This window comes from Planomonospora corallina (assembly GCF_042650625.1).
GTDB lineage: Bacteria > Actinomycetota > Actinomycetes > Streptosporangiales > Streptosporangiaceae > Planomonospora_B > Planomonospora_B corallina.
In genome coordinates this window covers 84,847-137,412 of record NZ_JBHSBM010000024.1, presented here as the reverse complement: position 1 = coordinate 137,412, position 52,566 = coordinate 84,847, and the positions used below count along the sequence as shown (strand labels likewise).

62 protein-coding genes and 1 pseudogene (1 of these 63 only partly in view) are annotated in these 52,566 nt (G+C 72.8%); 33 read left to right on the top strand and 30 right to left on the bottom strand.

Features of this window, described 5'->3' with window-relative positions; all coding sequences use genetic code 11:
- Positions 1–35, top strand: partial view of a TetR/AcrR family transcriptional regulator gene (locus tag ACFOWE_RS21680; RefSeq protein ID WP_377290621.1) — the 3' portion only. Its footprint begins 649 nt before the window's first position; the window shows 35 of its 684 coding nt (coding positions 650–684); its start codon lies off the left edge, out of view; it ends in the stop codon at positions 33–35.
- A 70-nt stretch (positions 36–105) separates the two neighbouring features.
- Here ACFOWE_RS21680 and ACFOWE_RS21675 read toward each other — a convergent pair whose 3' ends face one another.
- From ACFOWE_RS21675 to ACFOWE_RS21665, 3 genes are read right to left on the bottom strand one after another with little or no spacing between them, the layout of a single operon-like run.
- The gene (locus ACFOWE_RS21675) at positions 106–813 is read right to left on the bottom strand and encodes a DUF3618 domain-containing protein (RefSeq protein ID WP_377290619.1); all 708 of its coding nucleotides are present in this window, start codon (positions 811–813) and stop codon (positions 106–108) included.
- Complete coding sequence (locus ACFOWE_RS21670; RefSeq protein WP_377290617.1) at positions 789–1,187, bottom strand: phage holin family protein; 399 nt, start codon at positions 1,185–1,187, stop codon at positions 789–791. The genes ACFOWE_RS21675 and ACFOWE_RS21670 overlap by 25 nt, the downstream gene beginning before the upstream one ends.
- Positions 1,184–2,038 carry a hypothetical protein gene (locus ACFOWE_RS21665; RefSeq protein WP_377290615.1) on the bottom strand — a complete coding sequence of 285 codons (855 nt, stop codon included), beginning with the start codon at positions 2,036–2,038 and terminating at the stop codon, positions 1,184–1,186. The genes ACFOWE_RS21670 and ACFOWE_RS21665 overlap by 4 nt, the downstream gene beginning before the upstream one ends.
- Before the next feature lie 356 nt (positions 2,039–2,394).
- Between ACFOWE_RS21665 and ACFOWE_RS21660 the strand changes: the two genes are divergently transcribed.
- The 4 genes and pseudogenes from ACFOWE_RS21660 (at position 2,395) to ACFOWE_RS21645 (ending at position 5,082) form a co-directional block, all read left to right on the top strand.
- Positions 2,395–3,519, top strand: coding sequence for a sugar ABC transporter substrate-binding protein (locus ACFOWE_RS21660; RefSeq protein ID WP_377290613.1), 1,125 nt, complete (start codon positions 2,395–2,397; stop codon positions 3,517–3,519).
- Positions 3,516–3,770, top strand: a pseudogene (locus ACFOWE_RS21655) (ATP-binding cassette domain-containing protein); the annotation flags it as partial. The gene ACFOWE_RS21660 and the pseudogene ACFOWE_RS21655, both read left to right, overlap by 4 nt.
- 125 nt (positions 3,771–3,895) lie before the next feature.
- Positions 3,896–4,120: a hypothetical protein gene (locus ACFOWE_RS21650; protein WP_377290611.1), complete on the top strand. Its 225-nt coding sequence runs from the start codon at positions 3,896–3,898 to the stop codon at positions 4,118–4,120.
- 398 nt (positions 4,121–4,518) lie between these two features.
- The gene (locus ACFOWE_RS21645; protein ID WP_377290609.1) at positions 4,519–5,082 is read left to right on the top strand and encodes a CAP domain-containing protein; all 564 of its coding nucleotides are present in this window, start codon (positions 4,519–4,521) and stop codon (positions 5,080–5,082) included.
- A gap of 109 nt (positions 5,083–5,191) precedes the next feature.
- Here ACFOWE_RS21645 and ACFOWE_RS21640 read toward each other — a convergent pair whose 3' ends face one another.
- Positions 5,192–6,835: a DHA2 family efflux MFS transporter permease subunit gene (locus ACFOWE_RS21640; protein ID WP_377290607.1), complete on the bottom strand. Its 1,644-nt coding sequence runs from the start codon at positions 6,833–6,835 to the stop codon at positions 5,192–5,194.
- An 85-nt stretch (positions 6,836–6,920) separates the two neighbouring features.
- On the opposite strand from ACFOWE_RS21640, the gene ACFOWE_RS21635 reads away from it, so the two are divergent.
- Entirely contained in the window at positions 6,921–7,370 is a 450-nt protein-coding gene (locus tag ACFOWE_RS21635; RefSeq protein ID WP_377290605.1) for a MarR family winged helix-turn-helix transcriptional regulator, read from the top strand.
- 125 nt (positions 7,371–7,495) lie between these two features.
- Here ACFOWE_RS21635 and ACFOWE_RS21630 read toward each other — a convergent pair whose 3' ends face one another.
- From ACFOWE_RS21630 to ACFOWE_RS21620, 3 genes are all read right to left on the bottom strand, one after another.
- Positions 7,496–8,497: an anti-sigma factor RsbA family regulatory protein gene (locus ACFOWE_RS21630; RefSeq protein ID WP_377290603.1), complete on the bottom strand. Its 1,002-nt coding sequence runs from the start codon at positions 8,495–8,497 to the stop codon at positions 7,496–7,498.
- Positions 8,494–8,913 carry an STAS domain-containing protein gene (locus tag ACFOWE_RS21625; protein WP_377290770.1) on the bottom strand — a complete coding sequence of 140 codons (420 nt, stop codon included), beginning with the start codon at positions 8,911–8,913 and terminating at the stop codon, positions 8,494–8,496. The genes ACFOWE_RS21630 and ACFOWE_RS21625 overlap by 4 nt, the downstream gene beginning before the upstream one ends.
- 116 nt (positions 8,914–9,029) lie before the next feature.
- Positions 9,030–9,680, bottom strand: coding sequence for a hypothetical protein (locus ACFOWE_RS21620; RefSeq protein WP_377290601.1), 651 nt, complete (start codon positions 9,678–9,680; stop codon positions 9,030–9,032).
- Positions 9,681–9,718: 38 nt separating this feature from the next.
- On the opposite strand from ACFOWE_RS21620, the gene ACFOWE_RS21615 reads away from it, so the two are divergent.
- Together ACFOWE_RS21615 and ACFOWE_RS21610 are read left to right on the top strand one after the other, a co-directional pair.
- The gene (locus ACFOWE_RS21615) at positions 9,719–10,699 is read left to right on the top strand and encodes an NAD-dependent epimerase/dehydratase family protein (RefSeq protein WP_377290599.1); all 981 of its coding nucleotides are present in this window, start codon (positions 9,719–9,721) and stop codon (positions 10,697–10,699) included.
- A gap of 147 nt (positions 10,700–10,846) precedes the next feature.
- Positions 10,847–11,212, top strand: coding sequence for a VOC family protein (locus ACFOWE_RS21610; protein ID WP_377290597.1), 366 nt, complete (start codon positions 10,847–10,849; stop codon positions 11,210–11,212).
- A 119-nt stretch (positions 11,213–11,331) separates the two neighbouring features.
- Here ACFOWE_RS21610 and ACFOWE_RS21605 read toward each other — a convergent pair whose 3' ends face one another.
- The gene (locus tag ACFOWE_RS21605) at positions 11,332–12,051 is read right to left on the bottom strand and encodes an aspartate/glutamate racemase family protein (RefSeq protein WP_377290595.1); all 720 of its coding nucleotides are present in this window, start codon (positions 12,049–12,051) and stop codon (positions 11,332–11,334) included.
- 77 nt (positions 12,052–12,128) lie between these two features.
- On the opposite strand from ACFOWE_RS21605, the gene ACFOWE_RS21600 reads away from it, so the two are divergent.
- On the top strand, positions 12,129–13,079 hold the full coding sequence (locus tag ACFOWE_RS21600) for a LysR family transcriptional regulator (protein ID WP_377290593.1): 951 nt from the start codon (positions 12,129–12,131) through the stop codon (positions 13,077–13,079).
- Between the two features lie 156 nt (positions 13,080–13,235).
- Here the strand turns inward: ACFOWE_RS21600 and ACFOWE_RS21595 are convergent, their stop codons facing one another.
- The gene (locus ACFOWE_RS21595) at positions 13,236–13,820 is read right to left on the bottom strand and encodes a DUF6817 domain-containing protein (protein WP_377290591.1); all 585 of its coding nucleotides are present in this window, start codon (positions 13,818–13,820) and stop codon (positions 13,236–13,238) included.
- A 273-nt stretch (positions 13,821–14,093) separates the two neighbouring features.
- Positions 14,094–14,759 carry a flavin reductase family protein gene (locus tag ACFOWE_RS21590; RefSeq protein WP_377290589.1) on the bottom strand — a complete coding sequence of 222 codons (666 nt, stop codon included), beginning with the start codon at positions 14,757–14,759 and terminating at the stop codon, positions 14,094–14,096.
- 152 nt (positions 14,760–14,911) lie between these two features.
- Here ACFOWE_RS21590 and ACFOWE_RS21585 point away from each other — a divergent pair, with 152 nt between their 5' ends.
- Positions 14,912–15,475: a GNAT family N-acetyltransferase gene (locus ACFOWE_RS21585; RefSeq protein WP_377290768.1), complete on the top strand. Its 564-nt coding sequence runs from the start codon at positions 14,912–14,914 to the stop codon at positions 15,473–15,475.
- Between the two features lie 71 nt (positions 15,476–15,546).
- Here ACFOWE_RS21585 and ACFOWE_RS21580 read toward each other — a convergent pair whose 3' ends face one another.
- Positions 15,547–16,401, bottom strand: a complete 855-nt coding sequence (locus ACFOWE_RS21580; protein WP_377290587.1) for a hypothetical protein — start codon at positions 16,399–16,401, stop codon at positions 15,547–15,549.
- Between the two features lie 117 nt (positions 16,402–16,518).
- Between ACFOWE_RS21580 and ACFOWE_RS21575 the strand changes: the two genes are divergently transcribed.
- The 3 genes from ACFOWE_RS21575 (at position 16,519) to ACFOWE_RS21565 (ending at position 18,180) form a co-directional block, all read left to right on the top strand.
- A complete protein-coding gene (locus ACFOWE_RS21575) occupies positions 16,519–17,178 on the top strand; it encodes a MarR family winged helix-turn-helix transcriptional regulator (protein ID WP_377290585.1) in 660 nt (219 codons plus the stop codon).
- Between the two features lie 87 nt (positions 17,179–17,265).
- Positions 17,266–17,658 carry a helix-turn-helix domain-containing protein gene (locus tag ACFOWE_RS21570; protein WP_377290583.1) on the top strand — a complete coding sequence of 131 codons (393 nt, stop codon included), beginning with the start codon at positions 17,266–17,268 and terminating at the stop codon, positions 17,656–17,658.
- Between the two features lie 111 nt (positions 17,659–17,769).
- On the top strand, positions 17,770–18,180 hold the full coding sequence (locus tag ACFOWE_RS21565; protein ID WP_377290581.1) for a VOC family protein: 411 nt from the start codon (positions 17,770–17,772) through the stop codon (positions 18,178–18,180).
- 183 nt (positions 18,181–18,363) lie between these two features.
- Here ACFOWE_RS21565 and ACFOWE_RS21560 read toward each other — a convergent pair whose 3' ends face one another.
- From ACFOWE_RS21560 to ACFOWE_RS21545, 4 genes are all read right to left on the bottom strand, one after another.
- Positions 18,364–18,687: a transcriptional regulator gene (locus tag ACFOWE_RS21560; RefSeq protein ID WP_377290579.1), complete on the bottom strand. Its 324-nt coding sequence runs from the start codon at positions 18,685–18,687 to the stop codon at positions 18,364–18,366.
- Positions 18,684–19,142, bottom strand: coding sequence for a hypothetical protein (locus tag ACFOWE_RS21555; protein ID WP_377290577.1), 459 nt, complete (start codon positions 19,140–19,142; stop codon positions 18,684–18,686). Before ACFOWE_RS21555 ends, ACFOWE_RS21560 begins: the two co-directional genes overlap by 4 nt.
- 94 nt (positions 19,143–19,236) lie before the next feature.
- Complete coding sequence (locus ACFOWE_RS21550; RefSeq protein ID WP_377290575.1) at positions 19,237–20,097, bottom strand: hypothetical protein; 861 nt, start codon at positions 20,095–20,097, stop codon at positions 19,237–19,239.
- On the bottom strand, positions 20,094–20,594 hold the full coding sequence (locus ACFOWE_RS21545) for a SigE family RNA polymerase sigma factor (RefSeq protein ID WP_377290573.1): 501 nt from the start codon (positions 20,592–20,594) through the stop codon (positions 20,094–20,096). The genes ACFOWE_RS21550 and ACFOWE_RS21545 overlap by 4 nt, the downstream gene beginning before the upstream one ends.
- Positions 20,595–20,979: 385 nt before the next feature.
- Between ACFOWE_RS21545 and ACFOWE_RS21540 the strand changes: the two genes are divergently transcribed.
- From ACFOWE_RS21540 to ACFOWE_RS21525, 4 genes are all read left to right on the top strand, one after another.
- On the top strand, positions 20,980–22,182 hold the full coding sequence (locus ACFOWE_RS21540; protein ID WP_377290571.1) for an OmpA family protein: 1,203 nt from the start codon (positions 20,980–20,982) through the stop codon (positions 22,180–22,182).
- Between the two features lie 84 nt (positions 22,183–22,266).
- Positions 22,267–23,865, top strand: coding sequence for a serine/threonine-protein kinase (locus tag ACFOWE_RS21535; protein ID WP_377290569.1), 1,599 nt, complete (start codon positions 22,267–22,269; stop codon positions 23,863–23,865).
- Positions 23,866–24,049: 184 nt separating this feature from the next.
- A complete protein-coding gene (locus ACFOWE_RS21530) occupies positions 24,050–24,394 on the top strand; it encodes a hypothetical protein (RefSeq protein WP_377290567.1) in 345 nt (114 codons plus the stop codon).
- Positions 24,395–24,593: 199 nt separating this feature from the next.
- On the top strand, positions 24,594–27,674 hold the full coding sequence (locus tag ACFOWE_RS21525; protein ID WP_377290565.1) for a DUF3427 domain-containing protein: 3,081 nt from the start codon (positions 24,594–24,596) through the stop codon (positions 27,672–27,674).
- A gap of 63 nt (positions 27,675–27,737) precedes the next feature.
- Here ACFOWE_RS21525 and ACFOWE_RS21520 read toward each other — a convergent pair whose 3' ends face one another.
- Together ACFOWE_RS21520 and ACFOWE_RS21515 are read right to left on the bottom strand one after the other, a co-directional pair.
- Positions 27,738–27,953 carry a DUF397 domain-containing protein gene (locus ACFOWE_RS21520; RefSeq protein WP_377290563.1) on the bottom strand — a complete coding sequence of 72 codons (216 nt, stop codon included), beginning with the start codon at positions 27,951–27,953 and terminating at the stop codon, positions 27,738–27,740.
- Positions 27,954–27,982: 29 nt separating this feature from the next.
- A complete protein-coding gene (locus ACFOWE_RS21515) occupies positions 27,983–28,831 on the bottom strand; it encodes a helix-turn-helix domain-containing protein (protein ID WP_377290561.1) in 849 nt (282 codons plus the stop codon).
- Between the two features lie 215 nt (positions 28,832–29,046).
- On the opposite strand from ACFOWE_RS21515, the gene ACFOWE_RS21510 reads away from it, so the two are divergent.
- The 4 genes from ACFOWE_RS21510 to cpt all read left to right on the top strand — a co-directional run bounded on the left by ACFOWE_RS21510 (position 29,047) and on the right by cpt (position 31,432).
- Entirely contained in the window at positions 29,047–29,313 is a 267-nt protein-coding gene (locus tag ACFOWE_RS21510) for a hypothetical protein (RefSeq protein ID WP_377290559.1), read from the top strand.
- Complete coding sequence (locus ACFOWE_RS21505) at positions 29,226–29,924, top strand: ATP-binding protein (RefSeq protein WP_377290557.1); 699 nt, start codon at positions 29,226–29,228, stop codon at positions 29,922–29,924. The genes ACFOWE_RS21510 and ACFOWE_RS21505 overlap by 88 nt, the downstream gene beginning before the upstream one ends.
- A gap of 224 nt (positions 29,925–30,148) precedes the next feature.
- Positions 30,149–30,685, top strand: a complete 537-nt coding sequence (locus ACFOWE_RS21500) for a hypothetical protein (protein WP_377290555.1) — start codon at positions 30,149–30,151, stop codon at positions 30,683–30,685.
- Between the two features lie 216 nt (positions 30,686–30,901).
- Positions 30,902–31,432, top strand: coding sequence for a chloramphenicol phosphotransferase CPT (cpt, locus tag ACFOWE_RS21495; protein WP_377290766.1), 531 nt, complete (start codon positions 30,902–30,904; stop codon positions 31,430–31,432).
- Positions 31,433–31,462: 30 nt separating this feature from the next.
- Here the strand turns inward: cpt and ACFOWE_RS21490 are convergent, their stop codons facing one another.
- Entirely contained in the window at positions 31,463–32,056 is a 594-nt protein-coding gene (locus ACFOWE_RS21490; RefSeq protein ID WP_377290553.1) for a 2'-5' RNA ligase family protein, read from the bottom strand.
- A 213-nt stretch (positions 32,057–32,269) separates the two neighbouring features.
- A complete protein-coding gene (locus ACFOWE_RS21485; protein WP_377290551.1) occupies positions 32,270–33,295 on the bottom strand; it encodes an AraC family transcriptional regulator in 1,026 nt (341 codons plus the stop codon).
- 113 nt (positions 33,296–33,408) lie between these two features.
- Between ACFOWE_RS21485 and ACFOWE_RS21480 the strand changes: the two genes are divergently transcribed.
- Positions 33,409–34,242 carry an NAD(P)H-binding protein gene (locus ACFOWE_RS21480; protein WP_377290549.1) on the top strand — a complete coding sequence of 278 codons (834 nt, stop codon included), beginning with the start codon at positions 33,409–33,411 and terminating at the stop codon, positions 34,240–34,242.
- 283 nt (positions 34,243–34,525) lie between these two features.
- On the top strand, positions 34,526–34,732 hold the full coding sequence (locus ACFOWE_RS21475; protein ID WP_377290547.1) for a cold-shock protein: 207 nt from the start codon (positions 34,526–34,528) through the stop codon (positions 34,730–34,732).
- Between the two features lie 71 nt (positions 34,733–34,803).
- Here ACFOWE_RS21475 and ACFOWE_RS21470 read toward each other — a convergent pair whose 3' ends face one another.
- The gene (locus tag ACFOWE_RS21470; protein ID WP_377290545.1) at positions 34,804–36,363 is read right to left on the bottom strand and encodes a serine hydrolase domain-containing protein; all 1,560 of its coding nucleotides are present in this window, start codon (positions 36,361–36,363) and stop codon (positions 34,804–34,806) included.
- Positions 36,364–36,608: 245 nt separating this feature from the next.
- On the opposite strand from ACFOWE_RS21470, the gene ACFOWE_RS21465 reads away from it, so the two are divergent.
- The 3 genes from ACFOWE_RS21465 to ACFOWE_RS21455 all read left to right on the top strand — a co-directional run bounded on the left by ACFOWE_RS21465 (position 36,609) and on the right by ACFOWE_RS21455 (position 38,340).
- Positions 36,609–36,857: a hypothetical protein gene (locus ACFOWE_RS21465; protein ID WP_377290543.1), complete on the top strand. Its 249-nt coding sequence runs from the start codon at positions 36,609–36,611 to the stop codon at positions 36,855–36,857.
- Positions 36,854–37,288 carry a type II toxin-antitoxin system VapC family toxin gene (locus ACFOWE_RS21460; protein WP_377290541.1) on the top strand — a complete coding sequence of 145 codons (435 nt, stop codon included), beginning with the start codon at positions 36,854–36,856 and terminating at the stop codon, positions 37,286–37,288. The genes ACFOWE_RS21465 and ACFOWE_RS21460 overlap by 4 nt, the downstream gene beginning before the upstream one ends.
- Positions 37,289–37,473: 185 nt before the next feature.
- On the top strand, positions 37,474–38,340 hold the full coding sequence (locus tag ACFOWE_RS21455) for a Cof-type HAD-IIB family hydrolase (protein ID WP_377290539.1): 867 nt from the start codon (positions 37,474–37,476) through the stop codon (positions 38,338–38,340).
- A gap of 167 nt (positions 38,341–38,507) precedes the next feature.
- Here ACFOWE_RS21455 and ACFOWE_RS21450 read toward each other — a convergent pair whose 3' ends face one another.
- Complete coding sequence (locus ACFOWE_RS21450; protein ID WP_377290537.1) at positions 38,508–39,104, bottom strand: hypothetical protein; 597 nt, start codon at positions 39,102–39,104, stop codon at positions 38,508–38,510.
- Positions 39,105–39,352: 248 nt separating this feature from the next.
- On the opposite strand from ACFOWE_RS21450, the gene ACFOWE_RS21445 reads away from it, so the two are divergent.
- Positions 39,353–39,892, top strand: a complete 540-nt coding sequence (locus ACFOWE_RS21445) for a DUF4262 domain-containing protein (protein WP_377290535.1) — start codon at positions 39,353–39,355, stop codon at positions 39,890–39,892.
- On the opposite strand, the gene ACFOWE_RS21440 is transcribed toward ACFOWE_RS21445, so the two are convergent.
- From ACFOWE_RS21440 to ACFOWE_RS21425, 4 genes are all read right to left on the bottom strand, one after another.
- Complete coding sequence (locus ACFOWE_RS21440) at positions 39,871–40,374, bottom strand: DUF6069 family protein (protein ID WP_377290533.1); 504 nt, start codon at positions 40,372–40,374, stop codon at positions 39,871–39,873. The genes ACFOWE_RS21445 and ACFOWE_RS21440 overlap by 22 nt on opposite strands.
- Before the next feature lie 21 nt (positions 40,375–40,395).
- Positions 40,396–40,866 carry an SRPBCC family protein gene (locus tag ACFOWE_RS21435; RefSeq protein WP_377290531.1) on the bottom strand — a complete coding sequence of 157 codons (471 nt, stop codon included), beginning with the start codon at positions 40,864–40,866 and terminating at the stop codon, positions 40,396–40,398.
- Entirely contained in the window at positions 40,863–41,198 is a 336-nt protein-coding gene (locus ACFOWE_RS21430; RefSeq protein ID WP_377290529.1) for an ArsR/SmtB family transcription factor, read from the bottom strand. Before ACFOWE_RS21430 ends, ACFOWE_RS21435 begins: the two co-directional genes overlap by 4 nt.
- Positions 41,199–41,318: 120 nt before the next feature.
- Complete coding sequence (locus ACFOWE_RS21425; protein ID WP_377290527.1) at positions 41,319–42,206, bottom strand: CPBP family intramembrane glutamic endopeptidase; 888 nt, start codon at positions 42,204–42,206, stop codon at positions 41,319–41,321.
- Between the two features lie 163 nt (positions 42,207–42,369).
- On the opposite strand from ACFOWE_RS21425, the gene ACFOWE_RS21420 reads away from it, so the two are divergent.
- From ACFOWE_RS21420 to ACFOWE_RS21410, 3 genes are all read left to right on the top strand, one after another.
- The gene (locus tag ACFOWE_RS21420) at positions 42,370–42,927 is read left to right on the top strand and encodes an RNA polymerase sigma factor (RefSeq protein ID WP_377290525.1); all 558 of its coding nucleotides are present in this window, start codon (positions 42,370–42,372) and stop codon (positions 42,925–42,927) included.
- Complete coding sequence (locus ACFOWE_RS21415) at positions 42,927–43,823, top strand: hypothetical protein (protein WP_377290523.1); 897 nt, start codon at positions 42,927–42,929, stop codon at positions 43,821–43,823. The genes ACFOWE_RS21420 and ACFOWE_RS21415 overlap by 1 nt, the downstream gene beginning before the upstream one ends.
- 139 nt (positions 43,824–43,962) lie before the next feature.
- Positions 43,963–44,676, top strand: a complete 714-nt coding sequence (locus ACFOWE_RS21410) for a class I SAM-dependent methyltransferase (protein ID WP_377290521.1) — start codon at positions 43,963–43,965, stop codon at positions 44,674–44,676.
- Positions 44,677–44,694: 18 nt separating this feature from the next.
- Here the strand turns inward: ACFOWE_RS21410 and ACFOWE_RS21405 are convergent, their stop codons facing one another.
- A complete protein-coding gene (locus ACFOWE_RS21405) occupies positions 44,695–46,095 on the bottom strand; it encodes an ATP-binding protein (RefSeq protein ID WP_377290519.1) in 1,401 nt (466 codons plus the stop codon).
- A gap of 234 nt (positions 46,096–46,329) precedes the next feature.
- Entirely contained in the window at positions 46,330–46,737 is a 408-nt protein-coding gene (locus ACFOWE_RS21400; RefSeq protein ID WP_377290517.1) for a RidA family protein, read from the bottom strand.
- Between the two features lie 142 nt (positions 46,738–46,879).
- Between ACFOWE_RS21400 and ACFOWE_RS21395 the strand changes: the two genes are divergently transcribed.
- The gene (locus ACFOWE_RS21395) at positions 46,880–47,260 is read left to right on the top strand and encodes a winged helix-turn-helix transcriptional regulator (RefSeq protein ID WP_377290515.1); all 381 of its coding nucleotides are present in this window, start codon (positions 46,880–46,882) and stop codon (positions 47,258–47,260) included.
- 24 nt (positions 47,261–47,284) lie between these two features.
- On the opposite strand, the gene ACFOWE_RS21390 is transcribed toward ACFOWE_RS21395, so the two are convergent.
- The 3 genes from ACFOWE_RS21390 to ACFOWE_RS21380 all read right to left on the bottom strand — a co-directional run bounded on the left by ACFOWE_RS21390 (position 47,285) and on the right by ACFOWE_RS21380 (position 50,009).
- Positions 47,285–47,962 (bottom strand): response regulator, encoded by a 678-nt coding sequence (locus ACFOWE_RS21390; RefSeq protein WP_377290513.1) that lies wholly within the window; start codon positions 47,960–47,962, stop codon positions 47,285–47,287.
- Positions 47,959–49,293 (bottom strand): sensor histidine kinase, encoded by a 1,335-nt coding sequence (locus ACFOWE_RS21385; protein ID WP_377290511.1) that lies wholly within the window; start codon positions 49,291–49,293, stop codon positions 47,959–47,961. The genes ACFOWE_RS21390 and ACFOWE_RS21385 overlap by 4 nt, the downstream gene beginning before the upstream one ends.
- Positions 49,294–49,424: 131 nt before the next feature.
- On the bottom strand, positions 49,425–50,009 hold the full coding sequence (locus ACFOWE_RS21380; protein ID WP_377290509.1) for a hypothetical protein: 585 nt from the start codon (positions 50,007–50,009) through the stop codon (positions 49,425–49,427).
- 295 nt (positions 50,010–50,304) lie between these two features.
- Between ACFOWE_RS21380 and ACFOWE_RS21375 the strand changes: the two genes are divergently transcribed.
- The gene (locus ACFOWE_RS21375) at positions 50,305–51,627 is read left to right on the top strand and encodes a cytochrome ubiquinol oxidase subunit I (protein WP_377290507.1); all 1,323 of its coding nucleotides are present in this window, start codon (positions 50,305–50,307) and stop codon (positions 51,625–51,627) included.
- A 96-nt stretch (positions 51,628–51,723) separates the two neighbouring features.
- Positions 51,724–52,515 (top strand): cytochrome d ubiquinol oxidase subunit II, encoded by a 792-nt coding sequence (locus ACFOWE_RS21370; RefSeq protein WP_377290505.1) that lies wholly within the window; start codon positions 51,724–51,726, stop codon positions 52,513–52,515.
- Positions 52,516–52,566 lie beyond the last annotated feature (51 nt).

Below are 52,566 nucleotides of genomic sequence, written 5' to 3'. Positions count from 1 at the left end.
AGCGGGCCGGCCTCCCGAGCCCGGGACCGGAGTGAGAGGCCCGGCGGGTCGGAAGCCGGAGTGAGAGGTCCGGTGGATCCGGACCCGGAGCAGAGGTCCGGCGGGTCAGGAGCCGAACGCGGAACGGGTCTGGCCGGCCGCCTGCCGTGCCTGCTCCCGGGCCTCGTCACCGGTGGTCCGCGCCGCCTCGGTCGCGGTCTCCTTGACCTGCTCGGCGGCCTCCTGCGCCACCTGCCTGGCCTCCTGGCCGAGGTCCCGGGCCGACTCCCGCACCGCCTCGGCGACCGGCGCCGCCATCTCACCGACCTGGTCGCGGAGCTGCTCGGCGGCCCGCTGCTCGGCCTCGGTCCTCGGGATGAGGGCCGCGGCGAGCAGTCCCGCGCCGAAGGCGATCAGTCCTGCGGCCAGCGGGTTGCCCTGGGTGCTGCGCATCGCCTGCTCCGGTGCCTCTCTGACCGCCTCGGCGGCCTGGTGTGCGCCCTGCCGTACGGCTCCCGCCGCCTCCGCCGCGGTCTCCCGGACGGCGCCCGCGGCGGAGGCGGTGGTCTCGCGGACGGTCCCCGCGGCGTCCGCCGCGGTCTCCCGGGCGCTCTGGGCGGCCTGCCCGGCCTGCCGCCGCACCTGGTGGGCGGCGTGGGCCGGGGTGCCCATCACCCGTTCGCGGACCATGCGCATGCGCTGCCGCATCCGGCCGGTGCGGCGCTGCACGATCCGCGCCGGGCTGGTCCTGTCGGCCAGGCGGTCCACGTCGGCGGCGAGCTCCGCCCGGGTGGCCGCGATCTCGGCCCTTATCTGGTCAGGTTCCGCGCCCATCGCGCATCCTCCTTGAGTGTCTCGATGGTCTGCTCCGGCTTGGGCGACACCTGCCGGAGCCGGGCCTTCCCGGTCGTGAACAGCGCCGCCCCCGCCCCCGCCCAGAGGGCGGCGACGATGAGCGCGGCCCAGCCCAGGCCTATGACGGCGCCCAGGCCGAACACGAGCGCCAGCGTCACCAGCAGGGCGGTCATCGCGGCGGCGAACCCGGCGCCGCCGAGCAGACCGGCCGCCTTGCCGGCCTTGCCCGCCTCCTGCCGGATCTCGGCCTTGGCGAGCTCCACCTCCTGGCGGAACAGGCGCGACATGTCCTCCCCGATCTCGCCGACCAGCTGCCCCAGCGTGGGCGGCTCGGGCTCGACGGGCGTGCTCATCGCGGCTCACCGCCCCGGTCCGTCGGCGGCGGGGTCACCGGGGTGCCGGGGAAGCGCTCCTCGCCGAATCCCGGCCCGGAGCCCGTACCGTGACCGGACGGGCCGGCCGGGGTGACGTGGCTCTGCGAGGAGAGCCCTGAGGGAGGCGGCGAGGGAGGCGCCGCCGGGGCGGCGGAACCCGGCGCGACCGCGGGCGGCGTCACCGGCGGGGCCTGGCGGATCGGGGCGGTCGGCGCGGTGGTGTCCTCGGCGCCCCAGGTGCCCTCGGCGATCCTGCCGCCGCCGTCGCTCCAGGGACGTCCGGCGCCGGGACCGGCGGCGCGCCAGGTGTCCGCACCGTCGCCGGAAGCGCCGGCGGTGCCGCTCTCCGAGGCGGCCTTGGCGATCCTGCCGGCCAGGAAACCGGCCGCCAGCGCCCCGGCCAGGAAGGCGCCGGGGCGGCGGCGGGCGAAGTCCTGGACCTCCCGCACCACGCCGGCCAGCCCGTTCCGTTCCAGGTAGTCGGCGGCCCGCCGTCCCCCGTCGGCGACCTGCCTGACCACGTCCGAGACCGGGGAATCGGGCTTGACGGCGTCACCGGCCACGGCGAGCTCGTCGGCCCACTGGCGGATGCCCTGGGCGGCGCGCCGGCTCTGCCGCCACGCCTGCTCGTCGGCGCGGGCGCGCAGCTCGCCCACCGCGCGGCGCGCCTGGTGCCCGACCTCTCCGGCCACCGCCCTGGTCTGCTCCTTGGCGGTCCCGGCCACCTCGCCCACCGCCGACCTGGTCTGCTCCGCCGCCTGCCGGGCGGCCTGGCGGAGCTCTCCATCCTGTTCCGGGCGGGTCCCCGTCCCGGCTGGATACTCGTTCACCGCATCCTCCAAAGGTCGCGTCCTCGGTCCGCGCCCTTTACCCGGCGATCCCAACGGCATTCACAAACCAGCAAAAACAATTTCAAACCGCTCCTATAGGGTTGATTTCTCCAGCCGTGCGGGACGGCGGGGTTCCGCCAAGCCCGCGCCCGGCACGCGGCTGACCAGCCAAAACCTGCCCAAAGTCCACCCTGTCCGGGAATCGTGATTTCCCCTCCGGGTAGGGCCTCTCCAGGGGGAGTCCGGCCCGCGTCGCCGTACCCGGAGAGCGTTCGCGTCCTGTTCCGCGCACCGTTCCGCGGTTCGTTCCGCGGGCCGTTCCGCGGGTCACGGCGAGGACCGTTCGGGGGGTTGCGGTGGAGACGGTGCGACGGGCGGTGGGCGGCCTCGCGCTCGCCCTGACCCTGGGAGTGACGGCCTGCGGGACCGCCGGGCAGTCGGGCGGCACCATGACGCCCGCCGGCACCTCCCCGGGCGCCACGGGCGCGACCGGCGCGCAGGGCTTCAAGATCGGGCTTCTCCTTCCGGAGTCGAAGACCGCGCGCTACGAGAAGTTCGACCGCCCGTACATCCAGCAGGAGGTCGCGGCGCTCTGCCCGACGTGCGAGATCATCTACGCCAACGCCAACCAGGACCCGAACCACCAGCAGCAGCAGGTCGACTCGATGCTGACCAACGGCGCCAAGGTGCTCATCCTCGACGCGGTGGACGCCAAGGCCATCGCCTCCTCGGTGGCGAAGGCCAAGCAGCAGGGCGCCAAGGTGGTCGCCTACGACCGGCTCGCCGGAGGCCCGGTCGACGCCTACGCCTCCTTCGACAACGTGCAGGTCGGCAAGATGCAGGGCGAGGCGCTGCTGAACGCCCTCAAGGCGGGCGGCGACCCCGGGCGCGGCCCGATCGTCATGGTCAACGGCTCGCCTACCGACCCGAACGCGGCCGACTTCAAGAAGGGCGCGCACTCCGTCCTCGACGGCCAGGTGAACATCGGCAGGGAGTACGACACCCCGGACTGGAGCCCCGACCAGGCCAACACCGAGGCGGCCGGCGCGTTCACCGCGCTCGGCGCGGACAAGGTCATCGGGGTCTACTCGGCCAACGACGGCATGGCCGGCGGCATCGCCCGGGCCATGCAGAACGCCGGAGTGCCCAAGGGAACGCCGCTGACCGGCCAGGACGCCGAGCTCGCCGGCATCCAGCGCATCCTGCTCGGCACCCAGACGATGACCATCTACAAGCCGATCAAGCCCGAGGCGCAGAACGCCGCCCGGCTCGCCGTCGACCTCGGCTCCGGCAAGGCGGTGCAGGGCACCACGACCGTCGACAACGGGACCAGCACCCAGATCCCCGCACTGATCATCCAGCCGATCGTGGTCACCAAGGACAACATCAAGGACACGGTGGTCAAGGACGGCTTCTGGACGGTCGAGGAGATCTGCACCTCCGAGGTGCGGGCCGCCTGCAAGGAGGCCGGGCTGTCATGACCGCCGCGAGCGGGGAGCCTGTCCTCACGGTGCGGGGCGTCTCCAAGCGGTTCGGCGCCGTCCAGGCCCTGTCGGAGGTGGAGCTGGACGTCCACGCCGGGGAGGTCGTCGCCCTGGTCGGCGACAACGGCGCGGGCAAGTCCACCGTCATCAAGGTGATCGCGGGCGTGGGCCCCGCCGACAGCGGCGAGATCTACTGGGAGGGCCGGCCGGTGACGATCACCAGCCCCTCCGCGGCGGCCTCGCTCGGCGAGGACGGGCGCGAGCGCGTCATCGGCTTCAACCACGACATCGGCGGCACCGGCTACCAGTCCGGCGGCTGGGTGGGGAGGGAGGGGCTGGAGAGAGCAAGACCTGGTGGAAGGATCACCACCAGATGCACCTGCATCACACCCAGCTGCTCGGCGACGACGAGCAGCTCGTCAACCCGGCCGAACCCGCCACCCTGACCGATGGCCCCGACGACCTGGTGGGCACGACCTTCCATGTCGGCACCCGCTACAGCCGGCGGGGCGGAAAGGCGTCGATCAAGGCGCCGGACCCCCGCAAGACGACCACCGAGTGCACCGCCGTCTTCTGCAGGTACCGTCTTCCGGGCTGACGACACCAAGGGGGTGCGCGCCGTCCGACGGTTCATGCGTACGGGCTGACGGCGTTCGCGTACCGGTCCACGACTCGGTGTCTCTCCTCGTCATGCGGCGGGTGAGGTGCTCGCCGCCTTCCGGGCGGGGCGAGAGGAGGGCTTGATCGGCTCCGTGGCGACGGCTCGCCAGGGTGAGGCACTCGGATCCCGTGACGGCCACCGACCCTGCACGGCCTGCGCAAACGACGAATCACCGCAGGTCGGCACCATATTTGCCGGAGATCCCGCCGTTACTGCCGGAACCCCATCGGGGACTACGGTAAGCGGCACGGGTGCACTTTCCCGACGATCCACAGGTTTCGATCGTTGCTCGATGCGGAGCCGTCCGGCGTCCCCCGCGACTGGAGGAACTTCCCATGCGCCGATCTCTCGGGTTGCTCGCCGCAGCCGCCGCCCTGGGCACGATCGCCGCGCCCGTGAGTACGGCGCAGGCCGTCACGGCGCCCCCGGCTTCCGGCGTCGGGCGGTCCGGCTCGCTCAGCCTGTCCGGGCCGGCCACCACGGCGTCCGTGTCCGGCGCCCCCGAAGTGGGAACGGCACGGGAGAACACGGTCGTGCGGCTGGTCAACGACCAGCGGGCGAAGAAGGGATGCCGGGCGCTCAAGCACCACCCGCGACTCCACCGGGCCGCCCGCAGGCACTCGGCCGACATGGCGGAGCACGGCTACTTCTCGAACATCTCCCGCGACGGCCGATCCTTCGCGTACCGCCTCAAGGATGCCGGTTTCACCGGCGCCACCAGCATGGCGGAGAACATCGCCACGGGCTATCGCACCCCGGCCGCGGTCGTGCGGTCCTGGATGGACCACTCCGCGACCAAGGCCTCCATCATGAACTGCAAGTTCGCCTTCGTCGGGGTCGGCGCGGTCGAGAACTCCGATGGAATGATCTACTGGACCCAGGACTTCGCCTCCAGGTGACCCGCTCCGTGGTGAGCCGCCGGGAGAAGACCGCAGGCGACCCGCTTCGCCGGCGGTGGGAGCGCAGCCCGTCCATCAGCCGATCGAGCACGCGGGTCGATGCGGACGATCATGCGCCCGTCGCGGGCGTAGCCGGAGCCGGGGGCCGTCCTCCCGCTTCCGGGTCGTCCCGCTCCGCCGGGCGGCCGGAGCCCAGGGAGAGGGTGGCCAGGAAGCCGGCGGCGAGGACGCCGGCCGCGCCGAACATGGCGTAGCGGGCGCCGGTGGTGAAGGACTCCTTCGCCGCCTCGGCGACCTCGGGCGTTCCGGACAGGCCCGCGATGGCGGCGCCCGCGCTCCGCTGCACGGCGGTGACGACCCGCTCCCCGGCCGCGCCCTCCATGCCGGGGACGCCGTCCAGCCGCCGGTCGAGGTCCGCGCCCAGACCGGTGAAGAGGATCGTGCCGAGGATGGCGATGCCGAGCGCCGAGCCGACCTGCCGGACCGTGCTCTGCGTGCCGGAGCCCTGGCCGCTCCGCTCCACCGGGACGTCGGCCAGGACCACGCCGGTCAGCTGGGCGGTGGCCAGGCCGATGCCCATGCCGTACAGGAAGAGGAACGGCACCGGCGGCGCCCAGTGCACGTCGGCGGCGACCACCAGGCCGAGACCGGCGATGCCGGCGACCTCCAGCGCCAGCCCGGTCCGCACGACGAAGGCGGGTCCCCTGGCTGTGGCCAGCCGCGCGGCGAAGCCGCTGGCCACGAAGGAGCCGAGGGCGAGCGGGAGCAGGGCGACGCCGGTCTCCAGCGCCGAGTAGCCGAGCACGAACTGCATCCACAGCGGGAGCGCGAACAGCACGCCGAACTCGCCGAGGCTGACGATCAGCGCGGCGATGTTCCCGTTGCGGAAGGACGGGATCGCGAACAGCGACAGGTCCAGCAGGACCACTCGGCCGCTCCGGCTCCTGGCCCGCTCCACCAGCGCGAAGGCGGTCAGGGCGAGCGCGGCGCCGATGAAGGCGACCGGGACCGGCGAGAGCGGGAGCGGCCACTCCCGGCCGCCGACCACGAACGGCTCGGTCGGCTCCCACCAGCCGTAGGTCTGCCCCTCGACCAGGCCGAAGACCAGCAGGGCGAAGCCGAGCGTGGAGAGCACGGCCCCGGCCGCGTCGACGCCGCGCTCCGTCCCGGTCTCGCGCGACTCCGGCACGAAGGCGAGCACGCCGGCGACCACCGCGACGGCGATCGGGATGTTGAGCCCGAACGCCCAGCGCCAGGAGAGGTCGGTGGTGAGCCAGCCGCCGATCAGCGGCCCGAGCGCGGCGACGCCGCCGATCGTGGCGCCCCAGACGGCGAACGCGGTCGCGCGCTCCCTGCCCCGGAAGTTGGAGTTGAGCAGCGAGAGCGTCGTCGGGAAGATCATCGCCCCGCCGATGCCCTGCAGGACGCGGGCGCCGACCAGCATCGGCCCGCTGGTGGCCGCGGCGGCCAGCAGCGACATGCCGCCGAAGACCGCCACTCCCACCAGGAGAAGGCGGCGCCGGCCCAGCCGGTCGGCCAGACGGCCGAAGGTGAGCAGCAGCGCGGCGAAGACCAGCGTGTACGACTCCTGGATCCACTGCGCGCCCGTCGCGCTCACCCCGAGGTCGCCGATGATCTCGGGTATGGCCACGTTGGTGATCGTCGCACTGGAAATGATCATCGCCACGGCCAGCGCGATGAAGGCCAGTCCCGTCCAGCGGCGCCCGGCCGCGTCCTGCGGTGTCCTGCTCATGTGTCGCCCTCCCGGAGATAAATACTAAGTACCCTTAGCATCTCTCCGGTAACGTGGCCTGGAGGATCACTCCGGGGAGGGCGCGGTGGACGGGTTCCGAGAGGACGCGGCGGACGACCTCGCCTCCTGGCCCACCGGCCGCCTGCTGCTGGTCGCCGCCCGCCTGGTGGAGCACGAGTGGAACGCCGTGCTCTCCGGGCACGGCCTCACCCACGCGGGGTTCCTGACGCTGCACGCGCTCGACGGGGGCCCGCGCACCCAGCGGGAGCTCGCCGCCCGCACCTACGTGGAGGAGCAGACGATCCGCCCGGTCCTCGACCGGCTGGAGCGCGCCGGCCACATCACCCGCCGGCGCGACCCCGCCGACCGCCGCCGCATGGTGGTGACCCGGACGGAGCGGGGACGGCAGGCCTACACCGCGCTGATGACGGGCGGCGTGGCGGAGCGGATCGTCACCGACCGGCTGGAGGACCCGGAGGCGTTCCGGGCCGAGCTCACCGCCCTGATCACCGCCCTCCGCGGCGGGAACACCTGACCGCTCCCGCCGCGGCGGAAGCACACCGCGGCAGACGCGCACCACGGCAGACGCGCACCACGGCGCAAGCGCCTGATCACCGCCCTCCGCGGCGGGAGCGTCCGGCCGCGTCCGCCGCTGCGGCGTCAGAGCGCGGCCGCGTCGCCCACGCTCCGGATGGCCGACAGGGGGTCGGCGCCGTCCAGGTCGAAGTAGACCCGGACCGTGGTGCCGCCCTGCCCGGTGTGGATGCGGACCAGGTCGCCCAGGAGCTGCGTGACCAGCAGGCCGCGCGAGCCGAGCTGGTGGATCGGGGTCGGCCGCCGCCCGGCGAGCGGGTCGGCGATGTGGCCCGCGTCGCTGACGTCGAGCACCGCCCGGTCCTCCTCCCGCCACAGACGCACGGTCCCCGAGCCGCCGCCGTAGTCGAGGCTGTTGGCGGCCAACTCGCTGGCGATCAGCCGCAGGTCCTCCAGCCGGTCGCCGGACAGCCCGATGCGGGCGGCGTGCGCGACGGCGAAGGCGCGGACCCGGCCCAGCGGGTCGTCGCAGAACCCCTCGCCGTAGCTCAGCGCGGCGGCGTCCGCCGGGACGGGCAGCGGCCGGTTGCACTCGCTCAGGATGTGCTCCGGCGCGTAGTCGGCGCTGTCGTGCCGCCCGGCGCCGTCGATCACGACCGGGTGGGTCATCCGCGCGTCCGCGACGGCGTCGGCGGGCAGGCCGCGGGTGTCGTACGGGCACAGGATCGCGACGTCCCGGCCGGCGAAGGCGAGGTTGATCAGCGCCTCGTGCTGGACGCACGCCACGTACTCCGTCGCCGAGCGGCCCGGCCAGATCGGCTCGCCGATGATGCGGACGCGGCGGTCGGGGTGCAGGTCGGCGAAGGCCCGCAGCACGGCCGGGATGATCCGCCCGGGGTTGCGCCCGACCTCGCTCATGTCGATCATCCGCACCTCTCCGGCCGCGTCGCCGAGCGCGTCGCGGATGAGGCCGAGGTTCCCGCCGGGCACGGCCACCGCGACCGGCTCGCCCGAGGCCAGGCCCTCCCGGACGAACGGCACGGTCCCCGCGACGTACTCGGCCGCGTCCCGGTAGAAGAGCGCCGGATGATCGAAGGGACCGGCGGGGGCGGGCGGCGTGACGTTCATGGACTCTCCACCACGACCGGAAGGGGGTCGGATCCGATCAGGGTCAGTACGGTTCTCAGTATGCGGGGCGGGCGATGCAGGAATATCCGTTTTCCGGGGGGAAGAGTGCCCGCCATATCGGTCATCAACCATGCTCCCCGTACATCGATGAAGCTGAGCCCCGTGAGGTGGAGGTGAACGTCGGCCTCCGCCGAGGCCAGCGCGGCCAGCGCCGCGCGCCACGCCTCCCTCGTCGTGCGGTCGACCTCTCCGACGACCTCGGCCCGGGCGGGGGGCCCGATCAGGGTGACCGCCAGGCCCGGCGGGGGACCCTGCCGGACGGGGACGGGCGGAGGGTCGGGCAGGGGCGCGTGGGGCGGGCCACCGGAGTCGGCCCTCGGCTGAAGCGTCAACGGACCACCCCGGAGAAGAGACATCAGTTCTGTCAACCTACCCGCTCCTCGGACGGCGGTGGTAGGGAGGGCGCAAACGGCGGTCCGGGCTTCCCGGACCGTCCGCCGGAGACGGCTGCGCCCGGGGAGTCCGGAGGCGGCTACCGGCCGAGGGCCTCGACGACCCGCTGGAGGGTGTCGTCCCAGGGGCGCGCGGGGACCACGGGGACGCCGGCCTCGGCGGCCCGCGCGGCGAGCCAGTCCCCGTAGCGGGCGCTCACCTCGGCCCGGCCGGTCTGCTCCCCCGCCCCGGGCTCGCGGCGGCGGTAGTTCTCCACGAGCCGGGCCCGGTCCGGCTCGTGGAGGAAGACCGCCGCGACCTCCCCGCGCCCGCCCGCCGTACCGTCCGCGCCCCGGCCCGCGTTCCGCCCCGTGCCCTGCCCGGCCCCGACGGAGCGCCGGACCAGCTCGGCGGCGAGGGAGGGCAGGAGGTAGTCCCCCTCGATGACCACGGAGGTGCCGGTCTCCAGATGGTTGGCCACCACCGCCTCCACCGCGGGGGCGAGCGCCTCGCAGGTGGCGATCTGCAGCCGGACGATCTCGTCGGGCGGCAGGTGCGCGGCCTCGGGGTGGGTGCGCCAGTAGTGCAGCAGCGGCTGCTGCTCCGGCGTGGTCACCGCCTGGAGCGCCTCGACGATGTCGTCGAGTTCGACGAGCGCGACCCCGTACCGCCGGGCCAGCGGGTAGCTGACCTGGCTCTTGCCCGTCCCCGACGCGCCCCCGAGCAGGAGCACCTTCCATCCGCCGACCATGCTGCGCAATTTATCCCATATAGGGAATGATGCCGTTTATGCGAATTCTGATCATCGGCGGCACCCGGTTCGTCGGACGGCACATCACCGAGGCCGCCCTCGCCGCCGGGCACGAGGTCTCCCTCCTCCACCGGGGCCTGACCGGTCCCGGCCTCTTCCCGGAGGCGGAGCACCTGATCGCCGACCGCGACACCGGCCTCGAGGTCCTCGGCGACCGCCGGTGGGACGCGACGGTCGACGTCAGCGCCTACCTCCCCTCCCAGGTCGGCGCCCTCGCCGACGCCGTGGCGGGCCCGGAGCGCGGCGGCCGGTACGTCTTCGTCTCCACCACCGCCGTCTACGCCGCCGGTCAGAAGCCCGGCTTCACCGAGGACGCGCCGCTCGCCGCCACCGGCGGCCCGGTCCCCGAGACCGTGACGGGTGAGACGTACGGCCCGCTGAAGGTCCTGTGCGAGCGGACCGCCGCCGAGCGGTTCGGCCCCGGCACGCTCGTCGTCCGCCCGACCTATGTGATCGGCCCCCACGACTACACCGGCCGCTTCACCTACTGGGTCAACCGGATCGCGCGCGGCGGCGAGGTGCTGGCCCCCGGCGACCCCTCGGCCCCGATCCAGGTGATCGACGGGCGCGACATGGCCTCCTGGGTCATCGCCATGGTCGAAAAGGGCGGGGGCGGCACCTTCCACGCGGTCAGCCCGCCCCCGCCCTTCACCTTCGGCGACATGCTGGAGCAGATCGCGGCCGAGGTCGCCCCGGCCGGGACCACGCTCACCTGGGTGGACGCCGACTTCCTGCACGCCGGGGGCCAGGACGGCCGGTCCCTCCCGCTCTGGGGCGGGGGCGGCGACACCTCGATCAACGCCGCCGACCCGGCCGCCGCCCGCGCCGCCGGACTGGACCCGCGCCCGTTCCGGCAGTCGGTCCGCGAGATCCGCGCCGCCGAGGCGGACCACACGGTCGAGACCACCGTCTCCGCCGAGCGGGAGGCCGAGATCCTCGCCGCCTGGCACGCCCGGTAACGCCCCGCCGCCCGCGCCGTACGGTCCCGCGGCCCTCCCGGCGCGGGCCGTACGGCCGGTGTCCGCTGCGGCTCCGGTGGAGGATCCGCCGGGCGGGTGCCCGCGCACCGGCGGGATATCTCCCGGATCATCGGGCATGATCGGCGCATGCTGGAGATCAAGACGGTCGTCATGGGTGTCGAGGACGTACGGCGGGCGGTGGAGTTCTGGACGCGGGCGCTGGGCTACGTGCCCCGCGGCGAGGTGGGCGACGAGTGGGCGGAGCTGGTCCCGGCCGCCGGCTCCGGCATCGCGCTGGCCCTCGACCGCAGCGCGGTCCCCGTGCAGGAGCACCCGCGCGTGCACCTCGACCTCTACGCCCGTGACACCGCCGACCAGGCCGCCGAGGTCGAGCGGCTGCTCGCCCTCGGCGCCGAGCGGGTCGACTGGGACCTCTACCCGGAGGACCCGGACTTCGTCGTCCTCGCCGACCCCGACGGCAACCGCTTCTGCGTCATCGACCCGACCCACTGACGAACCGGCCCACCGACGAGCCGACCCACCGACGAGCCGACCCGCTGTGAGCCCGGCCGCCACGGACGTCCCGGCCCCGCCGGGGCCGTCCGGCCGGCCCGGCGTGCCTACGCCCCCCGTCAGCGGCCCGGCGCGCCCGCCCCGCCCAGGGCCAGGGCCAGGTCCACCGCGTGCTCGGCGTGGATGCGGGTGGAGTCGAAGACCGGGACCGGGCTGTCCTGCGGGCCGACGAGCAGCGTGATCTCGGTGCAGCCCAGGATCACCCCCTGCGCTCCGCGGGCGGCCAGGTCCGCGATGACCTCCCGGTAGGCCGCGCGGGAGGCGTCCTCGACCCGGCCCCGGGTGAGCTCCTGGTAGATGACCCGGTCCACCACCTCGCGGCCGGGCCCGTCCGGCACCAGGACCTCGATCCCGTGCCGGCGCATCCGGTCGCGGTAGAAGTCCATCTCCATGGTGAAGCGGCTGCCGAGCAGGCCTGCGGTCGTGAGCCCGGCGGCGGCGATCCGCTCCGCCGTGACGTCGACGAGGTGCGGGAACGGCACGGTGAGCGCGGCCTCGATCTCCTCGGCGACGTGGTGCATGGTGTTGGTGCAGAGCAGGACCAGGTCCGCCCCGCCGGCCTCCAGGGTCCGGGCCGCACCGGCGAGCAGCTTCCCGGCCGCCGCCCAGTCGCCCGCGCGCTGCATGGCCTCGATCTCCGCGAAGTCCACGCTCAGCATCAGGATCCGCGCGCAGTGGTGCCCGCCCAGCCGGCGGCGGACCTCCTCGTTGAGGAGGCGGTAGTACTCCGCCGACGACTCCCAGCTCATTCCGCCGATCAGGCCGATGGTTCGTGTCATGCCCGCATCCTGACCCGGCCGGGCGTCCCATAGGTAGACGTGTTCTTCTTGGCGAAGACCCAAGGAACACTTATGGCATGCCTTCCGGAATGGACGCCCACCGCCTGCTCGTCTTCCGCCAGATCGCCCGCGCCGGGTCGATCTCGGGCGCGGCCCGCGCCCTCGGCTGGACCCAGCCCGCCGTCAGCCAGCACCTGCGCGCGCTCGAACGGCGGGCAGGGATGGCACTGGTGCTGCGCCGCCCGCGCGGGGTGAAGCTGACCGAGGCGGGCGAGCTGCTGCTCCGCCACGCCGACGCCGTCGCCGTCCGGTTGCACGCCGCCGCCGACGACCTCGACGCCCTGGCGCAGCTGCGGGCGGGCACCGTACGGCTGGCGGCCTTCCCCTCGGCGAGCGCCACGGTCGTGCCGGCCGCCATGAGCCTGCTGGGCCGCCGCCATCCCGGCGTGGACGTACGGCTCCGCGAGGCCGAGCCCCCGCAGGCGCTCGACCTGCTCGCCGCCGGGGAGGCGGACCTGGCCGTGACGTTCGCGCACCCCGGGCAGGAACCCTCCGGCGACCCGGCCCTGGTGCGGATCCCGCTCGGCGAGGACCCGGTCCTGCTGGTGCTGCCCCGCTCCCACCCGCGCGCCGCCCCCGGCGCGGAGGGCGGTGGCGGCGGCCCGGACACCCCGGTGGACCTGCGGCTGCTGGCGGAGGAGAAGTGGATCGCGGGCTGCGCGCGCTGCACCGCGAACCTCCGCCGGGCCTGCGAGGAGGCCGGGTTCACCCCCGACGTGCGGCACGGCACCGACGACTACGTGGTCACCCAGGCGCTGATCGCCCGGGGGCTGGGGATCGGGCTGCTCCCCCGGCTCGCGCTGGACGCCTTCACCGACCCCGGGGTCGTCGTCCGCCCGGCGCTCGGGCTGCTCCCCCGGACCCTCCACCTGGTCCACCATCGCGAGGCCGGTCAGGTCCCCGCGGTCCGCGCCGCCGTGCAGGCCCTGCGCGACGTGCTCGCCCCGGCGCGTCCCGGGCGTCCCTGACCACCAGCGCCGCGGCCGCGAGGTAGGCCGCGGCGCCGAGGACGGTCTGGACGAGGAGAGCGGGGAGGTACCAGCCGGGCCCGGACTCGAGGACCTCGGGGAAGGGCTCGCCGGCGTTCACGTCCGGGCGTTCTCCGGGGTCGGGTGGCCGCCGGGTCAGGGGAGGCTCGCCTGGACGGCCCGCCGGGCGGGCTCGCTGAGCAGGCTCTCCCAGGAGGTGAACAGCTCCAGCAGCCGCCCGCCGTACCGGGCGCGCAACGTGGGGTCGGCCCGGACGACGTCCAGCTCGTTGGCGGCGGTGAGCTCGGCGAAGTCCCTGCGCGCCTGCTCCGGCGGCTGGAACCGGGCGCCGGTGAACCGGTCGCGGAACACCGGCTTCTGCCCGGCCAGCCGGGGATGGGAGAAGTCGCGGTCGCAGCCCGCGTAGAAGTGGACCAGCCACTCCGCCTCCTCGCCGATCACCTCGGCCAGCTCCTCCCGGCGGGTCGCCTCGCCCAGCGCGGTGGCGAACCCGTCGGTGCCGTAGAAGGCGTGGCAGAGCCCGGCCAGCCGGAGCGCCGGGCGCGCCCCCCACTCGCCGAGCAGCGCGTGGACCCGCTCCAGGTGGAGGAGCAGGGTGCCGCCCGGGTGGGGGATCTCGTGGGCGCCGCGCGCGGTCAGCAGCTCGATCGCGGCGGCGGCCGCGCCGTCCGCGTCCGCGTGTCTCCCCGGCTCGGCCGGCTCCCGCAGGTCGGTCGTCATGTTTCCTCCCGTCGCGTCGGTCGGCACCCGTCCGGGTCCCACCGGCCGGAGCCGTGCGCTCCGGACCGCCGGGCTCACCGCCCGGTGGCGGACAGGTTGCCGCCGGGGCCGGGAACACGGCGTTCACGGCCCCCGAACGCCATCGTGAGATCGGCGGAGCGCGCCGTCAATTCCCGGTCACCCTCCGCCGCGCCCGGGACCCGCCGCACCACGACCGCCGCACCACGACCGCCGCACCACGACCGCCGCACCACGACCGTCACGCCGCGGTCGTCACGCCGTACGGGAGAGCCCTCGCGGCGCGTCCCCGCGGGACAGGTCCCCGTGCGGCATGTCCCAGCCCTCGGCGAGCCGCGAGGGGTGGACGTTGCCCGCCCCGCCGAAGAACTCGCAGAACTTCATGATGAGCGGATCCCACGCCAGCGGGTCGATGTGGCGCGTCCCCGGGATGACCAGGTCCTCCTCGACGTGGACGCGCACGACCTCCGCCTCGAATGCGGTGGCGTACGGCTCGGCGCCGCCGAACGGATGCGCCCCGGTGATCCGGCACTCCAGCTGGATCGGGCACTCGGCCACGCGCGGCGCCCCGACCAGCTCGCCGGGCCGCTCGGTCAGCCCGGCGGCCCCGAACTTGTCGCGCTCGTACCGGTAGCCCTGCCGTGCCTTGTGCGGCGGCACCACCGGTTCACCGGTGAGCAGCGCGAGCCGGTCGACGGCGCCGACCATCGCGGAGGACGGCAGGTTGAGCACGCACTCGCGCTCGCGAAGCAGGTTCGCCGTGGTCCGCGCGCTGTTCCCCATGCCCAGCATGCAGGCGCTCCCCAGCCACCAGGCGGACGACATGGGCGCGAGGTTGGCGGTGCCGTCCGCGTTGCGGGAGCCGATCAGCACCACGGGCGTTCCGAAGTAGAGCACCTTCAGGTCGAGGGTCGTGTGCACCGCCGTGTCCTCCGTGTCCGTTCCCGGTGTGGGCCGGGAACAGACTCTGGCCGACCGGGACGCGCCCCGCTGGCGGTGATCGGACATCGCGCTCCGCCCTTCGCTCCGTTGTCATGACATGTCGCGTCCGCGGTAGCAGAATCAGGCGGGTGATGACATCGGGGAACCCCAGCACCGTGTTCGCCCCTTCCATAAGCCTGTCCGGCCAGGGCATCCGCCTGCGCGAGTGGACCGACGCGGACCTGCCCGCTATGGCCGGGCTCTTCGACGACCCGCAGATCGACCGCTGGACCCCGATCCGCTCCCCCTTCACCGTCGGGGACGCGCGGGCCTACCTGACCAGGGCGCGTGAGGGCCGGGCCGCCGGCACCCGCATCCACCTGGCGATCACCGGCGAGGGCGGCGCGGCCCAGGGTGAGGTCCTGCTCTTCCGCGCCGGCCCGCACGACTCCGACGCCGAGCTCGGCTACGCGATCGGCGCGCCGTACCGGCGGCGGGGTCTGGCGACCAGGGCCGTCCGGCTGATGACCGGCTACGCGTACGGCACGCTGGGCATGGGCCGCGTGCTGCTGCGCATCGCCCCGGGCAACGAGGCCAGCGCGGCGGTGGCGCGGGCCGCGGGCTTCCACCTCACCGGCGACGAGCCCGTCGTCCGGGACCGCGCCGGCGAGCCCGTCTCCCTGCTCACCTGGTGCCACCGCCGCACTCCAGCCTGACCCGCAGCCTGACCCGCGGTCCCGGCACCCGGCACCGGGACCGCGACCGCGACCGCGACCGCGGGGGAGCGTCAGACCCTGCCGGGCAGGGACAGGCGGCCGGAGGCGACGTCGAGCACTCCGGTCACCCGGAGCAGCGGGTCGTGCAGATCGGCGTTCACGCGCAGAGCCGCGGTGACGCCGTCGTAGGAGAACCCCTTCGGGAAGCCGAGGTCCGCCAAGGGGACGCGGACCTGGACGGTGTCCGCCTTCAGCCGGGTCGGGTACGGCGGGCTGTCCAGGTAGAGGGGGACCCCGGGCCACGTCTCCGGCAGGTCGGGACGCTCCCCCTCCGCGATGTCACGGACCTTGAGGGCTCCGTCCGCACGGGTGGTGTCGGGGACGAGGACCACCCAGTGGCTGTGCCACCGTGCGCCGTCGTCGTCGGTGCGGCCGTTGCGGTCCTCGTCGTAGCGGGGGGTGTCGTCGAAGTCCGGGTGGGACGTCGCGGCGAGCGCGAGGATCCCGCTCTCGCCGGTGAAGCCGACCGTGGACGGGTCGAGTGAGGTGGGCCAGACATAGCTGAGCACCTCACTGCCCGCGAACTTCCCGGCCGGCTCGGGCCGTACCGAGCCGGCACGGCCGCGGACCACCTCGGTGAAGACGAGCTGCCTGCCGACCCGCCGGACGCTCGTGTGCACCAGGTCGAAGGCGGCGGGGCGGACGTCACCGCGCGGTGAGCGGATGCCGGTCCTGCTCTCTCCGGTGTGCCGGTGGTGCTCCTTGTCCGGGTGGGCCGCGGCCGGGGACGCGACGGCGCCCGCGGCCGCCAGGGTCAGCAGTGCGGCGGTGGCGATCCGGCGGGCGACGGCGCGCCCGGCGATCCTTCCGGACCGCGTGCGGGGGGCATGGCCGACCGGGAGGACCGGTCCGGTGTGTCGAGGCATGGTGATGCCGCATCCCTTCTTCTTAGGAGTCCTAACCTTAGGACTGCCAAGGAAATTAGAGAGGACGGCCGGCGTTGTCAACCCATATGCTTAGGACGACTGAGGATTGGAGAGCGGATGGAGACGGAGGGAGCACTGCCGGCCGACCAGGCGGAGCAGTCGGCCGCCGGGAGCACGGACCTGGACCGCCGCCTGGCGATGGCGCTGGAGCGGGTCGGGCACGTGGTGCGCACCCTGCAGTGGCGGCAGGCGTACGCCCACGGGCTGAGCCCCATCCAGACCCGGCTGCTGCTCCATCTGGCCGGCCGGACGCGTCCGCCGCGGGTCAGCGACCTGGCCGCCGAGTTCGACGTCTCGCTCGCCACCGTGAGCGACGCGCTGGCCGCGCTGCGCCGCAAGGAGCTGATCCGGCGCGAGCCGGACCCGGCCGACCGGCGCAGCCGCGTCTTCGCCCTCACCGACGCCGGGGAACGGTTGGCGGCCGACCTGGAGCGCTGGTCCGGCCCGATCACCGACCGGCTGGCCACCGTCGGTGAGGCCGACAAGGCCGCCGCCCTGCGGTTCCTGCTCGACCTCGTCGGCGGACTCCATGACACCGGCGTGCTCGCGATCGCCCGCACCTGCGTGACCTGCCGGTTCTTCGTCCGAGATGCCCACGACGACCCACGGCGCCCGCACCACTGCCGCCTGCTCGACACGCCCTTCGGCGACGCCGCGCTCCGGGTGGACTGCGCCGAACACCGGAGCCTGGAACCGGGGCCCCTTCCGGCAGGATGACGCCGCGGCACCGCTCTCACCGCACGGACCGGCCCGCCCCGCCTCCCGGAGGGGACAGCCGGCGGGGGACCGTGGTGTGATGGCGTCGTGAACCGCGCCGTGGAGGAGACGAACCGCCGCATGCTCCGGGCGCGGGACGCGATGGACCGCGCCTACGCGCAGCCGCTGGACGTCCCGGCCCTGGCCCGGATCGCCCACGTCTCGGAGTCGCACTTCAACCGCGTCTTCCGGGCCACGTTCGGCGAGACGCCCCACCGCTACCTGCAGCGCCGCCGAGTCGAGCGCGCGATGTTCCTGCTCCGGGAGACCGATCTCAGCGTGACGGACATCTGCTTCCAGGTCGGCTTCGGCAGCCTGGGGACCTTCAGCCGGACGTTCCGCCAGATCGTCGGCCGGTCGCCCCGGGAGTACCGCAAGCAGGCGGTGGCCACGGGCGTGCCGACGTGCTTCACGATGGCGTGGATGCGGCCGAACACCTGAGCCTGGCGCCCCGCCCGGCATCGCCGTGCCCGCCCGGCCCCGCCGCGCCGTCCGCGGGCGGAGTGGTTTCGGAGAAGTTTTCGCCCGGGGCCGCTCGGTAGCGTGGTTCACATGTTCACCGCGATCACGCACTCGCAGATCTACGTCCTCGACCAGGACGAGGCCCTCGACTTCTACGTCGGCAAGCTCGGCCTGGAGGTCAACTCCGACGTCGACCTGGGCTTCATGCGCTGGCTGACCGTCAACGTCCCCGGCGACCCGGAGCGCCAGATCCTGCTGGAGAAGCCGGGCGGCCCGACGATGTCCGAGGAGACGGCCCAGCAGGTCCGGGAGCTGGTGACCAAGGGCGCGATGGGCGGCCACCTGATCTTCAGGACGGACGACTGCCGCAAGACGTACGAGACGCTGCTGAGCAAGGGCGTCGAGTTCACCCAGGAGCCCACCGAGCAGCCGTACGGGATCGACTGCGGCCTGCGCGACCCTTTCGGCAACTCCATCCGCTTCACCCAGCCGAAGGCCTGACGCCGTCCTGAGGTCGTCCTGGGGCCGTACGGCGGGTCAGCGCGGAGCCGGCGGCCGGGGCCGGACCCGGAGCTCCCGGGCCGCGGGCGGTGGGGGTCCGGCCGGAGCGGAGGCGCGGCCGCGGAGGGCGCCTCCGTGCTCCCGGCGGACCATACTCCCGGCGGACCGTGCGCCCGGACCGGCCTACGCGTCCCCGGCCCCTTCGCCGACGATCGCGCGCAGCGCCGCGACGTGCCCCCGGTAGGCGGCGCGGCCGTCCCCGGTGAGCCGGAGCCAGACGCGCTGGCGGGTGTCGCGCACGGCCTTGCGCTGCTCGACGTAGCCGGCCTCGATCAGCACGCCCACGTGCTTGCTGAGCACGGAGGCGCTGACGCCGAGCTGCTCCTGGACCACGCCGAACTCGGCCTCGGCGACCGCGTCCAGCAGGGCGCAGATCCGCAGCCGGTTCGGTGTGTGGATCGTCGCGTCGAAGCCGCCCATGGAGGTGGAGTCGGACACGGCGGTCATGCCGACTTCCGGGCGGGCCTGCGGCAGTAGACCGTGAGGGCGAACATGGCGACGGCGTTCACCGCGGCGGAGACGATCCAGCCCCGCTGCAGGCCCGCGCGCACATCCAGCGCGGCGGCGACCGCCATGAGGCCGACGAGGAGCACCGCCGCCACCGCCATCACCGCCACCTGGCGCCGGTCGCCCCGGCTGACGATCCCGAAGCGGTCGAAGAACACCCGCACGGCCACCAGCAGGCCGGCGATCGCCGCCAGGGAGACCAGGGCCCCGGCGGGCTGCGGGAGCAGGACGCTCAGCGGGGACAGGGCGCTCAGGGCGGCCACGACGGAGGGGTACCACATCGGCATCGGGACGGCGTCGATGGCCGTCCGGACCCGCTCCACCTCGCGGAGGGCCGCGGCGGCCTCCTCACGGGTCGGACGGGCGGGGGTCTCGGAAGTCGCGTGTGTTTCCATGCAGGAAACTCAACCACTCACTTTCCATCTCGTCAACACTTGACTTTCCATAGGGGAAAGACAAGGCTGTCCGGCGGACCGCACCCGCGCCGTCTCAGTCCCCCCGCCGGTCGGCGGGAGCGGACGGCCCCTCCGCCGGGAGCCCCGTGCCCGCCGGAGACCCGTCCCCCGGCGCGGGCTCGGCCGCGGCGGGCCGGTCGTAGATCCCGACGGTCCACCCGCCCGGGCGCTCACCAGTCCTGAGCGACAGCCGCCTGCGCACCTCGGGATCCCTCAGCGCCCGGACCTGAGCGGCCTCGTCGCACCCTCCCGGCTTCACGACCGGCCGGCAGCCCGTGACGGCCTCCGCCACCTCCCGCACCGGGGCGTCCGCCGGGAAGACCCAGACCTTCATGGACTGCGGCCCCTCCAGCCAGCCGGAGGGCGCCGACAGCCGGTCATGATGTCCGCCCGCCAGGTCACCGCACCGTCCGGCCGTACCGCCCGACTCTCCGCCCCTGAGCGGAAGGTCCGTGACGACCCAGGCCCGGGGATCGTCGCAGACCACCTTGTTCCCGGTGAAGTGGCTGGTCGGAGTGAAGGTCACCGTCTCGCCTACGCCCACCGTCTCGAACCGCCGGGAGTGGATGAGGGAGAGGTCGAACCTGTCGGCCCCCAGCACCACGGGCATCGTGCCGGGCAGGTCCGCCCCCGGCCCGGCCGGGACCGCGGCCGGCGAGGGCTGGGCGAGCACCGCCTCGCGGGGGCGGAGCAGATCGGCAAGCGGGCCGCTCGCCAGTCCGGTCGCGGCGACGGCGAGGGCCAGCGCGGCCCCCGCCGTCACCGCCCGCCGGGTACGGCGTATGCCGCGGCCCCGCCGTACGATCGCGTCGAGACCGGCGGACGGCTCGCACCCGGAGGGTGCCCGGCCGTACCGGTCCAGGAGTTCACGCAGGTCGCTCTCGGTGTGCCTCATCGCTGGGTCCTCTCCAAGATCATTGTCTGGACGTCCGGGTCGACGCGGAGACGGGTGAGGGCCCGGCCCAGCTGGCTCTTCACCGCTCCCGGCGAGCAGCCGATGACGTCGGCGACCTGGGTGAGCGTCCGTCCCTCGAAGTAGTGCAGGACGATCACCGCGCGCTGGCGCGGGGAGAGCGCGCCGATCGCGCTCCACAGTGCGGCCTGGTCGTCCACCTCGGCGGCCGCGTCACGCGGGTCGGCGGTCTCGGGGAGCGTCTCGGCCGGGACCTCCCCGCGCCAGCGCCTGCGCCACCACGAGGCGTGGGTGTTCACGATGATCCGGTAGACGTAGGGATCGGGGTTGCCCTCGATCCGCCGCCAGGCGATCCACGCCTTCGCCAGCGCCGTCTGCACCAGGTCCTCGGCCGTGCCCCAGTCCCGGGCGAGGAGGTACGCCATCCGGCACAGCCGCGAATGCCGGTGCGCCACGTACTCGGCGAACCCGTCGTCCATCGATCATCTCCGTCCCGTCGTCTCCGGTGATGACTACCGGCCACCGGGCGCGTTCGGATGACAGGTGATCGAAGAATCCTCAGGACCGTACGGCGGGCCACGAGCGGAGCCGGCGGCCGGTCCGCTCCGTCGGCCTGCCGGGGAGCCGCCGACCTGCCGCGGAAGTCGCAGGCCGCGTACCGCCGCGGGATGACGAAAATCAATCACACGCTGTACGCGGAGAGTAATCCGAAATGCTAAAAATCATGATTGACATCTGAGGAAAGGCACCGCATTCACGTGGGCTCGACGGTGGCCGCCGCGACCGGACCGGGTGCGGATTCCAGCCGAATGCCGCGTGCCGCGACGCCAGGGGGCGATGACCACGGCTTCCAGAGGATCCGGCGTGAGGACCGCGCTTCTCACCCCGCTCATCGCGCTCGTGCTCGCCTCGTGCGCCGCCACCGCGACCGGCGGCGACGGAGAGTCACACCGTTCACCGGCTCCGCCCTCCCGGACCGCCGCTCCGGCCGCCACGGCGCCGCAGGGCGCCGCCGCGACCTCGGGGAGCTCCGCGGCGGCATCGGGCGGCTCCGCCGTACCCGCGACGACCGGCCCCGAGCCGACGAGCTGCCCGAACGGGACGCTCATCCCGGCCGTCGAGGTGCCCGCCGTACACGCCGATCCGGTGGTCATCCCGGAGGCGAGGATCGGGGGCGAGACCATCCCCTCCGTCACCATCCCCGGGGTGGACATCCCCGCCACGCGCATCCCCGCCCAGTGCACCGAGATCGCCCCGGCGCCCGGCGGCTGCCTCGGGGCGGCGTCGATCCCGCCGGTCTCGATCCCCGCCGTGGAGATCCCGCCGGTCGAGATCCCCGGCGTGGACGCCGGTGGGATCAAGCTCGACCCGGTGCGCGCGGAGGGGGTGCGGGCCGAGGCCGTGCACGCGCAGGGCGTCTCCACCCCCGAGGTGTGCCAGGTCGTACCGGAGGGCGGCGGGCGGGTGCCGTACGTCCGCCGTGACTACATCCGACGGGATTACATCCGACGGGATTACATCCGCCGTGACTACATCCGCCGTCCCGGTGCCTGCAACGAGCAGCGGGAATGCATTCCCGCCGTCGAAGTGCCCGCCGTCGAGGTGCGCGCGGTCGAGGTGCGGGCCGTGGAGATCCCGGCGGCGGAGCTGAAGGCGTACGAGATCGGCGAGAGCGAGGTCCTCGAAGGCGGCGGCTCGATCGCCTTCGCCGTCAAGGCCGACGTGCTCTTCGACTTCGACAGCGCCGCCATCAAGCCGGAGGCCGCCGCCGAGCTCAGGCGCGTCGCCCGGCAGATCACCGAGAAGGCCGCCTCCGGCGCGGCCGTCCAGGTCGACGGGCACACCGACGCCCGGGGCGACGACGCGCACAACCAGACCCTGTCCGAACGGCGGGCGCGGGCGGTGGCCGACTGGCTGGCGACCGAGGGCGGCGTCCCGAGAGCCCGGCTCGAGGCGCGGGGGTACGGCGAGACGAAGCCCGTCACGCCGAACACGAAGGCCGACGGCTCGGACGACCCGGCGGGCCGCGCCAAGAACCGCCGGGTGGTCATCTCCACCACCACCTGACGCGCCGCCCTCCCCGCCCCCGCACGGGATCCGCTCCGGATCCGCTCGACCACAGACCCCGACCAGATCAGGACGAATCGCGACGTGACCGACGAACTCGATCTCCACACACGGCGGATAGGCCCGTACACCCTGGTCCGCCAGTTGGGCGAGGGCGGGATGGGCATCGTCCACCTGGCCCACGACGAGCAGAACAGACCGGTCGCGCTGAAGGTGATGCGCCCCGAGCTGGCCAGGCGCGAGGAGTTCCGGCGCAGGTTCCAGCGCGAGGTGGACGCGGCGCGCCGGGTGGCGAGGTTCTGCACCGCGCCCGTGCTCGACGCGGGCATCGACGGCGACCAGGCCTACATCGTCACCGACTACGTCGAAGGACCCGACCTGTCCTCGGTCGTCGAGACGCGCGGCCCCCTGACCGGCGCGGCCCTGGAGGCCCTCGCCGTCGGGGTCGCCACCGCGCTGGCCGCGATCCACGAGGCCGGCGTCGTCCACCGCGACCTGAAGCCGTCGAACATCCTGCTCGGGTCGACCGGCCCACGGGTGATCGACTTCGGGATCGCCCGGCTGGCCGAACCGGACGCCACCCAGTCCGCGGCGCTGGTCGGCACCCCCGCCTACATGTCGCCCGAGCAGGTGAACGGCGGAGCCGTCACCGCGGCGAGCGACATATTCGCCTGGGCCGGCGTGGTGGTCTACGCCGGCACGGGACAGCCGCCGTTCGGCACCGGGGACATGCCCCAGGTGCTCTACCGGGTGGTCAACCACGTGCCCCGGCTCGACGGGGTCGACGAACGGCTCCGGCCGCTGGTGGAACAGGCGCTGGACAAGGACCCCGCCCGGCGCCCCACCGCCCAGGAACTGCTCGACCGGCTGCTCGGCCGTACCCGGGCCACGGCGGTGGAGGGCGCCCGCACCGTGAGCGACGCCTGGACCCCGTCCCTGCCGGGCCTCGGGGCGTCCCTGCCGGGCCTCGGGGCGAGCGGCGTCGCACGGTGGCGCCGTCTGCGCACGCCGCTGCTCGCCGCCGCCCTCGCCGCGCTGGTCACCGCGGGCGGCTCCCTGGCGCTGCTCCGCCCCTGGGAGGCCGCGGACCCGTCCGCCCGTGACGCCCTCCCGGCCGGGTCCACGGTCACCGCCACCGTGACCGCGACCATGACCACGGCCGCGCCCGCCGGGGACGGCGGGGATGGAGGGGACGCCTCCCCCTCCTCGGCCGCCGCCGGCCCGACGCGGGAGGAGGCCGGTCCTCCCCCGGGGAAGGCCGTACGGCCCGGCACGTCGGAGGCGGGAGCCGACATCCGCTTCCGGCACTCCTCGGGGGAGGAGATCCCGATCCATGTGCGGATCGACTCGCTCGTCCGGGAGGGCGACCGGATCCGGCTGCAGTGGACCGTGCGGAACGACGGCTCCGGGGACCAGCGCGTCTCCTTCGGCGACCTCATGGACGACGGCCTGAGCGCCGAGAAGATCAGCCTGATCCTGCCGGGCGCGGCTCCTCCCGCCTTTCCTCTGTGGGAGGAGAACAGATGCGTCTGCTCCCGCTGGGGCCCCATCGACGACCTCGCCCCCGGCGAGTCCAAGCGCCTGCACGCGGTGTTCGACGGGGTGTCCGCGGAGGTCAAGACGGTCGGGGTCGACCTGGCGCAGCTCGGCCTCTACGAGAACATCCTCGTCACCGGGACGTGACCGGGCCCCGCTCCCACACCGGCCGGTGTCCACTCCGGCCGGTGTACGGGCCGGCCGGTGTACGGGCCGGCCGGTGGCAGAACCCGGGCCGTCGCGGTGGCCGGTGGCAGACTGGAGGCCACGGCACCCGGCGGCCGGGCCGGGCCGGGCTAGTCGAGGCTGGACGGTCGAGGCGGGAGGACCGATGGACGGAAACGATCCGCACATCCACGTCGAGGTGGACGTGATCCACGCCGACGCCGCCCTCCGGAACATGATGGCCTCGGCCTTCGGCCTGGTCGGTGAGCTGCCGAGCGCGGTCGCCACCGGCTGCGGCCTGCGGGTGCCGTACGCGATGACGTCCCCCCGCCCGGAGAGCGTCACCTGCCTGGCCTGCCGCGAGCACGCGCACCGGCGGCACCTGGACTACGCCGACCAGGTCGAACGCCTGTCCGCCATGCCCGGCACGCCCCTCGACCCCCACCAGGCGGCCCAGGCCGCCCAGCGCCACCGCGAGCTGGCCGAACAGTTCACCACCGGCGACGGCTGACCCCTCCGCCGGGAGCCACCGGAGCCATGCGTTCCGGATCACACCCGTGATCACCATCCCGGATGCGGCCATCAAGAGCACACGTCAATCGATGGACCGGGCAGAATCGCCGGACACCATTGCGCTGCGCGCCCATTTGCAGCCGATTTGAAACTCACAGATCCGGAAATTGTCACCAGTTCTCCCTATAGTGCCGGCTGTGAGTGACCTCCAACCAGGCATATACGAGCATCTGATCACCCGTGAGCTCGGGATGTCTCTGCGCGCTTTACCTGACAGCGGCTTGATCGACAAACGGGCTCTGGATCCGGCCGACGCCCACGAAACTCTGGCAAGGCATCTGGCCGCTCTGACTCGACGTGCGTTGAGGTCCGTGCGAGGCGAAAACGATGTCGCCAAGCTGGCACGCCAAGTCGAGATCACCAACCGGATCGCCGAGTTGATCGGTGAACTCGTGCCCGACACCGCTGCGCCGGAGGATCTGGTCGAGGCCGCTGAGGAACTCCTGGGTGTCGCCTGTGGTAAAGACGCGGGTGGAACGGTCCGTTTCCCGTCCCGCCCGATAGTTCCATTGACCGGCAGCGCACTCCTGGTCAACGGCCGAGGGCAGCCGGAGATCGGCCATGAGATCAAGCGCGAACTGGCCTCCGCCGACCGCGTCGATCTGCTCTGCGCTTTCGTGAAGTGGAACGGCGTACGTGTGCTGGCGGAGGCGATCGAGGAGTTTCTGGCACGCGGTGGAGAGCTCCGCGTGGTCACCACCACCTACATCGGAGCCACCGACCGCTTGGCCCTTGACCGGCTCGCCGAAATGGGCGCGCAGATCAAGGTCTCCTACGACACCCGCATGACCCGCCTGCACGCCAAAGCCTGGCTGTTCCACCGTGCCAACAATCTGTCCACGGCCTACGTCGGATCCTCCAACCTGTCCAAGACCGCGCTCAGCCACGGCCTGGAGTGGAATGTGCGACTCGCGCAGGCCGAGCAGCCCCACCTGGTTGACACCTTCACGGCCACTTTCGACGACTACTGGGGTGACCCGTCCTTCGAGCCTTATGACCCGGTCCGCGACGCGGAGCGGTTGGATCGCGCCTTGTCGGCTGAGCGCGGTGGCGGGCGGCCGACTTTCATTGACTTCGCGCGCGTCGACATCCGTCCCTACCCATATCAGCGGGAGATCTTGGACGAGCTCGCAGCCGAGCGTGAGGTTCACGGGAGACACCGAAACCTGGTGGTCATGGCCACCGGTACCGGAAAGACCGTGGTCGCCGGCCTTGATTACCGACGGCTCCGTGAGGCACGGCAGGTGGATTCTCTGCTGTTCGTCGCGCACCGGGAAGAGATCCTCCGTCAGAGCCTCCTCACCTTCCGACAGGTGCTGCGGGACGAGACGTTCGGTGAACTGTTCGTCGGTGGCTCACGGCCGGTGCATTGGCGACACGTGTTCGCCTCGATCCAGTCGTTGCACGCCAACCCGCTTCCTCACCCTGAGGCGTTCGACATGGTGATCGTTGATGAGTTCCACCATGCCGAGGCGAACACGTACCGGAAATTGCTCTCAGCAGTGCGGCCTCGCGTGCTGCTCGGCCTGACGGCCACTCCCGAGAGGACCGACGGACAGGACGTCAAACACTGGTTCGACGGCCGGATCGCGGCCGAGCTCCGCCTGTGGGAGGCGCTGGAGCGCGGCTTGCTCGCCCCGTTCCAGTACTTCGGCGTCCACGACGGAGTCGACCTGCGCGAGATCGGCTGGCGGCGAGGTCAGGGCTACGACACCACCCAACTATCGAACGTCTATACCGGCAATGATCGCCGGGTCGCCGTCGTGCTGGAGACCCTGCACCGCAAGATCGGTGATGTAGGCGGGATGCGCGCGATGGGTTTCTGCGTGGGGATCGAGCACGCCCGCTTCATGGCCGAACGTTTCGCCCGAGCAGGTATCCCCGCGGTCGCCGTCACCTCGCAGAGTTCACCTGAGGAACGTTCCCAGGCACTACGCGACCTGCGCGAGCGGCGAATCAACGCAATCTTCACCGTTGACCTGTTCAACGAGGGCGTGGACGTACCCGAGATCGACACCGTGTTGTTCCTCCGCCCCACCGACAGCGCAACGGTCTTCTTGCAGCAGCTCGGCCGCGGCCTACGCCTGGCGGACGACAAACCGTGCCTGACGGTCCTGGACTTCGTGGGCCACCAGCACAGACAATTCCGCTTCGATCGGCGGTATCGGGCGCTGACCGGTGCTAGTCGTACCGGTATCGCCCGCGAGGTCGAACAGGAATTCCCTACGCTCCCGGCCGGGTGCGTCATCGATTTGGATCGTGACGTGCGCCGCTTGGTCCTGGACAACGTACGGCAGGCGCTCAAGCTCAACTGGAAGGACCTGACCCGCGAGCTGCATGATCTCGGAGACGTCACGTTGCTGGAGTTCCTGACAGAGACCGGACTGGAGCTGGAGGATCTTTACCTGCGCAGCAGGGCGGGTTGGGCAGCGCTGCGGCGCGACGCGGGCCTCGACGGAGAGGTGCCCGACTCCGCACTCGACAGACAACTCGGCCGGGCCATCGGGCGCATGCTGCATCTGGACGACGTCGAGCGTCTGACCTTCATGTGCGACCTACTGGAAGGCCGCACCCCCGAGTCACCCCGCGAGCGGCGACTGTTCGCCATGCTCGACGCCGCCCTGTGGGGAGGGACCGAGTCGTTCTCCGGCATGGAGGCACGGTTCGCTCGCCTTCCCCGGAGCCGAGCGACCGAGCTGCGCGAACTCGCTGGGGTGCTCCGTTCCCGGATCCGGCGGGTGAATCCTCACCTGGACCCGGCGGTACCGCTGAACGTGCACGCCCGTTACAGCAAGAACGAGGTGCTGGCCGCTTTCGGTGTCGACAAACCCGCGCACATGCGTGAGGGGGTGAAGTACGTCGAAGAGCACCGAGCCGATCTGTTCTTCGTGACGATCGACAAGTCCGAGGACCATTACTCGCCGACCACCCTCTACCACGATCGGGCGATCACCGAAGAGCTGTTCCAATGGGAGTCGCAGAGTACGCTGCGCTCAGCTGCTCCCACCGCTCGGCGCTACATGTCTGGCGATTCCACCGTGCATCTGCTGATTCGGCATTCGAAGCGCGATGAAGGGCTGGGCGCTCCGCCGTACCTCTACGCCGGGCCGATGCGATACGTCAGTCACGAGGGCGAGCAGCCCGTCCGCTTCGTCTGGCGACTGGATCACCCGTTGCCGCCAGACGTCTTCCACTACGCCCGAGCCGCAGCGGCCTGAACGAGGTTCCCTCCGAGGCACCTGCCTCCCCATGAGGACGCAGGAGACCGTTCCGGCCAGGCGTCAGGCGAGGGAGTCGAACGCACCGTTCTTGATGCTCCCGACGAAGGCCCCCCACTGGTCCGGTGTGAAGGTCAGCACCGGGCCGTGGGGGTCCTTGCTGTCTCGAACGGCGACGATGCCGGGGAGATTGTCGGCCACTTCGACGCAGTTGCCGCCGTCGGTGCTGTAGCTGCTCTTGCGCCACCGGGCGCGGGACCAGTCCGCGTTCGAGGTCATCCCACGACTCCCTTCTCGGTGGCCCGAGACTATGAGCTGATCATGGAGGAGATGAGGGTAACCGACTCCTCGGCGGTCAGCGCCCGGTTGGTCAGCTTCTCAAACATCTGAGTGTATTTCGCGAGTTCATCGCCGTCTTCCAGGATCAGACCGCTGGTGGCTTGTTCGAGGTAGACCAGGTCCGGGTCCACCGGGTCGGGGAACTCCAGGATGATGAACGGGCCGTCCATCGCCGGATGCGCTCCTCCACGGAAGGGGAGCACCTGGATCGTCACGTTCGGCAGTTCGCTCCGCTGGAGCAGGGAAACAAGCTGCTCTCTCATCGTCTCCGGGCCGCCCGCCTCGCGCACCAGCACGGCCTCGTCGAGTACGGCGTGCAGCCGGACCGGATCGTCGGCGGTCAGCAGCCGCTGGCGCGCGAGCCGGATGTCGATCTTCTTCTCCACGTGACCCGCACTGGGCCTCGTCGCCGTCGCCTCGATCACCGCTCGGGCGTACGCCTCGGTCTGCAGAAGTCCCGGGATCACCTGAGCCTCGTAGGTCCGGATCACCGCGGCGTCGGCCTCTAGGCCGATGTATGAATCGAACCCGGCCTTCATCGTGTCCCGATGGCGATGCCACCAGCCCTTCTGTCGGGATTCACGGGCCAAGGCGATCAATTCCCGCCGGAGCGCGTCATCGGTGACCTTGTAGTGGTCGAGCAGATCACCGACGTCACCATGGTGGACGCTCACCCGCCCGGTCTCGATGCGGGAGACCTTGGTTCCCGACCAGCCCAGAGCTGCGGCCACCTCGGTCCCGTTGAGGCCGGCGGCCTCACGCAGGCGCCGTAGCTCGATCCCGAGTCGGCGGCGCCGGGCCGTAGGACTGATGGGCATCGTCACCCTCCTGTTGGGCCTCCCAGCTTGGCAAAGCCCTCCAGCCTGCGCAAACGCAATCAGTCTAGAGTTTTCGCGTCAACGCAATTGCGAGTACACGATTGCTCGTCCATGCTCTAAGCGTACGGCCTGCGACTCTCCGTATGCGGCGGGTCGCAGGCCAGGGGAACCGCCGCCGTCACGAAGGGCTGACGATGAATCCACACGATCCACAGGTGCAGTTCGTCCATCTGCTGCGGCTGGGGTGGGAGCTGCGCGGTCTCGGAGTCAGCACCTCGCTCGTTCTGCCCGCCACCGGCCGGCCGGTGCTGGAGCTGATGCCGGCGGGCCGGGCGCGGGTCCGGGTGATGGCCGTACGGCGGGGCCGCGACTGGGTGTTCACCTGGCGGCCCTGGTGGGCGCGGCCTTGGCGGCGGGGCGAGTGCGTCTGGGCCGGGGCGGACAACGCGGCCGACGTCATCGTCTCGACGGTGATCGCGTGAGCGCCCCACGACCGCAGCACGCCCCGAAGGACGCACCCCGGCGCGTGCGCGGTAGGACCGGCGGAGCGCACAGACCCGGTGAGGCGAACGGATCCGGCGAGGCAAAGGGACCCGGTGAGGCCCGCCATGCCGTACTCGAACGGCTCCGGCACCGTGACTTCCCCGGCGTCCCCGCCTCGGCGCCTCGAGCCCGCGCGTGGGTGCGGGGGCTGCTGGCCGGAGAGGTCGCCGCCGACACCCTCGACACCGCGCTGCTGCTGTTCAGCGAGGTCTTCACCAACGCGCTGCTCCACTCCGACTCCGGACGCGGCCCGGACGGGTCGGTGACCGTCTATCTGGGCACCGCCGGCGGCCTGGCCCACGTCGAGGTGATCGACGACGGCTCGCCCGCCAGCGTGCCCTTCCTCCGGGCCGCGGCGCCCGACAGCGAGAGCGGGCGCGGCCTGGCCCTGGTCGACCTGCTGGCCGCGAGGTGGGGAGTCCACCACGACGAGGAGACCGGCACCGCCGTCTGGTTCCAGGTCGCCGACCTCCCGGAGACGACGTGGCCGGAAGCCCTCGGCCGGTCCGGGCACGGGCCTCATCCGCCTGTCAATACAGCGGAAAGCTGACGCCCCCCACCTCTCTGCCATCGTCGTTTACAGATGAGTAATATCGCTGTTTACAAGAAATAAGATGATCGTTCGATGTGGGGCGAATTGCGTTTCCCGTACGTTTCTTCCATGCCGGAGCCGCTGTTCGGAAAGCCCCGGAACCAGGGCACGAGAACAGCCGGGAACCTCCGGCCCGTATAGGCGATCATCCGAGGTCATCGGCCTCGGCGAGGAGGGAAGAAATGTCGGCAGATAAGATCCGCCGGACGCGCGCACGCCTCGCTCTGTGCGTCTCCACGCTCGCGATCGGCACCGTTCTCACCGCGTCACCGGCGGACGCGCGCACGGTCACGGCACCGGTGGCCGCGCTCACCGGCGCACCCGGCTCCGCCGCCACGCTCACCTCCGGGCCGGCCCCGGCGTCCCTCGCCTCGGCCGGTGAGACGGCCCGGACGTCGGTCCAGGGCCGCTGGACCACCCTCTGGTTCGGCAACAGGAACACCAAGAAGCTGCAGAGCCCCGCCCTGCGGAACAAGAAGAAGGTCCTGCAGATCGTCGTCCAGTGCTGGAACGGCGGCGACGGCACCCGCGCCACGGCGTACTTCCAGCGCAAGTACGCCGGCGTCTGGTTCTCGGTGGGGAGATCCAGCACCGGTTACTGCGTCGGAGGGAAGATGTACCACCGCCTCCGCAACGTGCCGTCCGGCACCTACCGCGCCACCGTCAAGCTCAGCCCCAAGTCCCACACGGTCAGCATGTGGGTGCAGAACTACGGCTGACGCCCTGACGTGAGCTTCGCTCCCCGCGCCGCACCCGGGCGCGGGGAGTCCACCGCGACGAGGAGACCGGCACCGCCGTCCGGTCCCAGGCCGCCGACCCTGCGGAGACGACATGCTGCTCTTGGCCGGAAAGGCCCACCGGGTCGCGGCAGGCGTTACGGGTTCACCGAAATCCACTTCGAACGCTGCCGCGAGGCCTCCTACCATGGCGCGGTGATGACCCAAGTGATCGTGCTGAACGGCGGTTCCAGCTCGGGCAAGTCCGGGATCGCCCGGTGCCTGCAGGCGATCCTTCCGGATCCATGGCTCGCCTTCTCCGTCGACACCCTGGTCGACGCGATGCCCGCCTCCATGCAGGCGTCGGACACGGGGATCGACTTCGCCCGTGACGGTCACGTGACCGTCGGGCCGGAATTCCAGATCCTGGATGCGGCGTGGGCGGAGGGGATCGCCGCGATGGCCCGCGCGGGCGCCCGGATCATCGTGGATGACGTGTTCCTCGGCGGCGCGGCGTCCCAGCGACGGTGGCAGAAGGCTCTCGCCGAACTGGACGTGCTGTGGGTCGGTGTGAGGTGCGACGGCGCGATCGCCGCGGGCCGCGAGGCCGCACGAGGCGATCGGATCGCCGGAATGGCCGCGTCCCAGGCGGAGGTGGTCCACGAGGGTGTGGTCTACGACCTGGAGGTGGACACCTCGCGTGCCGAGTCGATGGAGTGCGCGCGGACCGTCGCCGCCCACGTCGAATGACCGGCGCCCCGGCCCCCCGCCGCATCGGGCTCACCCGGCCAGATCGAACGAAGTGTGGACGTCCCAGCGGTAGAGGTGGCCGTCGCGCCGGACGGCGATGAGGTGGATCCGGCTGACGGTGACGGTGACCGGCTCGGCGGTCACGGCGGCGAGCGCCTCCTCGTACGGCGCGGCCGGCCCGCTGGAGTCGCTGTAGGCGATGCTCATGTGCACCCACCAGTCGTCGGTCTCGTCCACCTCGCCCCGTACGTCGGTGATGCCCTGCCGTACGGCGCGGCGGGCCCGGTCGACGCCCTCGGCCGGCACCGGCTGGAACGATATGGACTCCGGGTCCACCGTCGGCCGGTCGAAGGTCAGGCTCACCGGCCCGACCCCGGCGAGGCGGCGCCGTACGGCCTGCGCGACCGCGTCCACGTCGTCCGCCTCGTCGGCGAAGCCGACCCCCTGCATGGTCAGGTGGAGCCACTCGACCGGGACGGGGTCGAGCCCGGCCAGGTCCCGGAGGGGCGCCTGGTAGGCGCGGACGAGGTCGTGCAGCGCGTCCTGCCCGTCGAAGAGGGTGTGCACGGCGTACATCCGCCGCCCGGGCCGCCAGCCCGGCCGCCACCACCAGTGGCTCCTCATCCGCTCCGGCACCGTGACCCCGCCCTCCGGCCGGCAGACCGACACGACCGCTCTCTCCCGGCCCTGTGCGCACGGTACGTGCCTGAACCTCGCTCGGGAAGCGGGATCCTCCCCGGCCCCGGCCCCGACTTCAGTTCGGATCCGGACCCGGGCGAGGATTCCGCTCCGGACCCGGGCGCGGAACGCGATCCCGGTGCGGGCCACCGGTGCGGGCTACCGGCTCTCCTGGAGGTAGGCGGCGGGTCCCTGCGGCTCCCCGTGGTGCGCGCCGGCCGCGGAGACCTCCGCGCGGTAGGCGCTCGGGCTCACGCCCCGGACCCGTTTGAAGGCCGAGCTGAAGCCGAACGCGTCGGCGTAGCCGACCCGGCGCGCCACCGAGGTGACGGTCGTGGCGGGTTCGACCAGCAGGTCGGCGGCGAGCGTCATCCGCCACTCCGTCAGGTACGCCAGGGGCGGCTCGCCCACCAGCTCGGTGAAGCGCTTGGCCAGTGTGGTGCGGGACACCCCGGCCACGGCCGCCAGGGAGGCAAGGGTCCACGGCCGGTCCGGGGCTTCGTGCATGGCCCGCAGCGCCGGGCCCACCGCGTCGTCGCCCAGCGCGCGGTACCAGGCGGGCGAGGCCGATTCGGACCGGTCGAACCAGTCCCGCAGCGTGCACACCAGCAGCCAGTCCAGCAGGCGGTCCAGCACGATCTGGCGGCCGTGCCGTCCCTCGGCGAGCTGCAGCTCGAAGTAGTCGCGCAGCGGCGCGCAGTCGTGGTCGTCCGCCACGACGACCACCGGGGGCAGCACCCGGAGCAACCGCCGGGGCGCCTCACCCCGGACGTGGTACGCCCCGGCCATCAGCACCGTGCGGCCGTCCGGCCCTCCCCGGTCGTCCGGCTCCGCACGGCGACCATCCGGCTCCGTACGACCGGCCGGCCCTCCCCGGCCGTCCGGCTCCCCCGCGTCGCCGCAGCGCACGTCGCGCGGCGCCGCCGGCCGCGCGGCCGTCTCCGGTCCGTCGGCCCACACGAACGGCTCGGGACCCCGCACGATCGCCACCTCGCCCACCCGCAGCGGGCGGGGCCGCCCGGCGTCCTCCGGGTGGGCGATCCATCCCTCGCCGTGCAGCGGCACGAGCAGCGTCATGGACGCGCGGTCGGTGAAGCGCAGTGCCCACGGCGGCGCCAGCACGGACCGGCCGAAGACCGCGCCGTCGGCGCGCACGCCTCGCAGGAGATCGTCGAACGGGTCCATGCCGTCACCATATGCCCGCCGTACGGCGGGTCCGCGGCGCGCCGGACGATCGCGCATGCGCTCCGTACGGCGGGCCATGTCCCGGCCCGCTCCCGGCCGGTTGACTTCCCTGTATGACGACACACACGGATCGCATCCTCGTCCTGGGCGCCACCGGCAAGACCGGGCGGCGGGTGGTGCCGCGGCTGCGTACGGCGGGCGTGGCCGTGCGGGCCGCGTCCCGCTCGGGCGAGGTGCGCTTCGACTGGTTCCGGCCGGAGACCTGGCAGGCCGCGCTGGAGGGGGCCTCGGCGGTGTACCTGGTGGCCCCGGACGACCCCGGGCCCGTACCCGGCTTCGTCAAGCAGGCGGTGGCCGCGGGCGCAGGCCGGTTCGTGGTGCTGTCCGGGCGGGGCATCGAGCACGTGGACGGCGACTTCGGCCAGGGCATGGCCGTCGCGGAGCAGGCCGTACGCGACTCCGGGGTGGAGTGGACGATCATCCGGCCGAACAACTTCTCCCAGAACTTCGACGAGGACCTGTGGCGGGAGCCGCTGCGGGCGGGGCGGCTCGCCCTGCCGATCGGCGACGTGCCGGAGCCGTTCGTCGACGTCGAGGACGTGGCCGAGGTCGCGGCGGCGCTGCTGACCCGGGACGGGCACGCCGGGCGGGTGTACGAGCTGTCCGGGCCGCGCGGGCTGACCTTCGCGGAGGCGGCCGGGGTGATCGCCCGGGCGTCGGGCCGGGCGATCGAGTACGTGGAGCTGACCCCGGAGGAGTACCGCGACGAGCTGCTCGCCGCGGGCTATCCGGAGGCCGCGGTCCGGATGCTCGGCGCGCTGTTCGCGGTGCACCGGCCCGGGCACACGGCCGAGGTCACCGACGGGGTGCGGCGGGTGCTCGGCCGCGAGCCGGCCGGTTTCGAGTCCTACGCCGTCCGGGCCGCCGCCGGGGGCGCCTGGTCGTGACCGGCGTCCTCCGCCGCGGACGCGGGCGGCGGCCCTCACACGGGGTCGCCGCCCGCGACTCGTCCGGCCGGACGGCGGCGGGGTGTGCATCACGCCCGCACGTGTGCTAGGCTGAACGCAGTTGCAGTTGTGGTACCCATAATAAACTTGTGTGCGCCTGACGGTATGTAGCCTCGGGTGCATTTTTGTTTTTCCGGTCTTCTCCGGGTGTGGGCCTATTTCGGCAATTCAGAGTCCGCGACAGCGCGGATTCGGCTGCACCTATCCATCAAGAGGAGATCACATGGCTTCCGGCACCGTGAAGTGGTTCAACGCGGAAAAGGGCTTCGGCTTCATCGAGCAGGACGGCGGCGGCGCCGACGTCTTCGCGCACTACTCCAACATCGTCTCCCAGGGCGGTTACCGCGAGCTGCGCGAGGGCCAGCGGGTGGCCTTCGACATCACCCAGGGCCAGAAGGGCCCGCAGGCCGAGAACATCGTCTCCGCCTGACGAGAACACCGCCACGAGCCAGGGCCCGCACCTTCACAGGTGCGGGCCCTGGCTCGTCTCCGGCCGCCGCGTCACCGCCGCGAGGAAACCGGCCGCACGGGACGCCGGCCCCGGTCGCCCGGCTCCTGGACGCCGGTGGCCGGCGACCGCGGGACGTCGTCCGGGGCGGCGCGGCGTGCCCGGACGGTGTGCAGGCAGCGGGCGGCCACGACGGCGGCGGCGGCCAGCGCGGCCGTGGCGGCCCAGACGCAGAGCGCGGGCCAGGCGTAGGTGAGCTGGCCGAAGGTGCCCGCCCGGTTCATCAGGAGCCCGGCCAGATCGGCGAGGCCGAGCAGCAGCGCGACCGGCAGCGCGTAGGGGAGCAGCCGTACGGCCCGCCGCCAGGCCGCGCGGCCCGCGTGGCGGCGGGCCCAGCCGCGGGCGCGGCGGACGCCCGCGGCGCCGAGTCCCAGGTTGAGCAGGGCCAGGCCGGCCAGCCAGGGGTCCGCGGCCGTGCTGAGGGGGACGGCTCCGGCGTCGGGGCGGCCCTCGACGAGGTCGACCAGGCCGTCGCTGAGGACGAGCGCGTCGTCGCCGGAGACCATCCCGGTGTTGGTGACGACGGCGATGCCGTACCCGCTCGCGGGCAGGAGGGTCTGGGCGGAGTTGTGGGTGAGCAGCCAGCCGGTGTGCCGGAGCAGGGGCGCTCCCCCGGCGGTCCTGCCGGTGCTCCAGCCCATGCCGTAGCCGCTGCCGCCCACGCCGGACGGGGTCTGGGCGGCCTTCACGGTCCGGCCGGGGAGGGCGCCGCCGCCGCCGTTCTGCGCGACCAGCCACCTGGCCATGTCGCGGGCGGTGCTGACGACGCCGTGGGAGCCGTTGGCGAACCACCTGGGGTGGTCGCGCCGGACGAGCCCGCCGTACGCGCGGACGTGGCCCGCGGCCCGGTCCGGGAGGTCCTCGGTGGTGTCCACGGTCCTGGTGGAGGTCATGCCGAGCGGGCGGAGCACGGCGGCGGCCAGGTGGTCGGCGAACGGCGTCCCGGTGACGACCTCGGCCAGCCGCGCCGCGACGACGTAGTTGGGGTTGTGGTAGCTCATCCTGGTGCCCGGCTCGGTGGCGAGCGGGGCGGTCCGCAGCATCGCGACGGCCTCGGCGAGCGTGTCCGGCGCGGGGAGCGTCAGCTCGGGGAAGGTGCGGTCGCTCATCCCCGACGTCTGCTGGAGCAGCTGCCGCACGGTGATCCTCGCGGCCCGGGGGTCGGCCATGGTGAACTCCGGCAGGTACGACCGGACGGGGGCGTCCAGGTCGATCCTGCCCTGGTCGGCCAGGCGCAGCACCGCCAGGGCCGTGAACGACTTGGAGAGCGAGGCGAGCGGCATCGGCGTGTCCTCGGTGATCGGCTCGCCGCCGGCCGTGTGGCCGTACCCGGCGGCGTGCACGACCCGGTCGCCTCTGGTGACCGCGACGAAGGCCCCGGGGAGCCCGGTCCGCTCGGCGTAGCCGCGTACGTACGCGTCGATCGCGGTCGCGCTCGGCCCGCCGGTCTCCGGCGCTCCCGCCGAGGTGTCCGCGCGGGCGCCCGCCGTCATCCCGGTGACGAGCACCGCCCCGGCCGCCATCGCGATCACCGCGTGTCTTCCCGCCCTCATCGGTCCCTCCGCTTCTCCGCCCGCCGGATACGAACGGTAGAAGCGGGCGGGAAGGCCGCACAGCGGACGATCGGCGGGGCCCGCCCCTGACTTTCGTCAGGGGCCGGACCGGCGCCCCGCCGTACGGCACACCCGGGAAGGCGAGCGTCCGCCGCCGGGGTCCGGCTCCCCGCGTTCCGCGGCTCCCTTCCGGTTCTCAGGAGAGGAACCGGAAGGTCACGGAAACGGTGCGTACACTCGGAGGCATGACCGCTGCGCATGATTACGAGGAGATGCACCACCTCGTCGACCGGCTTCCTCCCGCCGGGGTGCGGCGTCTGCGTCTGCTCGTGGAGTCCGATCCGGAACTCGCCAAGTTCGCCGGGGCCTCGGGCTCCGAACATTCCGAGAGCACACGGAATCTGTCGTTCATCGGGTTGGGGGCCTCTGGACGCAGCGATGTCTCCGAACGGCATGACGAACTCCTCCGGGAGGAGTTGGATCGTCCTTCGTGACGGTCACCCTGTTGGACACCGGAGTCCTGTACGCCGCGATCGATCGCTCCGATGCCCATCACGAGGTCTCAGCCCGGCTGCTCTCCACCGTTCCCGGTCGGCTCCTGCTTCCCACGACCGTGCTGACCGAGACCTCCTGGCACGTCGAGAAGAACCTCGGGGCCAAGAGTGAGGCCGCGTTCCTGGCATCGGTGGCGCGAGGCGAGCTCGAACTGGTGGATCTGACGCCCGAGGATGTGGACCGCGCTGCGCAGCTCGTCGAGACGTACGACGACCTGCGGTTGGGTCTGGTCGACGATTCGGTGGTCGCACTGGCGGAACGGCTGGACGTCTCGAGTGTCGCCACTCTTGACCGTCGTCACTTCACCGCAGTACGGCCACGGCATGTCGCAGCTCTGACGCTGCTGCCGGCGTCCTTGCAGAACCGCTGAGGATCTCGGCCGCCGGCCGGAGCCGGAAGAACCGGCCGGCTCCCCGGTCGTCTGCCGGTCGCCGCGGGAGGACGGGCCGGATGCTGCGGGAGGACGAGCGGGATGCCTCCGGGAAGCCCGCACCCGGTCGCCGGGGTTGTCGTAAGCGACAGTCGAAACCACCACTTCCGGGGAGAACCCCTCTCATGCAGCACGGCAACGCGCCCGCCCGCCCTCTGGATCCCGGCCATCCGGGCCTGCCCGCCGACATCCGGCTGATCGTCACCGACATGGACGGCACGCTCCTGGACGACAACGGGCGGGTCCCGCAGGACCTGTGGCCGCTGCTGGCGCGGCTGCGCGAGCGCGGTGTGCTGTTCTGCCCCGCCAGCGGCCGGCAGTACGCCTCGCTGGCCGTGCAGTTCAAGGACGCCCTCGACGGAACGGTCTTCATCGCCGAGAACGGCGCCTTCGTCGTCCGGGACGGGCAGGAGGTCAGCTCCGACCACCTGGAGCCGCCGTTCGTCCGCGAGGTCGTGCTGGCCGCACGCGACCTGGCGGCGGACGGGGTGGACGTCGGCGCCGTCGTCTGCGGGAAGCGCACCGCCTACATCGAGCGCACCGACCCGGCGTTCCTGGCCGAGGCCGTCAAGTACTACGCCCTGCTCACGCCGGTGGACGACCTCACCGCCGTCGGCGACGAGATCATCAAGATCGCCCTGTTCGACTTCGGCACGGCCGAGCACAGCACGGCCCCGGCGCTGAAGCCGTTCGACGAGACCCACCAGGTGGTGGTCTCCGGCGAGCACTGGGTGGACGTCATGCACACCGACACCGGCAAGGGCGCGGCCGTGCGGCGGCTCCAGCGGGAGCTGGGCATCACTCCCGCGCAGACCATGGTCTTCGGCGACTACCTCAACGACCTGGGGATGCTCGACACCGCCGAGTGGTCCTTCGCGATGACCAACGCCCATCCCGAGGTGATCGGCCGGGCCCGCCATCTCGCCCCCTCCAACAACGAGCAGGGCGTGCTGCGCGTCATCGGCCAGGTCCTGGGCCTCACCGCGCCGTGACACCGCCTCCCCACGCCGTACGGCCCCGGTCCCGGGAGTGGAGGCCGGGGCCGGGGCCGTACGAGGAGCGGCTCAGGTCGCACGCCGGGCGGTCGCACGCCGAGCGGTCACACGCCGAGCGCGGGCGGGACGAGCGGTCACACGCCGAGCGCGGGCGGGACGAGCGGTCACACGCCGAGCGCGGGCGGGACGAGGCCCGGCAGCGCGGGCACCCCGCCCGGGGCGAGGGTGCCGCCCGGCAGCGCCCCGGGCGTCGTCGAGCCCGGGAAGCCCCAGGTCTGGCGGCCTTCGCAGCCGCTGGTGCCCTCGGCGTAGGCGGGCATGGCCCCGTCGACGCTGTGGATCATGCCGCTGTACTTGACGCACTTGCCGTCCGACTTCAGCCGGATGGGCCCGCCGTAGTACTTGTACTTGCCCTGCATCGCCTGGTTGTAGCCGCGGCCGCCGCCGCCGTCCGAGTCGACCTCCAGGGACACCTGGACGGTGGTGGGGGTCCCGAGGGACGTCGACTTCATCACGACCGCGCAGTGCTGGCCGGTGTCGGCGTTGTAGAGCAGGTAGAGGTAGCCGACGGCCCCGCCGCCGAAACCGGCCTGCATGGCGCGGGCGGATCCGGGAACCATCTTGAATCCCGGCCCGCATACCGCTTGCGGTTTGTAGGGGTTCGTGACCGCGGAGGCGGCCTGGATGGGAACCATGCTGACGGCGGTGGCAGCGGCGGCGGCCAGCACCGTCAGGGCGGCCTGTTTCTTGACGAGTCGCATCTTCGATATCCCCCGAATATGACGCCGGAGATTCCCGTTACCAGTGCGGAAATCCTTTTCATGATCAAACGGGGCTTCCCGAAAGGCAAGGACATCCGTGCAAAAAACCCGCATCCCTTCATTCACCATGCCCCTAAACAGGAGCACGTAGATAGACACGGATAATTCGCACTTATGACAGCAATTCCCCCCGAACACGGGCGATCAGCGTGACCTGCGGGGACAGTGGGGCGGATACGCTCGGAAGTATGTCCGACCAGCCTGCCTGCCACTGCCTGCTCTGCGAGGCGCACGACGTCGAACCCGACGACGTCGCCCTGCACACCATGAGCGATGTCCGGGCCCGTGGATGGACGGTCGTCATGATCCCGGCGGACGAGGAGGGGCCGGGCTGGGCGTTCACGGTCGGGCTCTGGCACACGCTCCGGTCGCCGGAGCTCGCCATGTTCGGCCTCCGCGTCGAGGTGATGCGCGACTGCCTGGACACCCTGGCGGGCCGGATCGCGGACGGGCACCCGGTCGCCGCCGGGCAGGCGCGCCACGACGTCATCCGCGACTACCCGGTCGTCGTCAAGGACGTCGACCAGAGCTGGTACCGGTCGCTGTTCGGCATCGCGCTCGGCTTCTACCAGCGGCCTCCGCTGCCGTTCGCGGAGATCGTCTGGCCGGACGCGCGCGGGCGCTTCCCCTGGGAGCGGGAGGCGGCCCTCGGGCTCGCCGAACGCCAGCCCTCCCTCTGGATCCCGAAGGACGACCACGCCCCCGGCTACTGGTCCAAGCTCCCCTGACCCTGGCCCGCTCCCCCGCCGTACCGGGCCGCCACGTGGCCGCCGCGCCTGCGCAGTGCGAGCAGCCCGGCGGCGGTCACGGGCACGAGTGCGACGTGGCACAGCGCCAGCGTGATCGTGCTGGCGTCGTCGAAATCAGCGGGAATCGTCATGACCGGGATGGTGCCGAGTGCGATCACCGGGGCGACGGCCAGGCCCGCGGGCACCGCCCATGGCCAGATCCGCGCGAGCACCGCGGCCAGGGTCATTCCCGTGAGCAACGGCAGGACGGTGAAGCCGACGACGGTGATCGCATCGACCTCGGCGGCCTGACCCGCGGCGGTGAAGCGGAAGCCGCCGCCGGCGGCACGTCCGATCCCGTAGATGACGAGGTTGAGGACCACCGCGGCCGCCACGGTCACGGCGACGGTGAGGGCTCCGCCGCGGTCGCGCGCTTCCGGACTCTCCTGCGGGCGACCCCGCGCGCCCTTCGACGGGTTCATGGTGACCGTCCACTCCTTCAGTCAGGGCCGCCGCTCACCGTGGCGCAGGTACGCCTCGATCCGGTCGAGCGCTCCGACCCAGACCTCCTGCATGAAGAAGTCACGCACCTCGGACGCCGGGAAACCGGTCTGCACCACCGTGAGAAGCGTTCCGCCGTCGTGCTCCTCGAACGTGACCTCGACGGTGGTCGTCATGGTCATGCCGTCCGGGCTGCTGCCGGTGGACTCGGTTACCAGGCGATGCGGGCGGTCGACGACCAGGAAGGTCTGCGTCTCCCGGAAAAGGGTGTCGGCGTCCGGTCCCCACACCGCGGTCTGTCGGCCTCCGACGCGCAGGTCGACGTCGATCTCGACGACGCCGGGCTTCTCGTCGAGGATGCTGAACCAGATCTTCTGCTTCTCGGCGTCGGTGTAGGCGTCGAAGACCTCTTCCGGGCTCGCGGGCAGGACCCGGGTCATGCGCAGTTGGGCGGTCTCGGCGTTCCTGGTCATCGGTCGGTCTCCTTGGTGAGGGTGAAGTAGGCGTCGAGGCCGTCGAGCCGGCGCTCCCAGAGCCGCTGGTAGAACCTGATCCAGGACATGGCGTCCTCCAGTCGTTCGGTTCCCAGGCGGCACTGCCGTGACCTGCCGACCTTCTCCGTGATGACCAGGCCGGCGTTCTCCAGGACGTGCACGTGCTTCTTCATACCTGTGAGCGACATGCCGAACGGCTCGGCCAGCTCGCCGATCGAGGCGGGTCCCTGGCCGAGCCGGATGAGGATCTGCCGTCGCGTCGCATCCGAGAGGGCGGCGAACGTACGATCGAGGACCTCTTGCTGAACCATATGGTTCACTGTAGCTCACTGAACCAAATGGTTCAATAAGAGCTGCCGAGGTGGCGGGGATCGTGATCGGCGACCTGAACGGCGAGACCGCGACGAGCGTGCCGGACCGGCTCGGCTCGGCTAGAACAGCCGCCCCTCGAGCAGCAGGTCGACGTAGACCAGGTTGACCAGGACGTGGACCCCGATGGGCGCCCAGAGGTTGCGGTAGCGCGACCACAGGTAGCCCGCCATCAGGCCGAACACCCCCTGGAAGGCCACCATCGAGGCGAGCCCGACGCCGATCCCGCCCGATCGCAGGTGGCTGACGTGCATCGCCGCGAACAGCAGCGAGGTGACGAGGACCGCGGGCCACCTGCCGTACAGGACCTCCAGGCGGGTCTGCAGCCATCCCCGGTAGAAGACCTCCTCCAGCACGCTCGCGGTCAGCAGCGTGAACAGCGAGGCCACGGCGAGCATGACGGGGTCGGGCAGCTCCTGGGTGAGCGGCACCCGGAACGGCCAGACCTCGGCGAGCACGAACCACGCCGCCATCGCCGGGAGCGGGGCGAGCCAGACGACGGGCCGCGGGATCGCCCGGGCGGCCGGGCCGCCGCGCCGCAGCACCCGGAAGGCCACCAGCGGCACGACCAGCAGGAGCAGCGGCTTGACCACCGCGTACCACAGGTCCCGGGGCTGACCGGCGGCCAGGAGGCCGCCGACGACGAGCGGGAACGCGACGGCCGCCGCGACGAGTGCCCACGTCTCCCGGACGAGGCGCTCCCGGGGCAGCCCGGCCAGCGGCTCCGGCAGGGCCCGGCCGGGGGGGACCAGCCGCGTGAGCAGCATCGCGGCCAGGGCCGGGACCGCCGCCGCCCACAGGGAGGTCTTGGCCGCTCCCGGGTCGGCCGAGGCGGTGATCTCGGTGTGCCCGGCGGCCGCGAGCCAGGCGTAGGCGAGGAGGAAGACCCCCGCCCCGGCGGCGGTCGCGACGGTGGCACGGGACGTTCTCGGCGTTTCGGCGCTCACCATGATCGAGATGCTCCCCCGCCCCGGTCCCGCCGTCATCCTCCGGTCCGCCGAACCCTCCGTCGTTCTTTCGATGTACGCCGCGGAATGATCGGATACGCCGGAAACAGATCTCCATTGCCGGACACGTACGGGGATGACCGAGTCCCCGGCGGAAGGAAGCAGCGTGGGCCCTCCCGACCCCCAGCGGCGCTTCGAGGAGATCTACACCGCGTACTATCCCGACCTCCTCGCCTACGTACGGCGCCGCACCGACTCCCCCGACGACGCCGCCGACGCGCTCGCCGAGACGTTCACCACCGCCTGGCGCCGCCTCGCCGACGTCCCCGAGGGGCACGCCGCCCGCCTCTGGCTGTACGGCACGGCCCGGCGGGTGCTGGCCAACGGCCACCGGGCCGAGGGCCGCCGCACCGAGCTGGCGTCGCGGCTCCGCACGGAACTGGCCGTCTGGGCCGACCAGGCCGAGGAGACCGGACACGACCCGGGCGGGGTCCGGGAGGCGTTCCGGCGGCTGAGCCCCGACGACCGGGAGCTGCTCTCCCTGGCCGGCTGGGAGGGCCTGGACAGCGCGGAGATCTCGACCGTGCTGGGCTGCTCGCGCGGGGCCGTACGCCTGAGGCTGCACCGGGCGCGCAAGCGGCTCGCCCGGGAGCTCGACGCCGCCGGACTCGATCTGACCAGGTACGGCCCGCGCGCTGTCGCGCTGGCGAAGGGAGAGAGCTGATGCACGAGATCGACCGCCTCGTGGCGGGCATCGCCCCCGCACCCGGGCCCGGCATGACCCCGGGCGCCCGGGAGCTGTTCGACGAGATCACCGCCGCCCCGGCCGTCGCGCCCGCCCGGCGCCGCCGGTGGTGGGCGCCGGGCGCGCCTGTGCGCACCGCGGGTGCGCGGCGCCGCCGGTGGGCCGCCCTGCCGGTCGCCGCCGGAGCCGCCGCCCTGGGCATGGCGGTGACCTGGAGCCTTCCCGGCGCCCTCGGCCCGTCCCCGGCCTCCGCGGCCCTGGACATCAGGCGGGACGGTGACCATTACGTCATCACGGTGAAGGACCTGTTCGCCGATCCGGAGATGTACGAGCGCGAGCTCAAGGCCCGGGGCCTGGACATCACGCTCAAGCTCCTGCCCACCTCGCCGACCGGGGTGGGCAGCATCCTCGTCTTCAATGACATGGACCGGCTCAGGGCGGGCGAGCCCGTGCCCAAGGACGGACCCATCACGGCCATCGAGAACGGCCCCTGTGAACGGCCCGGCGGCTGCCCCACGGGGGTGAGGGTGCCTGTGGGCTTCGAGAAGAAGGCCCAGATCACTCTCGGCAGGGCGGCCCGGCCCGGTGAGGCGTACATGATCCGGCCCCTGCTGGAGATGCCGGGCGAGCCGCTCCACTGCGTCGGCTACGTCAACAAGACCGTCGCCGAGGTCACCGCCATGCTGCGGGAACACGGGGTGGAACCGGAGTTCACCTCCTTCACCGATGCCGGCCCGTCGGTCCCCGGAGGCTGGTACGTGCACGACGGGGTGATGGCCGCGGCGGGCAGGGCCATCGTCCTGGCCGGTCCCGAGCCGAATCCCGCCCCCCGGCCGGTCGGTGAGTTCTGCCCGCGGGGACCGGAGGGCTCCTGACCCCGTCCCCGGCTCCGCCCGGTGCGGGTCCCGCTCCGCGAGGAGGAGGCCCCGGGCGGGGCGGGCCCGGCTTCCGGGAGCCGGAGACGCCCTCCGTGCTCCGCTGGCCCGGAGGGCGGCCGCGATCTAGTGTGTGGGCGTGCTGGACTACGACGCGGAGGCCGCCCGCTACGACGCGACACGCGGGGGCGTGCCGCGGGCCGAGGCGGCCGCGCGGGCGGTGCTGGAGCTGCTCCCGCCCGAGGCGGAGACCCTGCTCGACCTCGGCTGCGGGACGGGACTGGTCACCTCGCACATCACCCGGCCGGGCCTGCGGGTGCTGGGGCTGGACGCCTCGCCCGGCATGGCCCGGCTGGCCCGGGACCGGCTGGAGCACCGGGTGCTGCTGGGCGACGGCCGCGCCCTGCCCTTCGCCGACGCCTCGCTCGACGCGGTCTGCTCGGTCTGGCTGTTCCACCTGATCCCGGGCGTGCCGGAGGCGATCGCCGAGTGCGCCCGGGTGCTCCGGCCGGGCGGGGTGCTCATCACCACCGTGGACAAGGACGCCGCCCACGGCCACGACGACGTCGGCCGGGTGCTCGCGCCGTACCGCCGGCACCCCGCCCGCGACCGCGCCGGCCTGGTCGTCGCCTGCGGCGGGCGGCACGGGCTCCGCCTGGCCGCCGAGACGGTCTTCACCGGCCACGGCCAGGGGCGCTCGCCGCTGCGGGCCGTCGAGCTCGTCGAAGCCGGCTACCTCGCCGTGGGCGCGGCCGACGTCGGCGCGCTCAAGGAGCGGCTGGCCGCCCTGCCCGACCCGTCCGTCCCCCGCCCCGATCCCGTCTACCGGCTGGTCTGCCTCCGCAGGGCGTAGGGTGCGAGGGGGCCGGACTCAGGCGTAGAGGTCGGCGGGGGTGACGAGGCGGAGGCCGGGCGTGGCCGCCGCGTGGGTGAGCAGCCGGGCGCTGAAGCCGTTGCGGGAGAAGAGATAGCGCTGCTCGTTCCCCGTGAAGCCCTCGACGTGCGGGGCGAGCCGGTCCAGGAGGTTCAACTCGTCGAAGTCGACCTCGCCGCTCGTCCACTTGCACATGCCGATCACCAGCGGGGTGCGGTCGGCGCCGACGCCCACGACGTCGATCTCGCGCTCCTCGGTCCTGGGCCCCCTGCCGGTGGGGACCTGCCCCCACCACCGCCCCACCGACAGGACGCCGGGCACGGTGCGGAGCACGTGCTGACGGCACATGTCCTCCCAGGCGTAGGAGGCGTGGTGGTCGAGTCTCGGCAGGACCGACTCCGACAGGTAGGAAGCCGCCAACGCGCTGGTCCGCAGCTGCGATCGGGCGGGCTCGACGAACCGGTAGTGGAACCTCAGGAACTGGTCACTGATCGCGTAGGCCGTCTTCTTCGCCCGAGGCGAGGCCGTGACGGGCCGGAGCCGTTCGACGAGCCCCAGCCGCTCCAGCGAGTCGACGATCTTTCCGACGTGCGCCGGGGACAACCCCGTGCGCCGGCTGATGTCGTTGTTGCGGTTGTGCCCGTGGGCGATCGAGCGGAGCACGGCGGAGTGGTTGGCCGGGTCGGCGATCGACTGCCGGAGCATGAGTTCGGCCTCGTCGTGCAGGAGACCGGTGCGTTCGAAGACCTCGTTCAGCAGGTGCTCGGCGAGCGGGCGGTCGTCGGTGAAGCGCTCCAGGTAGTAGGGAACGCCGCCGCAGACCGAGTAAGTCCGCACGCGGTCCTCGGGGCTGTAGCCCGGGTGGAAGAGGGCGGCCTCCCTGGCGAGGAAGGGGGTGAGCTTGAGCTGCCCGGTCCGCCGGCCGTACAGCTGCCCGGCCAGGACCTCGTCCTCGAAGAAGGAGAGTTCGCTGCCCGCCAGGACCAGGACGATCGGCAGGTTCCGGCCGGTCGTCCGCCACCACCGGCTGAGCGTCGTCTCCAGCTCGGGCGACCGGGCCGCCAGCAACTGGAACTCGTCCAGCACCACCAGCGTGCGCTCGGTGCCGACGAACTGGGCGAGCGCGGTGAGCGCCGCCTCCCAGCCCCCGAGGGGTTGTACGGCGAGCAGGTCGTTGCCCCAGGTCCGGGCGAGCTCGTCGGTGAAGTCGCGCAGCTGCTGGGGGGCGACCGTGTCCGTGGCCTCGAAGTAGAACGACCGCACCGTGCTCGCGAGATGGGCGAGCAGTTCGGTCTTGCCGACCCGGCGGCGGCCGTACACGACCAGTAGCTCGGCCCGGGTGCCGGAGATCCGCTGTCCCAGCATCGCCAGCTCATCTGTCCGATTCAGAAACTCCACAGGATTATCCTAGGGAGGATAATCCTGTGGAGGATATTGTTTCCGTCTTTTTCCCTCGGCCTCTGACCACCGGCCGGCCCGTCTCCGCAGGGCGTAGAGCGCCCGAGGGGGCCGGACTCAGGCGTAGATGCCGGAGGGGATGACGAGGCGGAGGCCGGGCGTGGCCGCCGCGTGGACGGCCTCCCTCGAGTGCCGTCGTGGACCACTGCAGCGCTCAGTGACCGAGGGCATCTGTCAGTCGAGGACCGCGATGGCTTCGATCTCGACCAGATGGTCGGGGATGTCCAGCGCCGCAACACCCAGCAGTGTGGCAGGCGGGACCGGAGTGACCCCCAGTTTCGCGGCCGCGCGTGAGATCCCCTCCAGGAGCGGGTGCATCTTGTCGGGGGTCCAGTCGACGACGTGGACGGTCAACTTCGCCACGTCGCCGAAGGAACCGCCGACCCCGGCCAGGGCGGTGGCGATGTTGAGGTAGCACTGCTCGACCTGCGCGGCGAGGTCGCCTTCGCCGACCGTGGCCCCGTCGGCATCCCAGGCGACCTGCCCGGCGATGAAGACCAGCCTCGACCCCGACGCGATCGACACCTGCCGGTAGACGTCGACCTCGGGCAATCCACCGGGGTTCACCAGGGTGATGGCCATGCTGCCCGCCTCCTTGTCATGAGAGCCCGCAGGCTCGCCTTCATCGAGCCAAGACGCCCTTGGTCTCTTGTGGTTACTCAGGAACCATAGGAGAGTGTTCGCTGACGTGGAAGAACGCACTTTTCGGTGACGGAGGAACCTGATGGTGACCAAGCAGTTCAGCGGCTTGCCCGACGAGGCGGACCTGAGGCGCGCGGACTCCCTGGCGCGGGAGATCTTCTCGGACGTCGCCAACAAGTGGGCGTTGCTGATCATCGAGGCTCTCGGTGAACGCACCCTGCGCTTCAGCGAGCTGCGGGACGAGGTCGAGGGCATCAGCCACAAGATGCTCACCCAGAACCTGCGCATGCTGGAACGCAACGGCCTGGCCGAGCGAAAGGTGCACCCCACCGTGCCGCCGCGGGTCGAGTACACCCTCACCGAGCCGGGCCGAGCCCTGCGGGCGACGGTCGATCTGATCTGCGACTGGACCCACCGGTACCTCGGCCACATCGAGGGCGCCCGCCGCCGCTTCGATTCCTGACGGCTCGGAGCGCGACCGGTCCCCCTACACCGGTCCGCCGGGGACCGCGAGGCCCGTCTCGTAGGCGGCGATCACCGCCTGGACCCGGTCGCGCAGGCCGAGCTTGGTCAGGACGTTGCTGACGTGCGTCTTGACCGTGTGCTCGCTGACCACCATGGCCTCGGCGATCTCCGCGTTGGACAGCCCCCGCGCGATCAGCTGGAGCGTCTCCCGCTCCCTGCCCGTGAGCACGGCCAGCCGCCCGGCGGGCGGCGCGGCGGGCGGGGCGGGCAGGGCGGCCGGGCCGGAGACGAACCGGGCGATCAGCCTCCTGGTGACCGAGGGCGCGAGCAGCGAGTCCCCGGCCGCGACCACCCGCACCGCGTGGACCAGGTCGTCGCGGCGGACGTCCTTGAGCAGGAACCCGCTGGCACCCGCGCGCAGCGCGTCGTAGACGTAGTCGTCCAGGTCGAACGTGGTCAGCATGAGCACCCTGCACCCGGTCTCCGCGCACACGACGCGGGCCGCCTCGATGCCGTCCATCACCGGCATGCGGATGTCGAGCAGGAGGACGTCCGGCCGGTGCTCGCGGACCGCCGCGACGGCCTCGGCCCCGTCACCCGCCTCGGCGACCACCTCTATGCCGGGCTGGGCGTCGAGGATCATGCCGAACCCGGCGCGCACCAGCTCCTGGTCGTCGGCCACCACCACCCGCACGGTCATGCCCGCACCGCCTCGGTCAGCGGCAGCCGTACGAGCACGCGGAAGCCCGGGCCGTCGGGGCGTGGGCCCGCCGTCGCCGTGCCGCCCAGGGCGGCGGCGCGTTCCCGGATGCCGATCAGGCCGTTCCCTCCGGCGGGGAGGGAACCGCCGGAGCCGCACCCGTCGTCGGTGATGCTGATCATGAGGATGTCGTCCTGCCAGTCGAGCCGGATCTCGGCGCGGGTGGCGCCCGCGTGCTTGATGACGTTGGTCAGGGCCTCCTGGGCCACCCGGTAGGCCGCGACCTCGATGTCGGGGAGGAGCGGCCGGGGCTCACCCGAGGCGGAGACGACCACGTCGAGCCCGGTGCCGGTGACCTGGCCGGGCAGTTCCGCCAGGTCGCCGAGGGTCGGGCGCGGGGTGCGCGGGCCCGTGTCCTCCTTCAGCGCGCCCAGCGTACGGCGGAGCTGGACCATGGCGTCCCGTCCCGCGGCGGCGATCGCGTCGAAGGCGGCCTCGGCGCGGGCCGGGTCGCTGCGGACCACCACCGGCCCGGCCTCGGCCTGCACCACCATGAGGCTGACCGCATGCGCGAGGATGTCGTGCATGTCCCGGGCGATCCGGGCGCGCTCGCGCTCGGCGGCCCGCTCGGCCTCGACCCGGCGCTCGTGCTCCAGCCGGGCGGCGCGCTCCTCCAACGCGGCGGCGTGGGCCCGGGAGGAGGCGGAGGCCCGGCCGACGGCGTACGCGGTGACGAACAGCACCACCCCGCGCAGGGCGGTCTCCGAGGAGCCGACCAGGAGCAGGCCGCCGATGACGGTGACGGCGAGCATGGCCGTGCGGGTCAGGCGGGCCGAGTGGGCCGCCACCGTGTAGGTCGCGATGAGCCCGCCGTACCAGATCGGCTGGGCGGCGACCCCGTCCACCACGTCGTACAGGGAGATCGCGACCAGGACGGCCAGCAGGACGGTCACCGGCGCCCGGCGCCGCCACACCAGCGGCACGGCGGAGGCGGCCACCACCGCGTAGCCCCACCAGTGCCACGGCCCGCCGTGGGGGTTGTCCCGGGACAGGAACGGCCACAGCTGCACGACCAGGACGAGCACGGCCAGCACCGCGTCCGGCCACGGCCCGGGAAGGGATCCCGGTCGGCCGTGGAGGGCGGCGAGGGACCCCAACCGGTCACGGAGCGCGGCGGGGAACCTCGGCCGGTCACGGAGCGCGGCGGGGAACCTCGGCCGGTCACGGAGCGCGGCGGGGAACCTCGGCCGCTCGCCCGGCGGAGCGGGCGGTGGCTGGGGAGGGGACCCTGGCCGGCCGTGGAGCGGAGCGGGGGACGGTGGAGCGGGCACGGAACACGATCCTTCCTCATCCGGCGGTGTCGTCCACGCGCGGCGGCGCGGACTCCGCCACGCTGCACCCGTCACGCGGCACCCGTCATGCGGCGACGGGGACGGGGGTGGGGGCGGCGGCGCGGACTCCGTCACGCGGCGACGGGGACGGGGGCGGCGGGGCGGGAGAGCCGGGCGGAGATGGCGGTGAAGGAGGCGAGCAGGAAGACCGCCCCCAGCGGGACGAGGTCCTTGTCGACGAGCGGGAGGACGACGTCGACCAGGACCAGGACGGGCGCCCAGGCCCCGACCCGGCCGAGGAGGGCGAGCCGGGCGACGATCGCGACCTGGCCGACGAAGAAGAGCAGCGGGCCGGCGTCGTAGACGACGGGCGAGACACCGGGGACGGCCTGGACGCGGTCGAACAGCACGCTCATGCCGGCGTGGTCGGCGGCGAGGAAGCCGACCACCACGTCGATGGCGAACTGCACGGCCAGCGCCGCGAGACCGGCGATCCCGGCGACGGCGCTCGCGGTGGCGACGGCGTCCCGTCCCGCCATCCGGCGCATCCGCAGGAAGGTGGGGACGAACAGGGCCAGGGCCGCGAGGAAGGCGAGGTGGCCGGTGGTCCAGGCCAGGCCGGGGCCCCGGCTGCCGTCGAGCCCGTCGATGATCCGGATCACTCCGTAGGCGAGGACGAGCAGCGGCGCTGCGACGAAGGGGAGGCGGGGGTTCATTCGGGGACTCCTAGCGGTTCGGCTACGCCGCCAATGCTGCTGTTCTCCGGCTCCGCGGACATCGCCGACGGGAGCGATCCGCCGCCTCCCTCTCACGAGGGAGATCGGCCCCGGCCGGCGGCACGGACCCGGCGCGCGGTCCGGGCCCGGTATACGCCGGGTGGAGAGAGTGAGGGGGGCGAGCGCGGCGTACGGCCGGCGTAGCGGGGATCGGCGCGGGTGCGTCCCGGGGAGTACGGCGGGAGCCCACCCGGGGAGGACGCGGCGGCGCAGCCGGACCGGGACGCTGAGGGGCATGGAGACGCTCGACCTCGCCCGGCTGCAGTTCGCCCTCACCGCCGGCGGGCACTTCGTGTTCGTCGCCCTCACCCTGGGCCTGGCCACGCTCATCGCGCTCGTGCAGACCCGGGCCGTGCTGACCGGCTCGGCCGTCCACGAGCGGATGACGCGCTTCTGGGGGCGGCTCTACGTGGTCAACTACGCCATGGGCATCGTCACCGGGCTGGTGATGGAGTTCCAGCTCGGCATGGCCTGGGAGGGGCTCTCGCACGTCGCGGGCAACGTGTTCGGGGCGTCGCTGGCGATGGAGACGATCGTGGCGTTCTTCGTCGAGTCGACCTTCCTGGGATTGTGGATCTTCGGGTGGGGCCGGCTGAACCGGTGGGCGCACCTGGCGGTGTTCTGGGTGGTGGCGCTGACCGCCTACGCCTCGGCCTACTGGGTGCTCGTCGCCAACGGCTTCATGCAGGACCCGGTCGGCGCCGAGCTCTCCGGCGGCGTGCTGAGGCTCACCGACGCGGCGGCGGTGCTGGCCAATCCGGCGGCGCTGACCGCGTTCGGGCACACCATGGCGGCCTCGCTGGTGACCGCCGGGTTCTTCCTGGCCGGGGTGAGCGCCTACCACCTGCGGCGCGGGACCGCCGAGCGGGAGTTCTTCCGCCGTTCGCTCCGGATCGGCGTGTTCACCGGCCTGCCCGCGCTGGTGGCGGTGGTCGCCTTCGGCGAGCTGAGCTTCGGGACCGTGCAGCCGCTGAAGGGCGCCGCGTTCGACGGCACGGCGGCCGACGTCGCCCGGCTCCAGGCGGAGGCGGTGGCCGCCTTCGGCCCGGGTGATTATGTGCCGCCGCTGGGCCTGGTGCGGGGCGCGGGGATGGCGATGCTGGGCCTGTTCTCGGTGATGCTGATCGTCTCGCTGGTCAGCGTGGTGCTGGCGCTCTTCCCCAGGGCGGTCCTCGGGCTGCGTGCCTGGCACGTGCTGCTGGTCGCCTCGGTCCCGCTGCCGTTCGCGGCCGTGCTCGCCGGGTGGGTCTTCCGCGAGGCGGGCCGGCAGCCGTGGGTGGTGTACGGCGTGCTGACCACCGAGGAGGCGCTGAGCGACCTGCCACCCGGGCTGCTGGTGTTCTCGCTGGCCGCCTTCACGGTGCTGTTCGCCGTGCTGCTCGCGGTCAACGCCTGGCTGCTCGCCCGCACCGCCCGGCTGGGCCCCGAGCCGGCCGGCTCTCCCGGCTCTCCCGGCTCCCCGGCCTCTCCGGGCTCTCCGGGCTCCGCTGACGCGCCGGGCACCGCTCCGGACCTGCCGTCCGGCTCCGGCGCCCCGCTCCCGGCCGCCCTGTTCTGAACCGTTCTGAGTCTTCCCCGTGCCCGCGCACCGGGCCGCCCTCCGCCCGGACGCCCCGTCCCGGACCGCCCGCCTTCCTCAAAGGAGGAGCCCTCGATGGAAATCGCCCTGCTCGCGTTCTTCACCGCCGGGTACTTCGTGCTCTCCGGCGCCGACTTCGGGATCGGCATGCTCCTGCCGTACCTGGGGCGCTCTCCCGAGGAGCGCGGCCGGGTGCTCGCCGCGATCACCCCGTTCTTCCTGACGAACGAGGTCTGGCTGGTCGCCGCGGTGGGGTTCCTCATGGGGGCCTTCCCCGTGCTGGAGGGGGAGCTGCTGGCCGGGAACTACGCCGCGTTCACCGCCCTGCTGCTGGGCTGGGTGGCGCGGGACGCGGGGATCTGGTTGCGGGGGCGGGCGGACCGGGCCGCCTGGCGGGCCGGATGCGACGCGGCGGTGGTCGCCGGGAGTTGGGCGGTGGCGCTGAGCTGGGGGTTCGTGCTCGCGGGGAGCGCGGGAGCGCCGCCGCCGCTGCTGGCCGTGGCGGTCGTCGCCCTGGCCGGGCTGTTCGCCGTCCACGGGCTGGCACTGGCCGCGCTCCGGCTGCGCGGCGGGCCGGAGGGGCGGGCGCGGCGGCCCTTCGCGGCCGCGGGCGGGCGTACGGCTCGCGCCCCGGCCCCGGGGCGTACGGCTCGCACCCTGGCCCCGGGGCGTACCGCCTACGCGCTGACCTCGGGCGGGATGGTGCTGGTCTGCCTGGCGGCGGGGTCGCGGCTGCCGCTGGCGGAGAACCTGGCCGACCCGGCGACGCTCGCCCTGCTCACCCCCGCGACGCTGGTCCTCGCTCCCCTGCTGGTGGCCTCGCAGGTCTGGCTCTGGCGGGTCCTGGCCCCCGTGCGCACCGGATGACCGCCGCCCGGCACGGACCGGGGCCCGGCACGGACCGCCGCCCGGCACGGA

Excerpts from the sequence above, each read along its gene's own strand:
- ACFOWE_RS21450 (WP_377290537.1), bottom strand. The coding sequence starts at position 39,104 with ATGCGACTCGTCAAGAAACAGGCCGCCCTGACGGTGCTGGCCGCCGCC.
- ACFOWE_RS21625 (WP_377290770.1), bottom strand. The coding sequence starts at position 8,913 with ATGTCTCTTCTCCGGGGTGGTCCGTTGACGCTTCAGCCGAGGGCCGAC.
- ACFOWE_RS21630 (WP_377290603.1), bottom strand. The coding sequence starts at position 8,497 with ATGAACGTCACGCCGCCCGCCCCCGCCGGTCCCTTCGATCATCCGGCG.
- ACFOWE_RS21600 (WP_377290593.1), top strand. The coding sequence starts at position 12,129 with ATGCCTTCCGGAATGGACGCCCACCGCCTGCTCGTCTTCCGCCAGATC.
- ACFOWE_RS21560 (WP_377290579.1), bottom strand. The coding sequence starts at position 18,687 with ATGACCGCCGTGTCCGACTCCACCTCCATGGGCGGCTTCGACGCGACG.
- ACFOWE_RS21545 (WP_377290573.1), bottom strand. The coding sequence starts at position 20,594 with ATGGACGACGGGTTCGCCGAGTACGTGGCGCACCGGCATTCGCGGCTG.
- ACFOWE_RS21370 (WP_377290505.1), top strand. The coding sequence starts at position 51,724 with ATGGAAATCGCCCTGCTCGCGTTCTTCACCGCCGGGTACTTCGTGCTC.
- ACFOWE_RS21645 (WP_377290609.1), top strand. The coding sequence starts at position 4,519 with ATGCGCCGATCTCTCGGGTTGCTCGCCGCAGCCGCCGCCCTGGGCACG.
- ACFOWE_RS21610 (WP_377290597.1), top strand. The coding sequence starts at position 10,847 with ATGCTGGAGATCAAGACGGTCGTCATGGGTGTCGAGGACGTACGGCGG.
- ACFOWE_RS21380 (WP_377290509.1), bottom strand. The coding sequence starts at position 50,009 with ATGAACCCCCGCCTCCCCTTCGTCGCAGCGCCGCTGCTCGTCCTCGCC.
- ACFOWE_RS21445 (WP_377290535.1), top strand. The coding sequence starts at position 39,353 with ATGTCCGACCAGCCTGCCTGCCACTGCCTGCTCTGCGAGGCGCACGAC.
- ACFOWE_RS21605 (WP_377290595.1), bottom strand. The coding sequence starts at position 12,051 with ATGACACGAACCATCGGCCTGATCGGCGGAATGAGCTGGGAGTCGTCG.
- ACFOWE_RS21520 (WP_377290563.1), bottom strand. The coding sequence starts at position 27,953 with ATGACCTCGAACGCGGACTGGTCCCGCGCCCGGTGGCGCAAGAGCAGC.
- ACFOWE_RS21640 (WP_377290607.1), bottom strand. The coding sequence starts at position 6,835 with ATGAGCAGGACACCGCAGGACGCGGCCGGGCGCCGCTGGACGGGACTG.
- ACFOWE_RS21425 (WP_377290527.1), bottom strand. The coding sequence starts at position 42,206 with ATGGTGAGCGCCGAAACGCCGAGAACGTCCCGTGCCACCGTCGCGACC.
- ACFOWE_RS21500 (WP_377290555.1), top strand. The coding sequence starts at position 30,149 with ATGTCGGCAGATAAGATCCGCCGGACGCGCGCACGCCTCGCTCTGTGC.
- ACFOWE_RS21555 (WP_377290577.1), bottom strand. The coding sequence starts at position 19,142 with ATGGAAACACACGCGACTTCCGAGACCCCCGCCCGTCCGACCCGTGAG.
- ACFOWE_RS21580 (WP_377290587.1), bottom strand. The coding sequence starts at position 16,401 with ATGCCTCGACACACCGGACCGGTCCTCCCGGTCGGCCATGCCCCCCGC.
- ACFOWE_RS21575 (WP_377290585.1), top strand. The coding sequence starts at position 16,519 with ATGGAGACGGAGGGAGCACTGCCGGCCGACCAGGCGGAGCAGTCGGCC.
- ACFOWE_RS21430 (WP_377290529.1), bottom strand. The coding sequence starts at position 41,198 with ATGGTTCAGCAAGAGGTCCTCGATCGTACGTTCGCCGCCCTCTCGGAT.
- ACFOWE_RS21440 (WP_377290533.1), bottom strand. The coding sequence starts at position 40,374 with ATGAACCCGTCGAAGGGCGCGCGGGGTCGCCCGCAGGAGAGTCCGGAA.
- ACFOWE_RS21515 (WP_377290561.1), bottom strand. The coding sequence starts at position 28,831 with ATGCCCATCAGTCCTACGGCCCGGCGCCGCCGACTCGGGATCGAGCTA.
- ACFOWE_RS21480 (WP_377290549.1), top strand. The coding sequence starts at position 33,409 with ATGACGACACACACGGATCGCATCCTCGTCCTGGGCGCCACCGGCAAG.
- ACFOWE_RS21595 (WP_377290591.1), bottom strand. The coding sequence starts at position 13,820 with ATGACGACCGACCTGCGGGAGCCGGCCGAGCCGGGGAGACACGCGGAC.
- ACFOWE_RS21415 (WP_377290523.1), top strand. The coding sequence starts at position 42,927 with ATGCACGAGATCGACCGCCTCGTGGCGGGCATCGCCCCCGCACCCGGG.
- ACFOWE_RS21475 (WP_377290547.1), top strand. The coding sequence starts at position 34,526 with ATGGCTTCCGGCACCGTGAAGTGGTTCAACGCGGAAAAGGGCTTCGGC.
- ACFOWE_RS21670 (WP_377290617.1), bottom strand. The coding sequence starts at position 1,187 with ATGAGCACGCCCGTCGAGCCCGAGCCGCCCACGCTGGGGCAGCTGGTC.
- cpt (WP_377290766.1), top strand. The coding sequence starts at position 30,902 with ATGACCCAAGTGATCGTGCTGAACGGCGGTTCCAGCTCGGGCAAGTCC.
- ACFOWE_RS21435 (WP_377290531.1), bottom strand. The coding sequence starts at position 40,866 with ATGACCAGGAACGCCGAGACCGCCCAACTGCGCATGACCCGGGTCCTG.
- ACFOWE_RS21485 (WP_377290551.1), bottom strand. The coding sequence starts at position 33,295 with ATGGACCCGTTCGACGATCTCCTGCGAGGCGTGCGCGCCGACGGCGCG.
- ACFOWE_RS21470 (WP_377290545.1), bottom strand. The coding sequence starts at position 36,363 with ATGAGGGCGGGAAGACACGCGGTGATCGCGATGGCGGCCGGGGCGGTG.
- ACFOWE_RS21390 (WP_377290513.1), bottom strand. The coding sequence starts at position 47,962 with ATGACCGTGCGGGTGGTGGTGGCCGACGACCAGGAGCTGGTGCGCGCC.
- ACFOWE_RS21675 (WP_377290619.1), bottom strand. The coding sequence starts at position 813 with ATGGGCGCGGAACCTGACCAGATAAGGGCCGAGATCGCGGCCACCCGG.
- ACFOWE_RS21395 (WP_377290515.1), top strand. The coding sequence starts at position 46,880 with ATGGTGACCAAGCAGTTCAGCGGCTTGCCCGACGAGGCGGACCTGAGG.
- ACFOWE_RS21465 (WP_377290543.1), top strand. The coding sequence starts at position 36,609 with ATGACCGCTGCGCATGATTACGAGGAGATGCACCACCTCGTCGACCGG.
- ACFOWE_RS21620 (WP_377290601.1), bottom strand. The coding sequence starts at position 9,680 with ATGGTCGGCGGATGGAAGGTGCTCCTGCTCGGGGGCGCGTCGGGGACG.
- ACFOWE_RS21375 (WP_377290507.1), top strand. The coding sequence starts at position 50,305 with ATGGAGACGCTCGACCTCGCCCGGCTGCAGTTCGCCCTCACCGCCGGC.
- ACFOWE_RS21585 (WP_377290768.1), top strand. The coding sequence starts at position 14,912 with ATGACATCGGGGAACCCCAGCACCGTGTTCGCCCCTTCCATAAGCCTG.
- ACFOWE_RS21565 (WP_377290581.1), top strand. The coding sequence starts at position 17,770 with ATGTTCACCGCGATCACGCACTCGCAGATCTACGTCCTCGACCAGGAC.
- ACFOWE_RS21615 (WP_377290599.1), top strand. The coding sequence starts at position 9,719 with ATGCGAATTCTGATCATCGGCGGCACCCGGTTCGTCGGACGGCACATC.
- ACFOWE_RS21490 (WP_377290553.1), bottom strand. The coding sequence starts at position 32,056 with ATGAGGAGCCACTGGTGGTGGCGGCCGGGCTGGCGGCCCGGGCGGCGG.
- ACFOWE_RS21400 (WP_377290517.1), bottom strand. The coding sequence starts at position 46,737 with ATGGCCATCACCCTGGTGAACCCCGGTGGATTGCCCGAGGTCGACGTC.
- ACFOWE_RS21455 (WP_377290539.1), top strand. The coding sequence starts at position 37,474 with ATGCAGCACGGCAACGCGCCCGCCCGCCCTCTGGATCCCGGCCATCCG.
- ACFOWE_RS21530 (WP_377290567.1), top strand. The coding sequence starts at position 24,050 with ATGGACGGAAACGATCCGCACATCCACGTCGAGGTGGACGTGATCCAC.
- ACFOWE_RS21550 (WP_377290575.1), bottom strand. The coding sequence starts at position 20,097 with ATGAGGCACACCGAGAGCGACCTGCGTGAACTCCTGGACCGGTACGGC.
- ACFOWE_RS21650 (WP_377290611.1), top strand. The coding sequence starts at position 3,896 with ATGCACCTGCATCACACCCAGCTGCTCGGCGACGACGAGCAGCTCGTC.